Annotated in this window: 54 protein-coding genes, 2 tRNA genes and 1 pseudogene (1 of these 57 cut by a window edge); 19 read left to right on the forward strand and 38 right to left on the reverse strand. The window is 62.7% G+C overall.

What is annotated here, in order from left to right; all coding sequences use genetic code 11:
* Nucleotides 1–92 precede the first annotated feature (92 nt).
* Both ABFX23_RS12825 and ABFX23_RS12830 read right to left on the reverse strand, forming a co-directional pair.
* Nucleotides 93–2,113: pseudogene (locus ABFX23_RS12825) on the reverse strand (strawberry notch-like NTP hydrolase domain-containing protein).
* Nucleotides 2,114–2,188: 75 nt separating this feature from the next.
* Nucleotides 2,189–3,097, reverse strand: coding sequence for a DUF7146 domain-containing protein (locus ABFX23_RS12830; RefSeq protein ID WP_011413771.1), 909 nt, complete (start codon nt 3,095–3,097; stop codon nt 2,189–2,191).
* A gap of 144 nt (nt 3,098–3,241) precedes the next feature.
* Here ABFX23_RS12830 and ABFX23_RS12835 point away from each other — a divergent pair, with 144 nt between their 5' ends.
* Complete coding sequence (locus ABFX23_RS12835) at nt 3,242–3,838, forward strand: lytic transglycosylase domain-containing protein (RefSeq protein WP_011413770.1); 597 nt, start codon at nt 3,242–3,244, stop codon at nt 3,836–3,838.
* Entirely contained in the window at nt 3,835–4,038 is a 204-nt protein-coding gene (locus ABFX23_RS12840) for a DUF5818 domain-containing protein (RefSeq protein ID WP_081432275.1), read from the forward strand. Before ABFX23_RS12835 ends, ABFX23_RS12840 begins: the two co-directional genes overlap by 4 nt.
* A 7-nt stretch (nt 4,039–4,045) precedes the next feature.
* Here the strand turns inward: ABFX23_RS12840 and ABFX23_RS12845 are convergent, their stop codons facing one another.
* The 6 genes from ABFX23_RS12845 to ABFX23_RS12870 all read right to left on the reverse strand — a co-directional run bounded on the left by ABFX23_RS12845 (nt 4,046) and on the right by ABFX23_RS12870 (nt 8,784).
* Nucleotides 4,046–5,299, reverse strand: coding sequence for a tyrosine-type recombinase/integrase (locus ABFX23_RS12845; protein ID WP_011413769.1), 1,254 nt, complete (start codon nt 5,297–5,299; stop codon nt 4,046–4,048).
* Between the two features lie 178 nt (nt 5,300–5,477).
* A tRNA-Met gene (locus tag ABFX23_RS12850) sits at nt 5,478–5,554 on the reverse strand.
* Between the two features lie 127 nt (nt 5,555–5,681).
* Nucleotides 5,682–6,212, reverse strand: a complete 531-nt coding sequence (locus ABFX23_RS12855) for a 2'-5' RNA ligase family protein (protein WP_346033413.1) — start codon at nt 6,210–6,212, stop codon at nt 5,682–5,684.
* Complete coding sequence (mltG, locus tag ABFX23_RS12860) at nt 6,209–7,180, reverse strand: endolytic transglycosylase MltG (RefSeq protein ID WP_346033414.1); 972 nt, start codon at nt 7,178–7,180, stop codon at nt 6,209–6,211. Before mltG ends, ABFX23_RS12855 begins: the two co-directional genes overlap by 4 nt.
* A gap of 5 nt (nt 7,181–7,185) precedes the next feature.
* The gene (gene fabF / locus ABFX23_RS12865; protein ID WP_346033415.1) at nt 7,186–8,448 is read right to left on the reverse strand and encodes a beta-ketoacyl-ACP synthase II; all 1,263 of its coding nucleotides are present in this window, start codon (nt 8,446–8,448) and stop codon (nt 7,186–7,188) included.
* Between the two features lie 99 nt (nt 8,449–8,547).
* Entirely contained in the window at nt 8,548–8,784 is a 237-nt protein-coding gene (locus ABFX23_RS12870) for an acyl carrier protein (protein WP_119587519.1), read from the reverse strand.
* A 146-nt stretch (nt 8,785–8,930) separates the two neighbouring features.
* Between ABFX23_RS12870 and ABFX23_RS12875 the strand changes: the two genes are divergently transcribed.
* Both ABFX23_RS12875 and ABFX23_RS12880 read left to right on the forward strand, forming a co-directional pair.
* Nucleotides 8,931–10,283: an MBL fold metallo-hydrolase gene (locus ABFX23_RS12875; RefSeq protein ID WP_346033416.1), complete on the forward strand. Its 1,353-nt coding sequence runs from the start codon at nt 8,931–8,933 to the stop codon at nt 10,281–10,283.
* Nucleotides 10,284–10,381: 98 nt separating this feature from the next.
* Nucleotides 10,382–10,816: a ferritin-like domain-containing protein gene (locus ABFX23_RS12880; RefSeq protein WP_346033417.1), complete on the forward strand. Its 435-nt coding sequence runs from the start codon at nt 10,382–10,384 to the stop codon at nt 10,814–10,816.
* Between the two features lie 66 nt (nt 10,817–10,882).
* Here the strand turns inward: ABFX23_RS12880 and aspS are convergent, their stop codons facing one another.
* Nucleotides 10,883–12,742, reverse strand: a complete 1,860-nt coding sequence (gene aspS, locus ABFX23_RS12885) for an aspartate--tRNA ligase (protein WP_346033418.1) — start codon at nt 12,740–12,742, stop codon at nt 10,883–10,885.
* Between the two features lie 173 nt (nt 12,743–12,915).
* On the opposite strand from aspS, the gene rnd reads away from it, so the two are divergent.
* The 5 genes from rnd (at nt 12,916) to ABFX23_RS12910 (ending at nt 20,295) form a co-directional block, all read left to right on the forward strand.
* Nucleotides 12,916–14,121, forward strand: a complete 1,206-nt coding sequence (gene rnd, locus ABFX23_RS12890; protein WP_346033419.1) for a ribonuclease D — start codon at nt 12,916–12,918, stop codon at nt 14,119–14,121.
* Complete coding sequence (locus ABFX23_RS12895) at nt 14,118–15,014, forward strand: hydrogen peroxide-inducible genes activator (protein ID WP_346033420.1); 897 nt, start codon at nt 14,118–14,120, stop codon at nt 15,012–15,014. Before rnd ends, ABFX23_RS12895 begins: the two co-directional genes overlap by 4 nt.
* A 61-nt stretch (nt 15,015–15,075) precedes the next feature.
* Nucleotides 15,076–16,215 carry a serine hydrolase gene (locus ABFX23_RS12900; RefSeq protein WP_346033421.1) on the forward strand — a complete coding sequence of 380 codons (1,140 nt, stop codon included), beginning with the start codon at nt 15,076–15,078 and terminating at the stop codon, nt 16,213–16,215.
* A 139-nt stretch (nt 16,216–16,354) separates the two neighbouring features.
* Complete coding sequence (locus ABFX23_RS12905; protein ID WP_346033422.1) at nt 16,355–19,282, forward strand: TonB-dependent receptor; 2,928 nt, start codon at nt 16,355–16,357, stop codon at nt 19,280–19,282.
* On the forward strand, nt 19,282–20,295 hold the full coding sequence (locus ABFX23_RS12910) for a phytase (RefSeq protein WP_346033423.1): 1,014 nt from the start codon (nt 19,282–19,284) through the stop codon (nt 20,293–20,295). Before ABFX23_RS12905 ends, ABFX23_RS12910 begins: the two co-directional genes overlap by 1 nt.
* Before the next feature lie 284 nt (nt 20,296–20,579).
* On the opposite strand, the gene pgsA is transcribed toward ABFX23_RS12910, so the two are convergent.
* Nucleotides 20,580–21,173, reverse strand: coding sequence for a CDP-diacylglycerol--glycerol-3-phosphate 3-phosphatidyltransferase (gene pgsA, locus ABFX23_RS12915; RefSeq protein WP_346033424.1), 594 nt, complete (start codon nt 21,171–21,173; stop codon nt 20,580–20,582).
* A 120-nt stretch (nt 21,174–21,293) separates the two neighbouring features.
* Here pgsA and ABFX23_RS12920 point away from each other — a divergent pair, with 120 nt between their 5' ends.
* Nucleotides 21,294–22,628 carry an MFS transporter gene (locus ABFX23_RS12920; RefSeq protein ID WP_346033425.1) on the forward strand — a complete coding sequence of 445 codons (1,335 nt, stop codon included), beginning with the start codon at nt 21,294–21,296 and terminating at the stop codon, nt 22,626–22,628.
* 4 nt (nt 22,629–22,632) lie between these two features.
* On the opposite strand, the gene ABFX23_RS12925 is transcribed toward ABFX23_RS12920, so the two are convergent.
* Entirely contained in the window at nt 22,633–22,842 is a 210-nt protein-coding gene (locus tag ABFX23_RS12925) for a hypothetical protein (RefSeq protein WP_346033426.1), read from the reverse strand.
* A gap of 124 nt (nt 22,843–22,966) precedes the next feature.
* Here ABFX23_RS12925 and ABFX23_RS12930 point away from each other — a divergent pair, with 124 nt between their 5' ends.
* Entirely contained in the window at nt 22,967–24,622 is a 1,656-nt protein-coding gene (locus ABFX23_RS12930) for a thiamine pyrophosphate-binding protein (RefSeq protein ID WP_346033427.1), read from the forward strand.
* Nucleotides 24,623–24,682: 60 nt separating this feature from the next.
* On the opposite strand, the gene ABFX23_RS12935 is transcribed toward ABFX23_RS12930, so the two are convergent.
* Both ABFX23_RS12935 and ABFX23_RS12940 read right to left on the reverse strand, forming a co-directional pair.
* Nucleotides 24,683–24,853 carry a CsbD family protein gene (locus ABFX23_RS12935; protein WP_346033428.1) on the reverse strand — a complete coding sequence of 57 codons (171 nt, stop codon included), beginning with the start codon at nt 24,851–24,853 and terminating at the stop codon, nt 24,683–24,685.
* Between the two features lie 87 nt (nt 24,854–24,940).
* Nucleotides 24,941–25,351, reverse strand: coding sequence for an EVE domain-containing protein (locus tag ABFX23_RS12940; protein WP_346033429.1), 411 nt, complete (start codon nt 25,349–25,351; stop codon nt 24,941–24,943).
* Between the two features lie 116 nt (nt 25,352–25,467).
* On the opposite strand from ABFX23_RS12940, the gene ABFX23_RS12945 reads away from it, so the two are divergent.
* The 5 genes from ABFX23_RS12945 to ABFX23_RS12965 are packed head-to-tail and all read left to right on the forward strand — an operon-like array spanning nt 25,468 to nt 30,752.
* Nucleotides 25,468–27,129 (forward strand): putative bifunctional diguanylate cyclase/phosphodiesterase, encoded by a 1,662-nt coding sequence (locus ABFX23_RS12945; RefSeq protein WP_346033430.1) that lies wholly within the window; start codon nt 25,468–25,470, stop codon nt 27,127–27,129.
* A gap of 50 nt (nt 27,130–27,179) precedes the next feature.
* A complete protein-coding gene (gene dapF / locus ABFX23_RS12950) occupies nt 27,180–27,989 on the forward strand; it encodes a diaminopimelate epimerase (RefSeq protein WP_346033431.1) in 810 nt (269 codons plus the stop codon).
* Nucleotides 27,986–29,161, forward strand: a complete 1,176-nt coding sequence (locus tag ABFX23_RS12955; RefSeq protein WP_346033432.1) for a MiaB/RimO family radical SAM methylthiotransferase — start codon at nt 27,986–27,988, stop codon at nt 29,159–29,161. The genes dapF and ABFX23_RS12955 overlap by 4 nt, the downstream gene beginning before the upstream one ends.
* The gene (gene ftsY / locus ABFX23_RS12960) at nt 29,158–30,081 is read left to right on the forward strand and encodes a signal recognition particle-docking protein FtsY (RefSeq protein WP_120075723.1); all 924 of its coding nucleotides are present in this window, start codon (nt 29,158–29,160) and stop codon (nt 30,079–30,081) included. The genes ABFX23_RS12955 and ftsY overlap by 4 nt, the downstream gene beginning before the upstream one ends.
* Nucleotides 30,081–30,752: an inner membrane-spanning protein YciB gene (locus tag ABFX23_RS12965; RefSeq protein ID WP_346033433.1), complete on the forward strand. Its 672-nt coding sequence runs from the start codon at nt 30,081–30,083 to the stop codon at nt 30,750–30,752. The genes ftsY and ABFX23_RS12965 overlap by 1 nt, the downstream gene beginning before the upstream one ends.
* Before the next feature lie 5 nt (nt 30,753–30,757).
* Here the strand turns inward: ABFX23_RS12965 and ABFX23_RS12970 are convergent, their stop codons facing one another.
* From ABFX23_RS12970 to ABFX23_RS13020, 11 genes are all read right to left on the reverse strand, one after another.
* Nucleotides 30,758–32,047, reverse strand: coding sequence for an APC family permease (locus ABFX23_RS12970; protein ID WP_346033434.1), 1,290 nt, complete (start codon nt 32,045–32,047; stop codon nt 30,758–30,760).
* Between the two features lie 73 nt (nt 32,048–32,120).
* Complete coding sequence (locus tag ABFX23_RS12975) at nt 32,121–34,013, reverse strand: potassium transporter Kup (protein ID WP_346033435.1); 1,893 nt, start codon at nt 34,011–34,013, stop codon at nt 32,121–32,123.
* A 91-nt stretch (nt 34,014–34,104) separates the two neighbouring features.
* Entirely contained in the window at nt 34,105–34,794 is a 690-nt protein-coding gene (locus ABFX23_RS12980; RefSeq protein ID WP_346033436.1) for a tetratricopeptide repeat protein, read from the reverse strand.
* Nucleotides 34,791–35,225: a cytochrome c-type biogenesis protein gene (locus ABFX23_RS12985; RefSeq protein WP_346033437.1), complete on the reverse strand. Its 435-nt coding sequence runs from the start codon at nt 35,223–35,225 to the stop codon at nt 34,791–34,793. Before ABFX23_RS12985 ends, ABFX23_RS12980 begins: the two co-directional genes overlap by 4 nt.
* Nucleotides 35,225–35,761 (reverse strand): redoxin family protein, encoded by a 537-nt coding sequence (locus tag ABFX23_RS12990; RefSeq protein WP_346033438.1) that lies wholly within the window; start codon nt 35,759–35,761, stop codon nt 35,225–35,227. Before ABFX23_RS12990 ends, ABFX23_RS12985 begins: the two co-directional genes overlap by 1 nt.
* Nucleotides 35,758–37,725 carry a heme lyase CcmF/NrfE family subunit gene (locus ABFX23_RS12995; protein WP_346033439.1) on the reverse strand — a complete coding sequence of 656 codons (1,968 nt, stop codon included), beginning with the start codon at nt 37,723–37,725 and terminating at the stop codon, nt 35,758–35,760. The genes ABFX23_RS12990 and ABFX23_RS12995 overlap by 4 nt, the downstream gene beginning before the upstream one ends.
* The gene (gene ccmE / locus ABFX23_RS13000; RefSeq protein WP_346033440.1) at nt 37,722–38,195 is read right to left on the reverse strand and encodes a cytochrome c maturation protein CcmE; all 474 of its coding nucleotides are present in this window, start codon (nt 38,193–38,195) and stop codon (nt 37,722–37,724) included. The genes ABFX23_RS12995 and ccmE overlap by 4 nt, the downstream gene beginning before the upstream one ends.
* Nucleotides 38,192–38,332, reverse strand: coding sequence for a hypothetical protein (locus ABFX23_RS13005; protein ID WP_346033441.1), 141 nt, complete (start codon nt 38,330–38,332; stop codon nt 38,192–38,194). Before ABFX23_RS13005 ends, ccmE begins: the two co-directional genes overlap by 4 nt.
* On the reverse strand, nt 38,329–39,063 hold the full coding sequence (ccmC, locus tag ABFX23_RS13010) for a heme ABC transporter permease CcmC (RefSeq protein ID WP_346033442.1): 735 nt from the start codon (nt 39,061–39,063) through the stop codon (nt 38,329–38,331). The genes ABFX23_RS13005 and ccmC overlap by 4 nt, the downstream gene beginning before the upstream one ends.
* Before the next feature lie 111 nt (nt 39,064–39,174).
* Nucleotides 39,175–40,236, reverse strand: coding sequence for a Leu/Phe/Val dehydrogenase (locus ABFX23_RS13015; protein ID WP_346033443.1), 1,062 nt, complete (start codon nt 40,234–40,236; stop codon nt 39,175–39,177).
* Nucleotides 40,237–40,286: 50 nt separating this feature from the next.
* Nucleotides 40,287–40,363: transfer RNA gene (locus ABFX23_RS13020), tRNA-His, on the reverse strand.
* Nucleotides 40,364–40,559: 196 nt separating this feature from the next.
* Between ABFX23_RS13020 and ABFX23_RS13025 the strand changes: the two genes are divergently transcribed.
* Both ABFX23_RS13025 and ABFX23_RS13030 read left to right on the forward strand, forming a co-directional pair.
* Nucleotides 40,560–41,192 (forward strand): prolyl hydroxylase family protein, encoded by a 633-nt coding sequence (locus ABFX23_RS13025; RefSeq protein ID WP_346033444.1) that lies wholly within the window; start codon nt 40,560–40,562, stop codon nt 41,190–41,192.
* A 4-nt stretch (nt 41,193–41,196) separates the two neighbouring features.
* Nucleotides 41,197–41,610, forward strand: coding sequence for a GFA family protein (locus tag ABFX23_RS13030; RefSeq protein ID WP_487046919.1), 414 nt, complete (start codon nt 41,197–41,199; stop codon nt 41,608–41,610).
* Between the two features lie 66 nt (nt 41,611–41,676).
* Here the strand turns inward: ABFX23_RS13030 and rpmE are convergent, their stop codons facing one another.
* The 14 genes from rpmE to ABFX23_RS13100 form a co-directional block, all read right to left on the reverse strand.
* The gene (rpmE, locus tag ABFX23_RS13035; RefSeq protein ID WP_120075697.1) at nt 41,677–41,904 is read right to left on the reverse strand and encodes a 50S ribosomal protein L31; all 228 of its coding nucleotides are present in this window, start codon (nt 41,902–41,904) and stop codon (nt 41,677–41,679) included.
* A gap of 100 nt (nt 41,905–42,004) precedes the next feature.
* Entirely contained in the window at nt 42,005–42,460 is a 456-nt protein-coding gene (fabZ, locus tag ABFX23_RS13040) for a 3-hydroxyacyl-ACP dehydratase FabZ (protein WP_346033446.1), read from the reverse strand.
* A 24-nt stretch (nt 42,461–42,484) separates the two neighbouring features.
* Nucleotides 42,485–43,156: an OmpH family outer membrane protein gene (locus ABFX23_RS13045; RefSeq protein ID WP_346033447.1), complete on the reverse strand. Its 672-nt coding sequence runs from the start codon at nt 43,154–43,156 to the stop codon at nt 42,485–42,487.
* Nucleotides 43,156–45,804, reverse strand: coding sequence for an outer membrane protein assembly factor BamA (bamA, locus tag ABFX23_RS13050; protein ID WP_346033448.1), 2,649 nt, complete (start codon nt 45,802–45,804; stop codon nt 43,156–43,158). The genes ABFX23_RS13045 and bamA overlap by 1 nt, the downstream gene beginning before the upstream one ends.
* Before the next feature lie 266 nt (nt 45,805–46,070).
* Nucleotides 46,071–47,195 (reverse strand): RIP metalloprotease RseP, encoded by a 1,125-nt coding sequence (gene rseP / locus ABFX23_RS13055; RefSeq protein WP_346033449.1) that lies wholly within the window; start codon nt 47,193–47,195, stop codon nt 46,071–46,073.
* Nucleotide 47,196: 1 nt separating this feature from the next.
* Nucleotides 47,197–48,351, reverse strand: a complete 1,155-nt coding sequence (locus ABFX23_RS13060; RefSeq protein WP_346033450.1) for a 1-deoxy-D-xylulose-5-phosphate reductoisomerase — start codon at nt 48,349–48,351, stop codon at nt 47,197–47,199.
* 2 nt (nt 48,352–48,353) lie between these two features.
* Nucleotides 48,354–49,139, reverse strand: coding sequence for a phosphatidate cytidylyltransferase (locus tag ABFX23_RS13065; RefSeq protein WP_346033451.1), 786 nt, complete (start codon nt 49,137–49,139; stop codon nt 48,354–48,356).
* Nucleotides 49,126–49,806 carry a polyprenyl diphosphate synthase gene (uppS, locus tag ABFX23_RS13070; protein WP_346033452.1) on the reverse strand — a complete coding sequence of 227 codons (681 nt, stop codon included), beginning with the start codon at nt 49,804–49,806 and terminating at the stop codon, nt 49,126–49,128. Before uppS ends, ABFX23_RS13065 begins: the two co-directional genes overlap by 14 nt.
* A gap of 30 nt (nt 49,807–49,836) precedes the next feature.
* Nucleotides 49,837–50,391 carry a ribosome recycling factor gene (gene frr, locus ABFX23_RS13075; protein WP_346033453.1) on the reverse strand — a complete coding sequence of 185 codons (555 nt, stop codon included), beginning with the start codon at nt 50,389–50,391 and terminating at the stop codon, nt 49,837–49,839.
* Nucleotides 50,392–50,396: 5 nt separating this feature from the next.
* On the reverse strand, nt 50,397–51,116 hold the full coding sequence (gene pyrH, locus ABFX23_RS13080; RefSeq protein WP_346033454.1) for a UMP kinase: 720 nt from the start codon (nt 51,114–51,116) through the stop codon (nt 50,397–50,399).
* Between the two features lie 161 nt (nt 51,117–51,277).
* Nucleotides 51,278–52,204 (reverse strand): translation elongation factor Ts, encoded by a 927-nt coding sequence (gene tsf, locus ABFX23_RS13085; RefSeq protein ID WP_346033455.1) that lies wholly within the window; start codon nt 52,202–52,204, stop codon nt 51,278–51,280.
* A 109-nt stretch (nt 52,205–52,313) separates the two neighbouring features.
* Complete coding sequence (gene rpsB, locus ABFX23_RS13090; protein ID WP_346033456.1) at nt 52,314–53,087, reverse strand: 30S ribosomal protein S2; 774 nt, start codon at nt 53,085–53,087, stop codon at nt 52,314–52,316.
* Between the two features lie 452 nt (nt 53,088–53,539).
* Nucleotides 53,540–54,502, reverse strand: a complete 963-nt coding sequence (gene pssA / locus ABFX23_RS13095; protein ID WP_346033457.1) for a CDP-diacylglycerol--serine O-phosphatidyltransferase — start codon at nt 54,500–54,502, stop codon at nt 53,540–53,542.
* A complete protein-coding gene (locus ABFX23_RS13100; RefSeq protein ID WP_346033458.1) occupies nt 54,499–55,251 on the reverse strand; it encodes a phosphatidylserine decarboxylase in 753 nt (250 codons plus the stop codon). The genes pssA and ABFX23_RS13100 overlap by 4 nt, the downstream gene beginning before the upstream one ends.
* Nucleotides 55,252–55,344: 93 nt before the next feature.
* On the opposite strand from ABFX23_RS13100, the gene ABFX23_RS13105 reads away from it, so the two are divergent.
* Nucleotides 55,345–56,053, forward strand: partial view of an ABC1 kinase family protein gene (locus ABFX23_RS13105; protein ID WP_346033459.1) — the 5' portion only. The gene runs 632 nt beyond the window's last position; only the first 709 of its 1,341 coding nucleotides appear in the window; it begins with the start codon at nt 55,345–55,347; the stop codon falls past the right edge of the window.

Below are 56,053 nucleotides of genomic sequence, written 5' to 3' on the forward strand. Positions count from 1 at the left end.
ATCATGACAAACCGACGCAATCCCGTGCCACCGGCTGCGACACTCGACATAAACTGCGACTGCAAAGAATACGTGTAATGTTGAGCTCAACATTAAACGTATTCACGCGGGGACAGATCGATATCGAGAGCTTCGCGTTCTTCCACGGTAAGGTCGGCAAGGCGCCGGTCGAGCATGGCCTCGGCGGTCGAGACCAGCTGCACGACAACCGAATGCTCTTCGCCAAGCGCTACTTCCATCGCGGGGATCAGGCTCGGCAATTTCATCGAAAGCAGGAGCTGGGCAAAGAAGCGCTGCTTGGTGCCTTCGAAGATCGATAGCGCCGCAGTCTTGGCATTGCGGTTGAGCGTGTCGCCGCTGTCCTCGTCGACCACGCGGGTTGCTTCGAGCGCCGCTTCGAGGTTGCGGTGGATGATCGCCCAGGCATCAGCATAGGCATCGTAGATCCGTAGGTGACGAAGAGAATGCCTTCGGACATCGTGACGGGCTGGCCGAGTTTCCAGCGCGAGAGCGGCTGGAGATCGAGCGGCAGCCCGCCAAGCGCTTCCCAGTCGCGGCGTGCATCTTCGAGCAGCGCCTCGTTCTTGGTGATCCAGACATGGCGGCGCTCGCCTGCGAGCCAGCGATCCATGATGACTGCGGCGATCTGTCGTCCCTTGCCCGCTCCGGTTCCGTCGCCGAGGAAGAAGCCCTGTCGGTAGGCGTGCCCATTCCCCGACAATTCGAGCGAGGTGCCTTCCTGGCTGACCTTGAAGCGCCCCGGGAGATCGCGTGCGAATGCCTGGGCAGCATAGACCAGTGTCTCGCATTGCGCTTCGGACAAGAGGCCATTGGCCTGCCAATTTGCGGGGAGACGCGGGCTAACGTTCGGCTGCGGAGCCGCAACCGACCCCATGGCGACCGATTCCACGAGTGGGGTGGGATGAACCGGCGCGCCTTCGAAAGCGATTCGGCTTGGCCGGTAAGGTAGGTAGATGCCTGTCTGTTCGGGCACCGGCGCGGGTTCGGCGAGGACCGAATAGGTGAGGTCGATCGCATTCGCTGCGGCTTTTGATGTCGCTGCGAAAGGCGCCAACGGCCGGACCGGCGTGCGTTGGTTCGAAGTCTTGCCAACGAGGCGCAATGGTTTTCCGACTGGCAGGCGATGGAGGTTGGCGGATATATTCGCCCTTGGCGAAAGCTTCGTGACAAGCGCGTGGAGCGCGATCAGGTCGCAGGTATCCCCGTTGATTGCGGGCGAAGACGCAGTCGGCGTCTTGTCGATGACGACCAGGCGAACGGCAATCCCCGTCCCTGTCCGGCGAAACATCTGCTGCAAGCGAACATGGAGGAGCAGCGACGCTTCTTGCTGTGACTTGGCGAAAGTGGAAGCATCGAAGCCTTCGGGCATGATGGCGACTATCCTTGCGCCACTGGCCGCGGCCCGGATTGCACTACGAAGGTGGCGCTGCGCCGTCTCGCCATCCTTGCCGCGTTCTTGGCTACGCGCGAACGGCGGATTCATCAGGACGACCGACGGAATGGGGCCGCGATGCAGGTCGGCGATCAGTTCCCCGTCATGCGCAGTGATCGTGGCCGAAGGGAAGATGTGGGCCAGACCATCTCGTCTTGCCGGATCGATCTCGTTGAGGAGCAGCGAAGCATTCTGGAGGGAGCTCCAGAGAGCGAGGGCGCCATTGCCGGCGGATGGTTCGAGGAGTGTGTCTTGCGCGCATAAAGCTGCAGCCTTCGCCATCAGCCAAGCCAGCATCGGCGGGGTCGAGAACTGCTGGAGCTCGACCTGTGTTTCGCTGCGCACATGCCGCGGCGGCAAGGCTGCTTCGAGCCAGTCGAGCCGCGCGTCGGCTTCGTGCACGCTTGTTGCCAGATCGATGCATGAGGACTCCCTAAGCCAGAGCAGTGCGCCGATCTCGACCGCGTTGTTGTAGTCATCGATGGTCCAGGCGCTTCCCCAGTCCGGGGTGCCGGTCTCTTCGGCGAACAGCCCGGAAATGTCGGCACGGGTAAGATGCCGTCCCGAAGCGAGTAGTTCGGCAACTCGGGTGCCGATAGCGTAGGCCAAAGGCATTGACGGCAACTGCTCGCCGGTGGGAAACAGGTCTGATTGAAACATGGCAATTCGTCCTCCTGATGAAGGCATCGGGACACGCCCTCTGCCGGATCAGGAATTCGAGAAGCCCTCTCTCCTCTACGGCGCCGCCTTGCGGCGCAGCCATGCCGTGAGTTCGTCGTTCCAATCGGTGTCGCGTGATGACGGTTTGCGGACATGTACCGTGCGTCCATCGCAAGCATAGGCGGACAGGCCACGCGACGCAGCCAGCTCGCCGCCAGCGTCGTGATCGACGAAGAGATGAAGCTCGGTCACGCTCTCGGGCACACTGACGAGGCCGAAGCGCTCATTCCCGAGGGTCGCCCAGACGGGGACACCGGTGAGAGCATAAGCCGACATTGCGCTTTCAATGCCTTCAGCAAGGCCGAGCTTGCCAGAGGCCGGAGCGAAGAGGCGGACAGCAGATTCACCGAGCGCGCCAAGCGCGCGTTTCGGCTTGTCGAAAGCGGCCTTGGTATTGCCCGAAAGGAACGTGCGATGGACGGCGACCGGCCCCTCGTCGAGGCTGACTGCCGCGATCAGGGCGGGCAAAAAGCGGGTCCGTCCTTTTGGACCAAGCGGCGTTCGTGGATGGAAGCGGAGCGCTGGAGATGCGGCGAGGATGCCGCGGCTCTCAAGATATTCCTTTGCCGGACTGGCACGCAGTGGCTGTGCATCGCGCCAGATCCTCAGCGCTGCCGCCGAGGGTTTGCGGGTGCTGGTCGGTTCGGGGCCGTTGGTGGTCGCAGAAGCTGAAAAAAGCGCCGGTGCCTCGAATCCTTCACGCGCCAATGCAGACAACACGCTCTGCTGATCGCATCCCGCAAAGCAATGGAAGAGGATGGCCTGTCGGCCGAGCGACACACCGAGTGACGGCGTGCGATCATCATGCGCAGGGCAGCAGGCCATGCCCTTGGTGCCGGACCACTTGCCGCCCCGGCTTTCGCAGATCTTGCGGGCGGTGTCCTCAAGCGAGGTACGTGACAGGGTTGAATTCGAAACGGGCATACCGGCTCCATCGCCTCACAATTGCCCCTCCAACCGACCCTCTCTCCTCTCGGATAAGCACGCAAAAAAGCGTTTTCCTACACCTATTTGTTCTATTTATGTTCTCTTGCAGATCGAGGCAAGGTGAAAGGTTATGCGATGCGAATGTATCTGGTGGCCTGCGGTTGCGGTGCGCTAGCGATTGCGATAGCGATAGCGATTTCCGGGTCTGCGCGGGCGCGGGAGTTTCAAGTCTTCGACCATGACCTCAGCAAAGTTGAGGTTACAACCGACAAAGGTCTTGGCTTTAACCCGACTGCAATCGACTTGGCCAAACCAGAAGGCGGCAAGGCTTATATCGATAGAAGCTTCAAGGAAGCTTTGTACGAGCCACTCATCCGGCAAGCTGAAGCGCGATACCAATTACCGCCTCGACTGCTTCAGGCCCTGATTTGGCAGGAATCGCGGTTCAACCCGATGGCGATCAGTCCGGCTGGCGCCGCTGGTCTCGCTCAACTGATGCCGGGAACGGCAAGAGAACTCGGTGTCAGCAATCGCCACGATCCGGCTCAGAACATCGACGGTGGCGCGCGGTATCTGAAGCAGATGCTAGAGCGCTTTGGTGCGATCCATCTCGCGCTGGCCGCCTACAACGCTGGACCCGGCGCCGTGTCGCGAGCCGGCGGGATACCGAAAAATCGGGAAACGCCTGGATATGTGAAGAGCGTTATCGACCGATGGATGGCATACAGCTCGATATGACTACGAATCGGAAAAGGATCAGCGGACGGCTCGAGCATCTTCCTCGGGGAGCTGCAATTGTAACCGATGCCGGTGATCACTGGGTTCTTGAAGACTATGAACCCTCAAACGATGACTTCGGATTTGAAGTTACCGCAGAGGGTATTGTCGTCGGGTTCGACCGGCTTCGCGTCGAATGGCTTGGTCAGGTGTCCGCTTAGGAGCAGGTCAAGCGGCCCTCAAGACCGCAATGTTTTGCGGCTTGCCGCCGATGGAGTCGAGGAAGTCTGCCCAATCCTGCAACATTGCACGCCGAGGAGCGAGATATTCGGCAGCATTGTATGCTCCGCGAACTTCGTTTTCTTCGCTGTGTGCCAATTGCAGTTCGACCCAGTCTTCATGATATCGACGGATCCACATCGGGGGATCGCCGACCTCGACAAGCTGCTCATTCGCCCAGGTGCTCGCCAGACCCCTGAAGCCGTGAACAGTTTGCCGCCCGTGGTAACCGAGCCGATAGAGGCCATAGATCATCGTATTCTCTGAGAGCGGCATCTTGGGCTTCTGGCCTGGAAAGACGTATTTACCTTCGGACTTGCTGATCAAATCCTGAGCAAGAGAAGCGGCTTGTCGCGACAGTGGCACGATATGCTCGCGGCCCATTTTCATCCGGTCAGCGCCAATGCGCCATACTGGTGAAGGTCCACCCATATCTTCGAACTCGTGCTTCTTGGCGAATCGAAGCTCCTTCGTCCGCACCCATGTAAGAAGAGCGAAATTCAATGCTGCCCGGGTAATCTCGGAGCGTCTCTCACCCTCTTCTTGATATTGCCCGATCTTAATCATCAGCTCGGGTAGCTGCGCGAGAGGTAGCTTCGCCATATGCTTGACCCGAGGCCGTGGCTTCAGTGCCCCGCGAAGATGCGCAGTAGGGTCGGAATCACAAAGGCCGCTGGCAATAGCGAACTGGAACACCTGTCCAATACATTGCTTTGCCCGCCGACTGATGTCGAGCGCGCCGCGCTCTTCGATTTTCCGAATGACCTTTAGCACTTCTGGTGGAGTGATCTCATGCATCATGAGCTCGCCCAAGTCAGGAAACACATCCTGGTCCATGCGTGACCAGACACGCTTCGCATGCGCGGGATCGAGACTACTTGCTCTGTTCTGATGCCACATGGTGGCGATCGCCCTGAAGGTCTTGGCCTCTTCGAAGTCCCGACCCGGTTTGTGGACCATCGGGTCCCTGCCCTCAGCCAGCACACCTTTGGCAACTTTCTTGAGTTCTCTTGCTGCCGCTATTCCTACTTCGGGATAGGCGCCGAAAGAAAGCAGCTTCTCCTTACCGTGGTAACGGTATTTCAGCCGCCAGAGCTTCGAGCCGTTCTTTTGAACAAGGAGGAATAGACCCTCCCCATCCGCAAGCTTGTATGGGCGCTCTGCCGCCTTCGCTTTTTTGATCTGAATCTCACTCAAGGCCATTGGGGGTATCGCTCCTTTTCGCTACCCCCGGAAAATACCCCCAAAATACCCCCACACCAAATCCGGCTTCAAGCGAATGCAAGCGCACGCAAGCGGACGCGAATCGCTCACATCATTCTGTTTTAATTGAATTTTGCGGATGCATGCGGCCCCAAGCGAACCCATGCGGATTCGAGAATGGTAGCGGAGGAGGGACTCGAACCCCCGACACGCGGATTATGATTCCGCTGCTCTAACCACCTGAGCTACTCCGCCATCCGGCTATCCTGCAAGCACCGAACGGGCGGCAGGCGAGGCGCGCATTTAGGTCCGCTTTTGCCTGCGGTCAACCTGCCATTTTGCGGTTGTGCAAATCATTTGGAACAAGGCGCAGCCATGGCGATCATCCGCGTCTCGCCCCGCGGAAGGCAAACTTTCCCGCCGCTTCCCATGGGCCACCGCGATAGTAGTGATAGGCAAGGCCGGTAAAGGCGAAGTCGCGCGGTTCGACGCGCGGGGCAAGATCGGCCTGGAGGGCTTTTGCCTCCTCGATGCTCACCTTGTTCTGCACGGTAACATGCAGGCGTGGCTTGTGTTCGTCCTGCGGAGTCAACAGACCATGAAACCGGTCCGCCATCTGTCGCCACAGCTCGATCATCTGCGGGCTTTCCAACTGCAGCGCAGTGCCTTTCCCCAGCTTCATTACGCCGACGAGCCGCGCGGGCACAGGCGGATTGTCACGCACGAGTTCTTTCAGACAATCGCGTAGTTCGCTCTCGCTGCTGGGCGGCAGCGCGTGAAACAGCGTGACGTGAGCCTTCAGGTAATTGCGTTCGGGGGGGAAGTGATCCTGCCTCAGCTGGTTCGCCCAGCTGAACAGGTCCGGAGGCATTTCTGCGGTGACGATCAGCGGAGCGGGACCGTCCGCGTTCACATCTCGCCCCGTTCGCGGCGCAGGGCGAACCAGCGCTCGACCGCTTCGTTATGCTCCTGCAGAGTTTCGTTGAACTCGTGCCCTCCGCTGCCGTCCGCCACCATGAAGATCGCGTCGGTTTCCGCCGGGTTGAGCACGGCTTCGATGCTGGCGCGGCCCGGATTGGTGATCGGCCCGGCGGGAAGGCCAGCCATCTGATAGGTGTTGTAATCGTTGATATCGGCGATTTCGGACTGGCGGATGCGGCGGCCCAGAGGACGCCCACGCGTGATGGGGTAGATGATCGTGGGGTCCGCCTGCAGGAAAATGCCCTGCCGGATGCGATTGGAATAGAGCCCGGCAACCATGCGCCGCTCTTCCGGCACGCCTGTTTCCTTTTCCACGATCGAGGCCAGCGTCACCGCTTCTTCAGGGGTGTTCGCCACCGTGCGATCGGAGCGTTGCGGCCAGAGTTCAGCGATGGTCTCGTCCATCGCGCGCTGCATCCGGGCGAGCACGGCAACACGCTCCTCCCCGCGTTCGAAATCGTAGCTTTCGGGAAGGACGCTGCCTTCCTCCGGCACCGGGATTTCTCCCACCAGCAGGGGTTCCGCCATCAGGATGTCGTGCACGATTACCGAAGGTGTGCCCTCGGGAATGGTGATGAACCGCCGGATGACCTCGCCGTGCTGAAGATGGTCGAGGATGCCCGCATTGCTCATGCCAGGTATCAGCAGGAACTCGCCCGCCTTGATCGGATCGCCGCTGCCCAGCACCTTTGCCCGCAGCAGGAAGCTGTCGGCAGAGGCGATGTGGCCTTCTTCCTCCAGCTTGCCCGCGACCGACGTGAGCGTGGCGCCGGAGGGGACGATGAAGGAGGTCTCTTCCTCGACTTCCGCCCCGCCGTACCAGCCGAGCGCGAACCAGCCGCCGACGGCAGCGACCGCCAGGATACCCAGCGCGATAACCGCCGCCAGCAGCTTTTTCATTTCGATCAGTCCTCGACGCGCTTCATCACCAGCGAGGCGTTTGTGCCACCAAAGCCGAAGCTGTTGTTGAGCACTGCGTTCACTTCCCGCTTTTTCGCGGTGAGCGGAACGAGGTCGGCGCCTTCGGTGCCTTCATCGGGATTGTGCAAGTTGAGCGTTGGCGGCACGATCTGGTCGCGCATGGCGAGGATGCAGAAAATGCTCTCCACCGCGCCGGCACCGCCCAGAAGGTGGCCGATGGCGCTCTTGGTGCTGCTCATGCTGGCTCCGCCGAGATCGTCACCCAGCACGCGCTTTACCGCAGCCAGCTCGATGGTGTCGGCCATGGTCGAGGTGCCGTGCGCGTTGACGTAGTCGATGTCCGATGCATCGAGGCCGGACTTGCGGATGGCCATGCGCATCGCGTTTTCCGCACCCTTGCCTTCCGGGTGCGGCGCGGTGACATGGTAGGCATCGCCGGACAGGCCGTAGCCCACGACTTCGGCGTAGATCTTCGCGCCGCGCGCCTTGGCGTGCTCGTATTCCTCCAGCACGACGACACCGGCGCCTTCGCCCATCACGAAGCCGTCGCGGTCCTTGTCGTAAGGACGGCTTGCTTCGGTCGGGCGGTCGTTCATGGAGCAGTTGAGGGCACGCGCCTGGGCAAAGCCTGCAACGCCCAGCGGGTTGATCGTGCTTTCCGCACCGCCCGCCAGCATGATGTCGGCATCGTCATCCTTGATCATGCGCGCAGCATCGCCGATCGAGTGCGCGCCGGTGGAACAGGCCGTCACCACCGCGTGGTTCGGACCCATCAGGCCGTACTTGATGCTGACCTGACCGCTGATCAGGTTGATCAGGCGACCGTGCACGAAGTGCGGCGAAACACGGCCCGGGCCACGCTCGTGCAGATTGACGGACTCAAGCTCGATGCCCGGCAGACCGCCGATGCCCGAACCGATGGAGCAACCAGCGCGCAGCTTCGTCTCTTCGTCCATTTCCGTCAGCCCGGCGTCTTCCAGCGCCTGACCCGCGGCATCGATGCCGTAGACGATGAACGGATCGACCTGGCGCTGAATCTTGCCGTCCACGCGCTTGTTCGGGTCGAAGCCCCACTTGTGGTCGGCAGGCTTCACTTCGCCCGCGATGGTGCACTTCTGCCCCTCCGTATCGAAGCGGGTGATCGTGGCGATCCCGCTTTCGCTGGCGAGCAGGTTCTGCCAGGTGGTTTCGACATCACCGCCCAGCGGGGTAACGAGGCCAAGTCCGGTTACGACGACACGCCGCATATTCTTCTCTCCAATCAAGAAAGGCCCAGCCTTTCGGGCCGAGCCTTCCAACCCCGTCCGCGTCCGGGGAGACCATTCGCGAACGAGGCCAGTGGTCGCTTACGAAGTATGTTCTTCGATGTACTTGTTGGCGTCGCCGACCGTGTTGATCTTCTCGGCGGCATCGTCCGGGATTTCCACGCCGAACTCTTCCTCGAAAGCCATCACCAGCTCGACGATGTCGAGACTGTCGGCGCCAAGGTCATCGATGAAGCTGGCGTCCGGAGTCACCTTGTCTTCCTCGACGCCGAGATGCTCGACAACGATCTTCTTAACGCGTGCAGCGATATCGCTCATGTAATCCCTCTCACTTTGGGGTTTCGAATAACGCTTTCGCCCTAATGAACGCCGACGGGCAAAGCAAGTGCCGGAACGTGCCGGATTTCCCCGATTTCGCGCCTTGCGGCAGGAAACCATCGGTCGATCTGCCGCGTTAGGTCGACATGCTGTTAGAAAAAATCAAGACGCCCGGCCTCTCTCACCTTTCCTATCTCGTCGGCTCCGGCAGCCAGGCAGCGGTGATAGACCCGCGCCGCGATTGCGAGATCTACGTGGAAAAGGCACGCGCCGAGGGGCTGACCATCACCCACATCTTCGAAACGCACCGGAACGAGGACCTTGTCTCGGGCGCGCCGATCCTTGCCGAATGGACCGGGGCGAAAGTGCTGCACGGCCCGAACGCCGATGGCGAGGTTTCCTACGCCGAAACCGCGCGCGAAGGCGACGTGTTCGAGATCGGCCAGCTCAGGATCGAAGTGCTGGAAACGCCCGGCCATACCGACGATAGCCTCTCCTATGTGCTGCACGACAGCGCCTACCCCGACGGTCCCGTCGGCGTATTCACCGGAGACGCCCTGTTCGTGGGCGATGTTGGCCGCACCGATTTCTACCCGGATCGTGCCCGCGAAGTGACCGGCCTGCTGTACGACAGTTTGCAGAAGCTGCAGTCATTGGGCGACCAGACCATCCTTTATCCCGCGCACGGCGCAGGCTCGGTCTGCGGATCGGGCATGGCGGAGCGCGAGTTTTCCACGATTGGGCACGAACGCGCCAACAATCCGCGCCTGCAGATCGCTGATCGGGAGGCCTTTATCGAGGCCAAGCTGGCGGAGGTTCACTACCAGCCGCCCTATTTCCGCCTGATGGAACGGCTGAACCTTGAAGGCGGCAGCGCCGCGCCCCGCGTCATGCAGCCAAAGGCTTTGACTCTCGACCAGCTCGAAAGCGCGGCTGCAGACCACGTGATCGACATTCGCGAGCCCGGCGCGTGGTGCGCGGGCCACATCCCCGGCAGCTACTGCATCCCCGTCGGCATGATCCCCGCCTTTGCCGGGTGGTTCATTGCCGAGGGCGAGAGCAATGCCCTCGTCGCAGCGGACCAGTCCGCGTTGACGACGGCCGCACAGCATCTCGTCCGCATCGGACTGGATAACATCGCGGGCGGCTACACCGGCGTAATCCCGGCAGCCGCGCAGGGGCGCGACCTGGGCCAGGTGCCGATGATCAAGACCGGCGAAGTGCGCAGGCGGCTTGAGCAGAAACAGGCCGGATGGACCCTGATCGACGTGCGCGCGGCGGACGAGCGCGAGGAAGCGAAGATCGACGGCTCGCGCCATATCTATGCCGGGCACCTCAACGAGCAGTGGCAGGACCTCGATCCGCTGGAGAGCTACACCCTGATGTGCGCCAGCGGGATGCGGGCCACGGTCGCCGCGAGCTGGCTGGCCAGCAAGGGGTTCGGCAACGTCGATGTCTACCTCGGTTCGATGGGGGCGTGGAAAGCCGCGCAAGGCTGAAACGCGCCGGAATGACCTGCGCCAGCGCCAGGACGCAGGATAGCTAGCGGCCTCCCGCGCGTTGGACAGGTATCAAACTGATTAGGAAGGAAAGTTCGATGTCTGCCAATTCCGTACTCAAGACCCTGACCGACACCGCGTTCGATTCGGTGGAGGGCTATCGCAAGGCCGCCGAGAAGGCGGAGAGCCCGCACCTGAAGGATGCCCTCAACCGCCGCCGCGAACAGCGTGAGCAGACGGTGGCCAGGCTCAATTCGGAAATCCAGCGCCAGGGCGGCGAACTGGTGACGAAGGGCACGATGACCGGCGCCGCGCACCGCACGTGGATGAGCATCGCCGATGCCTTCGAAAGCGGTGACGAAGCTGCTGCCGAACGCGTCGAGGAAGGCGAGGACTACCTCAAGGACAAGTTCAAGGCCGCGCTCGACGACGACGATCTCGACCCGCAGTCCCGCACGGTGGTGCAGCAGTGCTACGCAGAAATCAGCGAAGGCGAGCGTTTCGGTGACATGATCGACAACCAGATGGGCTGATCGATCGAAGCTTCGACAAACGAAGGGCGCGGTTCCGATGGGAGCCGCGCCCTTTTCGTTTGGCGATCAGCTTTCCTGCGGCGGAATATCGTTCTTCGCCGCATTGCTGTTCATGTCGGTCGCCTCGGCTCCGCTGGCGGCCTTCTGCGCTTCCAGTGCGTCGCCGGACAGGCGGATGTGCACATCGCGAAGCTGACGCGCGCTCACCACGCTGGGCGCACCCATCATCAGGTCCTGCGCGCGCTGGTTCAGCGGGAAGGCGATCACTTCGCGGATGTTCGGCTCGTCCGCCAGCAGCATCACGATACGGTCGATGCCCGGCGCAGAGCCGCCGTGCGGCGGTGCGCCCAGCTTGAACGCCTCGATCATTCCGCCGAAGTTCGCGTCCACGTCCGCCTGCGTGTAACCGGCGATCTCGAACGCCTTGTACATGATATCCGGACGGTGGTTACGGATGGCGCCGCTCGACAGTTCGTAGCCATTGCAGACGATGTCGTACTGCCACGCCTTGATCTCCAGCGGGTCCTGGTTTTCCAGCGCGTCCATCTCGCCCTGCGGCATGGAGAACGGGTTGTGACTGAAGTCGATCTTCTTCAGTTCCTCGTCGTATTCGAACATCGGGAAATCGACGATCCAGCAGAACTTGAAACAGCCCTGCTCGATCAGTTCCAGCTGCTCGCCCACGCGGGTGCGCGCGGCACCGGCCAGCTTCACAGCATCCTTGGCCTTGCCTGCTGCAAAGAACAGGCCGTCGTTCTCGCCAAGGCCCAGCTCGTCATACAGCTTGGCCATTTCCTCGGGGCCGTGGTTCTTGGCGATGGGACCGCCGAACTCGCCCTGCTTGCGGGTGACGTAGCCAAGGCCGGAGAAGCCTTCCTTGCGCGCCCAGTCGTTCATCTCGTCGAAGAACTTGCGGCTCTTCTCGTTGGTGTTGGGCGCAGGGATCGCGCGCACGATGCCGCCGCTGCCCACGATCTTCTCGAAGATGCCGAAGCCGCTCTTTTCGAAGTGGTGCGAGACATCGGAAATGATGATCGGGTTGCGCAGGTCCGGCTTGTCGGTGCCGTATTTCAGCATCGATTCGGCATAGGGGATGCGCGGGAATTCACCCGCCGGGGTCACACTCTTGCCCTCGCCGAATTCCTCGAACACGCCGGCCAGCACCGGCTCGATGGCGTTGAAAACGTCTTCCTGCGTCACGAAGCTCATCTCGAAGTCGAGCTGGTAGAATTCCGGCGAACGGTCGGCGCGCAGGTCTTCGTCGCGGAAGCACGGGGCGATCTGGAAGTAGCGATCGAAACCGGCAACCATCAGCAGCTGCTTGAACATCTGCGGCGCCTGCGGCAGCGCGTAGAAGCGGCCGGGATGCAGGCGGCTGGGCACCAGGTAGTCGCGTGCGCCCTCGGGGCTGGAGGCACCAAGGATCGGCGTCTGGAATTCCGAAAAGCCCTGGTCCGTCATGCGGCGGCGCAGCGAGGTAATCACCCGGTTGCGCAGCATGATGTTGTTGTGAACCCGTTCGCGCCGCAGGTCGATGAAGCGGTACTTGAGGCGCGTATCCTCCGGGTAATCCTCCGCCGAATTCACGATCAGCGGCAGTTCATTGGCGTGGCTTTGCACCGTCACTTCGCGGGCGAAGACCTCGATCTCGCCGGTCGGCAGGTTCGGGTTCACCGCCGCCGCGTCGCGCGCCTTCACCTCGCCATCGATGGTGATGACGCTTTCCAGCTTCAGCGAATCGAGCAGTTCCAGCGCAGGGCTGTCCTCGTCCGCCACCACCTGTGTGATGCCGTAATGATCGCGCAGGTCCACGAACAGCACGCCGCCGTGGTCGCGCTTGCGATGGATCCAGCCGGACAGGCGGACGGTCTGGCCGACATCGGCCTTGGTAAGGGCTGCACAGTTGTGGGTACGATAGGCGTGCATGAGGACTCTTTTCATTTCGCAGGTTATGGCGCTAAGGGCGCGCGGGCGTTGCGCGGCGACTTAGCCGTATATCAAGCGCGCGCTAACAGGCGAAGCAGGGCGTTTTGTCAAGGAATGACACGCCGCGCGACTGCCGCAGGACGGTGAACCGGCCAGATACGAAAAGAAGACGAATGCATATCCATCCCCTGATTACCAAGACCCAAGACCTTGCCGACCTGTGCGAAAGGCTGGCGAAGCACGATTTCGTTTGCGTGGACACAGAGTTCATGCGCGAGAACACCTATTACCCGCTACTCTGCCTGATCCAGATCGGTAACGAAGAAGAGGCCGCCGCCGTGGACCCGCTGGCCGACGGCATCGACCTGCAGCCGCTGCTGGACCTGCTGACCGACAACGAGGAAGTGCTGAAGATCTTCCACGCCGGCGGACAGGACGTGGAAATCATCTACAACCTGACGGGAAAGACCCCGCACCCCATCTTCGACACGCAGATCGCCATGATGGCCATCAGCCAGTCCGAGCAGATCGGCTATGCCAACTTGGTGGAAAGCTGGCTGAACAAGACCATCGACAAGGGCGCGCGCTTCACCGACTGGAGCCGTCGTCCTCTTACCGAACGGCAGATCGAATATGCCATCGGCGATGTGACCTACCTCGCCAAGATTTTCCCCAAGATCCTGAAGAAGCTGATCAAGACCGATCGCGGCCACTGGCTGAATGCGGAGATGGAAAAGCTGGCCGATCCCGCCAACTACGCCAACGACCTCGACGTGGCGTGGCAGCGCATCCGCTCCCCCGGTCGCAATCCCGCCGTGCTGGGCCGCCTGAAGGCGCTGGCCGCGTGGCGCGAGACGGAGGCTCAGGACAAGGATATCCCGCGCGGTCGCATCATCCGCGACGAGACGCTGGCCGACCTCGCCAGCCACCCGCCCAAGAAACAGGCCGACCTTGCGAAGGTGCGCGGGCTTTCCAACGCCTGGAAGGAAAACGACATCGGCAGACGGCTGATGAAGGTGCTCACCAACGCAGAGCCGATGCCTGCCGACGAAATGCCGGAGAAGCCGAAGCGCGGCGCTCCGCTGGGCAAGGAAGGCGCGCTGGTGGCGGACCTGCTGAAGCTGCTCCTTAAAATCCGCGCCCGCGAGATCGACGTCGCCTCCCGCCTGCTCACCCGTTCCGACGAACTCGAGGCGCTGGCCGCAGGCGTGCGCAAGCTGCCCGTGCTGGAAGGCTGGCGGTTCGAGGTGTTCGGCAAGGATGCGCTGGACCTGGTGGAAGGCAAGCTCGCCTTCGCCGTCGAGAAGGGTCGCCTCAAGATGACCCATATCGACGATGTGAAGGCGGAAGAGGAAGCGGAGGCAGCGGGCGCCGAGTGAGCACTTACCTCCCCACCATCAAGCAGCTGCAATACCTCGTCGCCCTGCACGAGCAGCAGCACTTCGGCCGCGCGGCAGAGGCCAGCTTCGTCTCGCAAAGCACACTGTCCGCCGGTATCCGGGAGCTGGAATCGTTGCTGGGCGTGACACTGGTGGAGCGCAGCCGCCGCGTGGTACGCTTCACACCGCTGGGCAATTCGGTGGTGGAAAAGGCGCACCGCGTGCTGCGCGAGGCGGAGGAACTGGCGGAGCTGGTGCAGGCCGCCGGAAAGCCGCTCTCGGGCGAACTGCGCATGAGCGTGATCCCCACGATCGCGCCGTTCCTGCTGCCGCGCATCCTGCCGCGTCTGCGCAAGGAGCGCCCGCAGCTGAAGCTCTTCCTGCGTGAGGAAACCAGCGACCAGGCGCTGGAATCGCTGCACCACGGCCGCGCCGATTGCGTGCTGCTGGCCCTTCCCTTCGCCACCGGCGAAGTGGAAAGCGCCAAGATCTGCGACGACGAACTCTACGTTGCGTTCCCCAAGGACGACCCCCGCGATCCCCCCGCAGAAATCAGCCCCGCGATGATCGACGAGGGGCGCTTGCTGCTGCTGGAAGACGGGCACTGCCTGAAGGAACACGCGCTCGCTGCCTGCAACAGGCCCGAACTGAATGCCAGCGCGACGATGATTGGCACATCGCTGCATACGCTGGTGCAGATGGTGGACAACGGGCTCGGCCTCACCATGCTGCCGCAAATGGCGATCGATGCAGGAATCTTGCACGAGACAAACGTGGTCGCCCGCCCGCTGCAAGGCGATCATACCAGCCGCGAAATTGCCCTCGTGTGGCGCGCCAACAGCCCGCGCAGCGACGAATTCCGGCTTCTGGCCGAAGAATTGCGCGCAGGATGAGGCGGTCGGCCCCAGGCCCGGCTTTCTCGGATAACAAACTGTTCTCGCTCATTGGGTTAATGTGAAACCGACCCGTCTTATCCTGTCCGCCTCCGCAGCGCTTGCGCTTACTGCCTGCGGCACCGCCGAAAACCCCAGCCCGCCGTTCGGCGTGGAATGGGGTGAAGAGATGCGAGAGGCGCAGCAGCAGGCGAAGGCTCCGGCCATCGCGACACCTACCCCTACCCCCGCGCCCGATCCGCAGGTCGTCCAGGCGCGCGAGGAACTGGGCGACAAGCTGGAGGCCATCGGCGAGGAATTCGGCGGGACGCTGGGCATTGCCGTGGTCGACATCGATACCGGCTGGAGCACCGGCTTCAACGAAACCGCGCTCCTGCCGCAACAAAGCGTCAGCAAGACCTGGGTCACGCTGACCGCATTGACGTTGGCGGAAAAGGGCCTGCTCAACCTCGACGCGCCGATCCGCGTCAGCCGCGATGACCTGACGCTGTTCCACCAGCCGATCCGCAAGGAAATCCTGCGCAACGGCGCGGTGGAAACCACGGTCGGCGAACTGATCGAGCGCGCAATCCAGCAAAGCGACAACACCGCGAACAACGCCATCCTGCAACGCGTGGGCGGCCCGCGAGCCGTGCGCGCCATGCTGCGCGAACAGGGACTGGACGGCATCCGCTTCGGTCCCGGCGAAAAGCTGATGCAGGCGGCGATTGCCGGGATGGAGTGGGACGACAGCTATTCCTACGAGAACAACTTCTACGACGCGCGCGACCTTGTGCCCGACCGGGTCCGCAAGCGCGCCTTCGAGGGCTATCTCGCCGATCCGGTCGACGGTGCACGCCCCATCGCCATTGCCCGCGCGCTGGCGGCCATCGAACGCGGCGAAGTGCTGTCGCCCAGGCGCGCCGAGGAATTCCTCACCATAATGTCCAACACCCGCAGCGGCCCGCGCCGCCTGAAGGGTGGCAGGAGCGAAGGCTGGGTGGTGAGCCACAAGACCGGCACCGGCCAGTTCTGGAACGGCCAGCAATCGGGCTACAACGACGTGGGCGTGCTGTTCGCGCCCGACTCGTCGGCCTACGCCGTGGCGGTCATGATCGGCGTCACCAAGCGCTCGACCATCGAGCGCATGCAGATGATGCAGGAAGTGACGCGCGCGGTAATTGCCTTTCACGAAGCCCTGCCCGAACAGGGCAAAAGCTGACATCGCGGCCAAGAAGGTCACATTCCGGCCTCAGAAGTGAAACCTGCGCGCCACAGATTCTTCTGCGCGTCACCTAACGGAAATACCCCGGTCACGCAGCGGCCCTAGCTGCCCCTCCAACAACGGACCGGAGGACTTCATGAGAAATACCCGCTTGCTGGCCTGTGCCAGCATCGCCGCGATTGCCCTTTCCGCAACCCCTGCCCTTGCAGGCGATGTGACAGGCGTGGTGATCGACCAGACCGACACGGTCGCCCTGCAATCCGCCGTGGTGCGCATTCCGGAAATCAACCGCCAGGTGGTGACGCAGCGCGACGGCAGCTTCCGCATCACCGATGTGCCCGCCGGCACCTATACCATCGAGGCCCGCTATGTCGGCGTGCCCACCGAAACGCAGGTGATCGAGGTTCCTGAGCAGGGCGCGGTCATGGCCAATTTCATGCTGGGCGGCGACGATGCGGCCAGCATCCTCGTCTACGGCCAGCGCGCCAACCAGGCCAATGCGCTCAGCCGCGAATATGCCAGCGACACCATCGTCGACGTGCTGACGCGCGATGCCATCGGCCAGTTCCCGGACCAGAACGTTGCCGAAAGCCTGCGCCGCCTGCCGGGCGTGAACGTGCTGAACGATCAGGGCGAAGGCCGTTTCGTGGCCGTGCGCGGCCTCGATCCCAACCTCAACGCCACCTCCGTCAACGGCGTGCGCCTGCCCGCCCCTGAAGGCGACATCCGCGCCGTTGCGCTGGACGTGATCGGCAGCGACATCATCGAGAGCATCGAGGTGAAGAAGTCGCTGACGCCGGACATGGACGCCGACACCATCGGGGCGAGCATCGAGATCAACACCGTCTCCGCCTTCGACCGCCGCGGCAACTTTGTTACCCTGTCCGCAGAGGGCAGCTACAACGAGTATTCCGAGGAGCTGAACCCCAAGAGCAGCATCAACTTCGCCTACCGCCTGACCGACGATTTCGGCGTGTCCGGCGGCCTGTCCTACTACAACCGCTTCTTCGAGACCGACAACATCGAGGCGGACGACTGGGTCGAGGATGACGGCCTGATATACGCCGAGGAAGTGCAGTACCGCGACTACGACGTGGAGCGCGAGCGTATCTCCGCCTCGCTCGGCTTCGACCTGCGCCCGTCCGACACGACGATGCTCTATGCCCGCGGCCTGTATAGCCGGTTTGACGACCAGGAATATCGCCGCCGCACGATCTTCGATTTCGGCGATGCCGCCGTTTCGGGCAGCGGCAACACCGTGACGTTCTCCACGCCCGACCAGGCCAACCCGGACGAAGACCCGTTCGAGGCCACCATCGAGCGAGATATCAAGGACCGTTTCGAGCGGCAGGAAATCTACTCGCTCAGCATCGGCGGCGAAACGCAGACCGGGCCTTGGACCATCGAGTATTCGGGCAGCTGGGCGCAATCGAGCGAAAAGGAAAACGACAGCGTCGATCCCACCGTGTTCGCGCAGGACTTCTTCGGCGAACACCCCGACGATCCGGGCGAGCGCAATCCGCTGGCGGTGACGTTCGACTATTCCGATCCGCGCGTCCCGACGTTTTCCACCAGCACAGCGAATTTCACCGATGCCTCTCTTTACGAACTCGACGAGGTGGAACTGACCGACCTCTCCGATTCCGAAGACACCGAGTACTCGGCCCGGCTGGACGTTGGCCACGAATTCGCCAGCGATGCGGGCGTCTTCACCGTGCAGGCAGGCTTCAAGGGCCGCTGGCGCGAGAAGAGCTTCAACGGAGAAATCCGCTTCTTCGAGATCGACGATGTAAGCCTTGCGGATTTCGTCGGCGAGCAGACCTATCGCATCACCGAGATCTCGCCGGTCGCCAGCTACAGCGGCGCGAGCAACTTTTTCTTCGCCAATCGCGGCGACTTCGAACTGCAGGAAGCCGACAGCCTGTTCGACAGCGCGGCGGAAGACTACGCGATCGAGGAGGACATCTACGCGGGATACCTGCTGGGCCGCTGGGGAAGCGACAGCCTGACGGTGATCGGCGGTGTGCGCCACGAATACACGCAGACCGATATCGTCGGCAATTTCACCCTGCTGGTGGAAGAGGACGGCAGACTGCCCGATGGCTCTATCGCGACAGACGACACCGTCATCGTCACCCCGCAGACCACGCCTGCCAACTACGGCTTCTGGCTCCCCAGCCTGAACATCCGCTACGAACCGGTGAACGACCTTGTATTCCGCGCCGCTGGCTATCGCAGCCTGGTGCGTCCCGGCTTCGCCCAGCTCGCCCCGCGCTTCATCACCGAACGCAACGACGATGACGAAGTGGAAGGCGAATTCGGCAATGCCAACCTCGACCCTTACGAGGCGTGGAACTTCGATGCAGGCGTCGAATACTACTTCGGCGGCAGTGGCGCGGTGAGCGCCGGGTTCTTCTACAAGGACATTTCCAACTACATCGTCACGGTCGATTACGAAGCCGAAGACCTCGACGGCGACGACGAAATCGGCGCGGACGAACTGCTGGTGTTCAACGGCATCGCCTTCAACGAGGCGGCCATTCCCGTGAACGGCGACAGCGCCGAGGTCTGGGGCATCGAACTGGGTTTTGCCATGCAGTGGGACATGCTGCCCGCGCCTTTCGACGGGCTGCTGACGCAGGCGAACTACACCTACACCGATGCGACAGCCACCATCTCCGACGGTTCGCTGGACCTGTTCGGTCAGGGCTTCGGCAACGGCATCAACACGATCCCGCTGCCCGCCTCCAGCGAGCATACGCTGAACGGCGTACTGGGTTACGAGAAGGGCCCTGTCTCGCTGCGCCTCGCGGGCACCTACCGCGACGATTACCTCGATGAACTGGGCGGCGATCCCGAGGAATACCGCTTCGTCGACAGCCATTTCCAGCTCGACGCCAGCGCCCGCTTCACGGTGCTGGAAGGGGTGCAGGTGTTCGTGGAAGCGATCAACCTGACCGATGCCGAATACTTCGCCTACAACACCGTGGGCGGTCGGCAGAACAACTACCAGTACGAAGTGTATGGCCGCACCTTCAAGGGCGGCGTGAGGGTGACGTTCTGATGCGTATTGCGACCATGACCATCGCCGCGGCCCTGCTTGCAGGCTGCGCCACCACGCCCACCGGCCTTCCTCCGGTTTCGGTTCTCGCCACTGGCGAGACCGAGCCGGTGGGCACGGCCAACGAGGACGCTGCCGACGATCCCGCGATCTGGCGCAACGCGGCGGGCCCGTCGCAAAGCCTGATCGTCGCGACCGACAAGAAGGCCGGGCTCTACGTCTACGGCCTCGATGGGCAGGTGCGCAGCTTCTTCGATGCGGGCGCCGTCAACAATGTCGACCTGGTGGAACTGGACGACGGCACCGTGATCGTCGCCGCCAGCGACCGGATCGATCCTGCCAATTCGCACATCTCGACCTTCACGCTGGATACGGCCAGCGGCGAACTGACCTCGCTCGGGCGCTTTCCCAGTGGACCGGGTGAAGGTTACGGCTTCTGCATGAGCCAGCACGGCTCACTCACCGCGCTGATGGTGACGAAGGAAGGCAACTTGCGCGAGTACGAAATTGCCGAATGGGCTCCCGGCGAGGTGCCGAAAGCCGAGCTGGTGCGCGAAATGTCCGTGCCCAGCCAGCCCGAAGGCTGCATCTTCGACGAGCGGGACGGTACGCTCTACGTGGGCGAGGAGATGGCGGGCATCTGGCGTTTCGCCGATGGCGCGACCACCGGCGAACTCGTGGCCGCCATCGACAACCAGTACCTCGTCGCCGACGTCGAAGGTCTCGCCATTGCGCCCGAAGGCGAGGACGGCGGATACCTTGTCGCGTCCAGCCAGGGAGACAATGCCTATGAGGTTTTCTCCCTGCCGGACATGACACCGGTAGGTCGCTTTGCCATCGGTGCCGGCACCTACGGAAGCGCCGAGGAAACCGACGGGATTGCGCTCGATACCCGCAACTTCGGCCCGGATTATCCGCAGGGCCTGTTCATCGCGCAGGACGGGATCAACCCGCCCAACGCGCAGAACTTCAAGCTGGTGAGCTGGAAAGCGGTGCGCGCGGCGCTCGGTCTCTGATAATGCTGAGCGCCGATAGGGGTCGGCGCTCCTGCTTCCGGTCGCGACGGTTTCCTACCCGCCCCTGATCGGCGCACAGTTTGGGAATGCCTGCCTTTTCCCGATCTCTCCCGCGCCAAATCGCCGCAGCCTTGCCGGGTCCGCACACCACGAAACAGCGCGCACGGCGAAAGGTTACATGCCCGGATACGATTATCGCAGCAGGTGACTGTTTCAGAACGATTTATCGGCGAAACCAACTTTTTCGAAACGCCCCCATCGGCGTTCCACGTTCGTCTGCGAAATCAGTCCATGTACTTGAGGCCGACCCGCAAATAGTCCCACCCGGTTATCACCGTAAGGATCGCCGCGCCCCACAAGGTGACGAGGCCTACGAGGTGCGGCACGTTGTGCTCGACGCCCGCCATCATAAGGTTCCAGCCCGGCAAGCCCTGACCCAGGATCAGCGCGCCCAGCGAAACGAGCTGGAACGTCGTCTTCCACTTGGCCAGCTTCGACACCGGCACGCTCACCTGCAACTCACCCAGGAACTCGCGCAGACCGGAAACGGCGATCTCGCGAATCAGGATGATGAGGCCGGCGATCACGTGCGCGTCGCCCACGTAGGGGCCGCGCAGGATGCCCTGTGCGGCAAGCACCAGGATCACCGTCGCCACCATGATCTTGTCGGCAATGGGATCGAGGAAAATGCCCAGCTTGCTCACCGCGCCGCTGGAACGCGCCAGCAGGCCGTCGAAGTAATCGGTAATGCCCATCAGGCAGTAGAGCGCGAAGGCGCACAGGTATCCCAGCGCCCATCCCGGCCACCAGAGCAGGAAACCGAGCAGCGGCAGCGTGAGGATGCGGCTGAGAGTGAGTATGTTGGGCAAGGTCCACATGGTCTCAGCAGCCCTAGCCCGGAATCGTTTAAGGAAAAAGGATGGTTGCTGCTGCTATTTGGGGGAAAAGCCGTTAAGCCCCTCGGCGGATCGGCCCAACGGGCGCTGCAAACAGGCTTTATGTTCACCTCCACCCACCTGCTGAAGCAACGCCGGTTCCTGCCGCTGTTCTGCACGCAGCTCCTGAACGCCTTCAACGACAACCTCTACAAGACGACCATGGTGCTGTTCGTCGTCTACAGCGTCTACAACTCGCCCGACGCCGAAACGGTCTTCTCGGGCGCGGCCTCTGCCGTCTTCATCCTGCCGTTCTTCCTGCTTTCCGCCATTGCCGGACAGCTTGCCGACCTGACCGACAAGGCGCGCATTATCCGGCGAGTGAAAGCGGCGGAGATCGGGATCATGACGGTCGGTGCCTTCGGCCTGTTCCTGGCGTGGGAGGGGATCGCGGTGGAGATGCTCGCCATCCCGCTGCTGATGCTGGCGCTGTTCGCGATGGGCGTGCACTCCACGTTCTTCGGCCCGATCAAGTATGCGATCCTTCCGCAGCACCTCGAAACAGACGAGGTGCTGGCGGGCACGGGCCTGGTGGAAGCTGGCACCTACATCGCGATCATGACCGGCACGATCTTGGCGGGCTTCCTGGCCGACCAGGTGGAAATTGCCGCTGCCGCAATATTGGGGTTCGCCGTGATCGGCTATCTCACCAGCCGCCAGGTGCCCTCCGCCCCGCCGATGGGTGCGCCGGAGAAGATCGACTTCAACCCGTTCACATCCTCGTGGCGGATGATCCGGGAGTGCACGCACAACAAGGAAGTGTTCTACGCCATCCTCGCGATCAGCTTCTTCTGGACCATCGGCTCGGTGCTGTTCATCCAGTTCCCGCCGCTCGCCAAGAACGTCCTGCTGGCCGACCCCACGGTCGCCAGCCTTTTCCTCGTCTTCTTCTCGATCGGCGTCGCGGTAGGATCTGTGGCTGTGAACCTGTTGCTGAAGGGCAAGGTCTCGTCACGCTACTCGCCCATCTCGGTGCTGCTGATGGCGGGCATGGTCGCTGTCTTCTACTTCGTGTGCAAGGCATGGAACGCCGGGCTTCGCGATACCCAGCTGATGGATGTGGCGACGTTCCTGTCCTACCCGCTGGCCTGGGCCGTGCTGGGCAGCCTGCTGCTGATCGCCATTTTCGGCGGCATGTTCGTGGTGCCGCTCTATGCCTTCCTCACCACCAAGGTGCCCAGTTCGCAGGCCAGCCGTGCGGTGGCGGCGAACAACATCGTCAATTCGGGCGCGATGGTGGTGGGTTCCCTGTTCGCCCTCGCGCTGAGCGCCGTCGGCGTGCCGCTGGCAGAACAGGTGCTGTTGAGTGCGGGAATGTGCTTCGTATCGGTGTGGCTAGGAGTCAGGCTTTACCGCGCGGAAAAGGATGCTGCGCGGGTGCTGTCACCTGCGGAATAAGCGATCAGGCGATGAACGTGATCGTCGCGAGGAAGCCTGCCGTATAGGTGGCCGCAACGGTCTCCAGGTCCTGCCGCGAAAGGCCCATCGCCAGGCGCTTGCGCCACGGAGCCATCGGTTCGATCTCGTTGGCGCGCGCCAGTACGTGTGGCGGCAAGGATGCCCGGAACGGGTGGCGGGACGACTCGGTCGTCAGGACAAGTGAACGTCTCATGGTGCGGTTTTAACGTTTTGGTAACGAATTGGCTCCCGCCCCCGCCAACCTGTTCAAACCCGGGACGGTTGGTAACTCGCGTAACTGGTTGCCGCCCCCGCAAGGCGGGGCTAATCGAAGGGGTATGACCACGACTGCAGCCCGCCTCCTTGTCGATTGCCTTGTCGAACAGGGAGCCTCGCGCGCTTTCACCGTGCCCGGCGAAAGCTTCCTCCCGGTGCTCGACGCGCTATCCGATTGCGATGCGATCGAGACCGTGACGTGCAGACAGGAGGGCGGCGTATCCTTCATGGCATGCGCCGATGGAGCGATGACCGGCCAGCCCGGCATTGCTTTCGTCACGCGCGGTCCGGGCGCAACGAACGCCAGCATCGGCGTTCACGTCGCCATGCAGGACAGCCAGCCGATGATCCTCTTCATCGGCGATGTCGACCGCACCATGCGCGACCGCGAAGGGTTTCAGGAGGTGGACTTCCCCGCCTTCTTCGCCCCCATCGCGAAATGGTCCGCCCGTATCGACGATGCCCGTCGCATCCCGGAATACATCGCACGCGCCTGGTCGACGGCGATCAGTGGCCGACCCGGCCCGGTCGTTCTCGCCCTGCCCGAGGACATGCTGCACGAAGAGGGGATCGAAAGCCCGGTGCGGCCGGCGGTCGCCAGGCCCGCCCAGGCGCCCTGCCCCGACGTCATGGCAACGCTGATGCAGATGATCGGCGATGCTGCGGCTCCGCTCGCTATTGTCGGCGGCGCCGGATGGAATGCGCGCGCGCGGCACTACTTCACCGAGTTCGCCGAGCGGATCGGGCTTCCGGTCGCCACCGCCTTCCGGCGGCAAGACGCGATTTCGCCCGAATCGAAAGTCTATGCCGGAAACCTAGGTTACGGCCCCAATCCAAAACTCGCCCAGCGGGTTAAGGATGCTGACCTGCTACTGGTGGTCGGCGCGCGATTGGGAGAGGCGACGACCGATGGCTATTCGCTGGTAACGCCGGACCATCCGGACCAGGTGCTGATCCACGTCCATCCCGACCCGGAGGAATTGGGCCGTGTCTATCGCACCGACTTCCCCGTCTGCGCCGACACGGCAGAGTTCGCCGAAAGCGCAGCTTTGTGGGACGAGAGCGACGTCATCGATTTCGATTGCGGCGCCGAAGCACACGCCGACTGGCTGGAATGGAACACGCCGCGAGAAGCCGCTCGGTTCGATCTCGACCTCGCCCTGGCCATGGCCACGTGTCGCAGGCTGCTGCCCGCCGACACCATCATCTGCAACGGTGCCGGCAACTTTGCGGGTTGGTGGCATCGCTACTGGCCCTATGCCGGATATCCTTCCCAACTCGCCCCTACCGCGGGTGCGATGGGTTATGGCGTGCCGGCCGCTGTCGCCGCCGCCATGCGTTACCCTGACCGCTGCGTCGTCGCCGCTGCCGGGGACGGCGATTTCCTGATGAACGGGCAGGAAATGGCGACAGCGGCGCAGTATGGCCTGGATATGCTGGTGATCGTGTTCGACAACTCAACCTACGGCACCATCCGCATGCACCAGGAGCGCGAGTATCCGGGCCGCGAGGCTTCAACCCATCTCGCAAATCCGGACTTCGCCAAGCTGGCCGAAAGCTTCGGCGGCTGGGGCGCGCGCGTGGAAAACAACGCCCAGTTCGATGCGGCCCTGGAAGAGGCGATGCAACGCAAGGGCATCCGCCTTTTGCACTGCATTACCGATATCGAACAGCTGAGCGCTGCGGGCGCCACCGTCAGCGCCTTGCGAGGCGAATAGCGCATACGAAAAAGGGCCGCTCCCTCGTCGGGAACAGCCCTTGTTCGTATTGATGGCGGCTTAGATGTCGTTGCCAAGCTCGCCTTCGACTTCGCCCTTCAGCTGCTGGGCTTCGCCCTTCTTTTCCTGCTGGCGGCCTTCGGCGCGGGTTTCGGGATTGTTCGATTCCTGCTTCACGTTGCCGACGGCTTCGTTGACGTTGCCTTTTACCTTCTCAGTGAATTCACCCATGGTGCTTCTCCGTTAGTCTTACGGGCCAGCACGACCATCGCGCGCCCTTTGACCAAACAACGGACAAGCAACGGCAATCGTTCCGAATTAAGCCTCTGACATCTTGAGAATAATATCCCATTCCTCTGGCCGTATTTCGGCCACGGACAAGCGCGAAAGGCGGACCAGTTCAATGCCTTCGAGCGTTGGTTCGGCCTTGATCGCTTTCAGCGTCACGAAGTTTTCCAGCGGGCGCACGGGCTTCACTTTTACCGTCGGCCATTTGCCTTCCGGATCGGTGGGATCGATCAGTCCGGACTCACTCACTTCGGCGATCCCGACGATCTCAAGCCCCTTGTTCGAGTGATAGAAGAACAGTTTGTCGCCCTTCTCCATCGCGCGCAGGTTGTTGGCCGCTCGGTGGTTGCGCACGCCATCCCAGATGGTTTCGCCATCCTCGACCAGTTGGTCCCACGAATATTTGAACGGTTCCGATTTGATCAGCCAGTGGTTGGGCAATGTCGTCTCCTTTGATGCGCGGGGCGCTACGTAGCGACCCGCGACCTATAGGGCAATTAACCCGATGTTGAGGATGATGCGCGATATGCGATCCGTTGATTTGGGGACAATCGCTGTTGAAACGGGCGCTGGAAAAGAACGAAAAACCTGCCGACAGGACAATTCGCAATGCGGAGCGGGACATGATCGCGCTCGGTATTGCGGCAGCAGCCATTATCCTGTTCGTCGGCACCGGCGGCAGCCTGATGCCGCAGATCGCCCGTGCCTGGTTCTGGGGCGGGGAGGCACCGGACCTGGTGCTCGTAAACGCTGTACTCCTCAACATCGCGCTGCTGCTGTTCGGCTGGCGCCGATATCGCGACCTGCACGACGAGGTGCAAGTGCGCCGCCTCGCCGAAACGCGCGCGCGTGAGCTCGCCGAGCGAGACCCGCTGACCGGCTGCCTGAACCGCCGCAGCGGTCCTCCGGCCATGGAGACGTTGCGCCGATCGCTGGAAGGCACGCATCGCGAAATGGCGGTGATGATGATCGATCTCGACAACTTCAAGCAGATCAACGACCTCAACGGCCACCAGATGGGCGATACGGTGCTCACCGCGATCGCGGGGCGGATCGCCGAATGCCTGCCCGAAGAAGGCATCCTTGCGCGCATCGGCGGAGACGAATTCGCCTGCGCCGTTCCCTACGATTACAACATGCGCGAAGACGTGGACGACTTGGTCGCCATCATCATCAGAGCCGTTTCCGCCCCCGTGGAATCCAACCGGATGACGGTGGAGGCCACGGTATCCATCGGCCTTGCACAGACCGCCGCCGACAATAAGCAGAATCCGGTGGTCGATGCCGAAGCCCTGATCCACCGCGCCGATATCGCCATGTACCACGCGAAAAAACGCGGTCGTAACCGTTACTACTGGTTCGAACCGCAGATGGAGGACGAGCTGCGCTTCCGCAACGAACTGGAAGCGGGCATTCGCCAAGGCATTCCCGCAGGTGAGTTCGTACCTTACTACGAACAGCAGATCGATCTCGAGACTGGCAAGCTTTCGGGTTTCGAGATGCTGGCCCGCTGGAACAGTCCGCGCTACGGGGTCGTCAGCCCGGAAATCTTCATCCCCATCGCCGAGGAGATCGACCTTATCGGGCAGCTATCCGAAGGGCTGATACGACAGGCGCTGGAAGACGCGAAGGAGTGGGATCCCGACCTCACGCTTTCGGTCAACATCTCACCTGTCCAGTTGCGCGATCCGTGGTTCGCCCAAAAGCTGCTGCACTTGCTGGTGGAAAGCGGCTTCCCCGCTGCCCGGCTGGAGATAGAAATTACCGAAAGCTGCCTGCACGAGAATATCGGCGCTGTGCGTTCGATCGTCTCGAGCCTGAAGAATCAAGGAATTCGTATCAGTCTCGATGACTTCGGCACCGGCTATTCCAGCCTCTCGCAGTTGCGCACCTTGCCGTTCGACCGACTGAAGATCGATCGCAGCTTCGTTGCCGATTTGACGGCGGATGGCGAAGGCCGCTCTCTGGTCGAGGCGATCATCTCGCTCGGAAAAGGCCTGTCGCTGCCGGTAACGGCGGAAGGAATCGAAACCGACGAGGCGCTGGCCCACCTGAAGTCGATGGGCGACCTGAAGGGCCAGGGATATCTGTACGGCAAGCCCGAAGATGCCGCCACGACACGTAGTCGCCTAGCCAGCCTGAACATGCTGGCAAAACCTCTTGCCGAACTGCCGCCGGACCCAAGACAGCCTTCGGAAGCGCAGCGCCAGGCGGGCTGAACGGTTCGCCAGCCATTGCGATAGGCGGGCAAGCCCCCTAGGTGGCGCTGATGCGCGTCAAGTTCACCAAGATGCACGGCCTGGGCAACGACTTCATCGTGCTGGACGCGCGAGACAAGACCCTGCCCGTCCTTTCCAAAGAGACCATTCGCGCCCTGTCCGATCGCACGATGGGCATCGGCTGCGACCAGTTTCTCATCCTGGAATCCCATGCCGAGGCCACGGTGAGAATGCGCATCTTCAACGCCGACGGGGGCGAGGTGGAGGCCTGCGGCAATGCCGCGCGCGCCATCGGTCTGCTTCTGGGTGAGCCTGCGACCATCGCCACGGCGGGCGGGCTCATAAGCACCACCCCTCAGGACGCCGGTATCGCCGTCGACATGGGGGAACCGCGCTTCGACTGGGACGCGATCCCCCTCGCCTATCCGATGGATACCGCTGCCATGCCGGTGGGCTGGGACATGCTGGAAAAACCGTTGGCGGTGAACGTGGGCAATCCGCACGTGATCTTCTTTGTCGACGATTGTGACGCCGTTCCGCTGGATAGCCTGGGTCCCCAGATCGAGACCGATCCGCTGTTTCCCCACCGGATCAACGTGAATGTTGCATCCGTGGTCGACCGCCAGACTTTGCGCCTGCGTGTATGGGAGCGCGGTGTAGGCCTCACGCGCGCCTGCGGCACCGGCGCCTGCGCAACGGCGATCGCCGCAATGCGCCGCGGCCTGGTGGAGCGGGATGTTACCGTACACCTGCCGGGCGGTCCGTTGAGAATTACATGGGGCGAAAACAATCGCATCACCATGACCGGGCCTGCGACCGAAGCTTTTCGCGGCAGTTTCGAACTGGACGATTACCCATGAACCAGGCGGAAGTCATATCCCTCGGGTGCCGCCTGAATATCGCCGAAAGCGAGCGTATCCGCACCCTGCTGGCCGATGAGCGTGACGTCGTGGTGGTCAACAGCTGTGCCGTCACCACGGAAGCCGTTCGCCAGACACGGCAGGCAATCCGCAAGGCCCGCCGGGCGCGTCCCGATGCGCGGCTGCTGGTGACGGGCTGCGCCGCCGATATCGAAAGAGCCCAGCTGTCCGCCATGCCGGAGGTCGATGGCCTGGTGCCCAATACCCAAAAGCTCGATGCGCGAGCCTGGAACGTGCCCCAGCGCGCGGAGCCAGCGCCTTCGAAGCATACCCGCGCATTCATCGCGGTGCAGAATGGCTGCGATCATGCCTGCACCTTCTGCGTCATCCCACAGGGCCGCGGGGAAAGCCGCTCGCTTGAGATTGCGCAGGTGCTGCGAGAGGTCGAGCGCCATCTGTTGCAGGGCGCACCGGAAGTGGTGTTGACCGGAGTCGATGTCACCAGCTGGGGCCATGATCTGCCGGGCATACCGCCGCTGGGCGACCTCGTTCGCGCGTTGCTCGACGAATTCCCGCAACTGCAACGCCTGCGCATGTCCTCGCTCGACGGAGTCGAAATCGACCCGCTCCTGTTCGAAATGTTCGCCAGCGAGCCAAGGCTCATGCCGCACTTGCACCTCTCGCTCCAGCACGGCAACGACCTGATCCTGAAGCGCATGAAGCGCCGGCACTTGCGCCGCGATGCGGTGGAGCTGGTGCAGCGCCTGAAAGACAAGCGGCCGGAGATCGCCATCGGGGCGGATCTGATCGCAGGCTTCCCGACCGAGAGCGAAGCGCACCATGCCGACAACCGCTCCATCATCGCAGAGCTGGACATCGTGCACGGCCACATCTTCCCCTATTCGCCGCGACCGGACACTCCCGCAGCCCGCATGCCGCAACTCGACCGCGCCGTAATCAAGCAGCGCGCCGGCGAACTGCGCGCCGAGGTATCGAGGGTCCGCGATGCATGGCTGCAAAGCCTTGTGGGCGAAAGCCTCAGCGTCCTTACCGAACGCGACGGCACAGGCTATGCGGAGAACTTCGCGCGCGTGGCTCCGCCCGAAGGCACTGCACCGGGCACCATCGTGACTGTCACGCCGCAATCGATCGAGGAAGGCCTCCTGAAGTGAGCGAAACAAGCTGGTCCGAAAGGCTGTTCGGCGGCTTCCGCAAGACGTCGGACCGTCTATCCGAAAACCTTACCGGCGTCGTCGGCACGGCGAAGCTGGACGATGCCACGCTGGACGACGTGGAGGACGCGTTGATCGTGTCCGACCTTGGCCCCAGCGCCGCCGCGCGCATCCGCGCAAAGCTGGCGGAAAAGCGATTCGGCCTCAGCATCACGGAGCGCGAACTGAAAGAAGCCGTGGCCGAGGAAATCGCCGCCATCCTGCGCCCGGTGGCCGTGCCTCTCGAAGTCACTGCCTTTCCGCGCCCGCAGGTGATCCTGGTGATCGGGGTCAATGGCAGCGGCAAGACGACGACTATCGCCAAGCTGGGGCATTGGTTTCAGGAAGAGGATTACGAGGTCATGCTGGCGGCGGGCGATACCTTCCGCGCCGCCGCCATTGGCCAGTTGAAAATCTGGGCGGACCGTATCGGCGCGCCCATAGTAACCGGACCTGAAGGCGGCGATCCCGCCTCAATCGTGTTCGACGCGGTGAAGAAAGCCACCGAGATCGGCACCGATGCCCTGATCGTCGATACCGCCGGTCGCCTGCAGAACAAGCGCGAGCTGATGGACGAGCTCGCGAAAATCCGGAAGGTCCTGGGCCGTCTGAACCCGGAAGCCCCGCACGACGTGGTGCTGGTGCTGGATGCGACCAACGGCCAGAACGCCCTGTCGCAGATCGAAATCTTCAAGGAAGTGGCAGGCGTCACCGGTCTGATCATGACCAAGCTGGACGGCACCGCGCGCGGCGGCGTGCTTGTCGCGGCGGCAGAGCAGTACGGTCTCCCCATCCACGCCATCGGTGTTGGCGAGACGCTGGACGACCTGCGCCCCTTCGATCCCGACCTGGTTGCGCGCGTGATAGCAGGAGTTGCCTGATGACGACCGAAGCCCCGAAACAGGCCGCTGCGACGGAAAAGCCCAAGTCAGGCTGGCTCAATGTCGCCGTCGACTACGGCCCGCTGCTGGTCTTCTTCCTGGTCTACAAGTTCTATTCGCCCGAAGATGCCGGCGACGATACCGCCGGCGAAATCTTTGCCGTCATCCGCGGCACCGGCGCCTTCATCATTGCAGCTGTCATTGCGCTGGCCGTCAGCAAGTGGCACCTCGGCAAGGTCAGCCCGATGCTGTGGCTGTCCACGGCGATGATCGTCGGCTTCGGCGCGCTGACGATCTATTTCCAGGACGAGCGTTTCATCCAGTGGAAGCCGACCATCATCTACGTGCTGTTCTCCGCCGTGCTGCTGGTCGGTTATGCCAGGGGCAAATCGCTGCTCAAAGTACTGCTGGAAGCCGCATTCGAGGGCCTGACCGACGAGGGCTGGCTGAAGCTGTCGCGCAACTGGGGCCTGTTCTTCATCGTGCTTGCGGCGCTGAACACGGCGCTCATCTTCATGGTCAGCTTCGAGACATGGCTGGCCGCGAAGCTCTGGCTGTTCCTGCCGCTTACGTTCCTGTTCACTTTCACGCAGGTGCCGATGCTGATGCGCCACGGTCTGAACGTGGAAGACAAGGACGAAGTGCTTCAGGACCCTCCGCGGACCGAATAGGTCGGTCAGCCCGCAGGCACGGCGTTTACCGAGCGGCGGCAGAACCACCGCGTCAGCAGACCTATGACCAGCAGGGCCAGCACCCACAGGCTCGTCTCCAGCCCGGAGCCGTAGACGGCGAAGCAAGCAAAGCCCAATCCCCCGATAAGCACCGGCCAGTGCGCTGGCTTGCGGTTCTCCTTGAACACGGCGACCAAGCCGAGGATATAGAAAATCAGCACCCCTCCCGTCGTCAGCAAGGCGAGGAACGTGAATATCCCGGACATGCCGCGGGAGGAATTGAGTAGTATCAGCACCGCGGCACCTGCCGCTTGCAAGACCACGCCCCAGTGCGGGACGCCGTGCTGGTTCGTATCCGCGAACAGTAGCGGCACTTCGCGGCGCAGGGCCATCGAATAGGTGCAGTCGGCACCGATCAGGACCAGTCCGTTCGCGCAGCCCGTCACGCTCACCATGATACACAACGCGACGACGGCGCCCAGAACCGGCCCGTAAACCATGGTCAGTGCGTCCGATACAGGTGAACTGGATTGTGCAATCTCGTTCGACGACATGATCACCATCAGGCCCGTCGTCGCCAGCAGGTACAGCACGACGACGAAGATCGTGCCGCCGATCATCGCAATAGGAATGTTGCGCCGAGGGTTTCGGATCTTGTTGACGGGGATCGTCGCCGCCTCGAACCCCAGCAGCGGGAACAGCGTCAGCGCAACGGCTGCCGCGATATTGTCGAAGTTGATGGGCGCGCTCGCCACAGCCTTGGTTTCGACCGAGCCTGCCAGAAGGAGCCCCGCTACGGTGACGACTACGAGGAGGAGCGGCACGACCTTTATGGCCACCGAGGCCACCTGCAAACGGCCGGCCGAACGCGTGCTGAAAAGGTTCACGCCGGTAATCAGCGCCAGCAGCGCCAGCGATGCGGCCACTCCATAGAAATCACCGTCTTCCACGCCGGTCAGATTGACGATGATTGAACCGCCCGCGATCACCAGGGCTGCAATCGAGGTGAAACCCGCAGCGAAATAGGCAAAAATAGCGAGGAAGCCGGGTATCTCGCCGATCACGCGTTCTATGTTGTGCTGAATGCCCTCCCCCGTCCCGTCGACCAGGAGGCGGAAGCTGGCGGCGAGGCACAGGGCCCCAGCGCCGCAGATCAGCCACCCCAGCGTCGCATTCCAGCCAAGCGGTGCCAGGGATGTCGGCAGGACGTAGATCCCGCCGCCGATCATGGTCCCGATGACGAGCGAGAGGCTCATCAGCAAGCCGAGCGGTTGCTCTCGTTCAGGTCTATTCATAGCTGCCCCCCGGCATCCGGCGCAGCGGCAAGCGGCGCAGAAGCCTGGAAGCTATGTCAGGACGGAAAAACCGTCAAATCTCGACCTGGCTGCCCAGTTCCACCACGCGGTTCGTGGGCAAGCGGAAGAATTCCATCGGCGTTGCCGCATTGCGCATCATCCATGCGAACAGCTTCTCACGCCAAACCATCATGCCCGGATTGTCCGCCGACAGCAGCGTTTGCCGGCTGAGGAAGAAACTGGTCTGCATCATGTCGAACGGGCCGCCGCACATCTCCCGGCGTTTCAGCGCGGCAGGGACATCGGTCTCCTGCATGAAGCCGTAATTGAGTATCACCCGGAAGAAACCATCGCCCAGTTCCTCGATACTGCACCGATCTTCCTCCGGCACATAGGGAACGTCACCAATCTGCACAGTCAGCACGACCACGCGCTCGTGCAGCACCTTGTTGTGCTTGATATTGTGCAGCAGCGCGGATGGCGTGCCCTTGCTGCCCGAATTCATGAAGATCGCCGTGCCCGGCACGCGCGCGGTGCTGCCGCGGGCGGATTTGGCGAAGATATCGAGCGGCAGGCCCGCCTCCGTCATGCGCTGGCGCATGAGCTGCCGCCCCTTGGCCCAGGTTGTGAGGAGCGTGAAAGCGATGCCGCCTACCAGCAGCGGGAACCACCCGCCGTCCGGCACCTTCGTCAGGTTGGCAGCGAAGTATGCACCGTCCACGATCAGGAACAGCAGCACAACCGGAATGGCGAGCCACTTGGGCCATTTCCATACGCCTATGAACAGCACGGCCATCAGCAGCGTGTCGATCGTGACAGCGCCCGTCACCGCGATACCATAGGCGCTGGCGAGGTTGGATGAGTTCTGGAAGGTGAGGACCAGCAGGATCACGGCCACCATCAGCGCCCAGTTGATCACCGGAATGTAAATCTGGCCGGAATGTTCGTCACTCGTATGACGGATCGAAAGGCGCGGGACGAAGCCGAGCTGGATCGCCTGGTGCGTGATCGAGAACGCCCCGGAAATCACCGCCTGGCTGGCGATGAAGGTGGCGCAGGTGGCCAGGATCACCAGCGGCAGGCGATAGGCTTCGGGGGCAAGGAAGAAGAACGGGTTCATGATCGCGTCTTCCGCTGCCGCATCGGGCAGGCCGATGATCATCGCGCCCTGGCCGAAATAGTTGATCAGCAGGCAGGGCATGACGAAGCCGAACCACGACAGCTTCATCGGGCCGCGTCCGAAATGACCCATGTCCGAATACAGCGCCTCCGCGCCCGTCACCGCCAGCACGACCGAGCCAAGCGCAAGGAAAGCGAACCACTTGTCGACGATGAAGAACTGCACCGCGTACCAGGGGTTGAGCGCCCAGAGGATCTGTGGCGTGTCGAAAATCTGTACGATGCCGAGCAGCGCAATGGTCGTGAAATAAAGGATCATGACCGGGGCGAACAACGCGCCGACCTTCGCCGTGCCGCGCTTCTGCAACACGAACAAGCCGACCAGCAATACGAGCGCGATGGGGATGACCCACCGGTCCAGCTCGTGGTTTACGACCGTCAGGCCTTCCACCGCGGAGAGGACCGAAATGGCGGGCGTAATCATCGAGTCGCCGTAGAACAGCGCAGTCGCGAACACGCCGAGCAAGACGACCAGCCAGCCGTAACTGCTCTTGCCGATATTGCGCGATAGCAGCGCGACCAGCGCCAGGCTGCCGCCCTGCCCGTTGTTATCGGCCCTCATCAGGATGGTGACGTACTGGATCGCCACGACCAGCGTCATCGACCAGAAAATCAGGCTGACCACGCCCAGCACATGCAGATCGTCGATCGGCAGGCTGTGCGCGCCGCGGAAGGTTTCACGAAAAGCGTAGAGCGGGGAAGTGCCGATATCGCCAAAAACGATGCCAATGGCACCGGCGGCGAGTTTCAGCTTGGCAGAATCCCGGTCTTGTCCGGTAGCGCTCATATGGATTTTCAGCCCATGTGACCCGTTTAAAACGGCGAAGCGGGCGCGTTAGCAGCAGTCTGCGCCCACGGCAACATGATGCAGTGCAGCATCACTCGCCGTTTTGGGCGGGAGTAGCCGTCCCGGGCTCCGGCGGCAGCGGTATCTGGCCAGCTTGCATGGCACCCAGCATGGCATCGAGGCGAACCAGGCGATCTGCAACACCGGCCCTCCCCTCGGCATCTTCAGGCGCGTTTGCCAGCGTCTCGCGCCAGACTTGCTGCGCTTCCATCAGGCGTCCCTGCCGAATCAACGACACCCCCAGGAAATAGCCCGGCGCGAGGTTTGCCGGCTTCACGTTGGCGGCGCGCTGAAATGCGTAGAGGGAAGCTTGCGTGAGATTGCCATCGGCATGTTCGGCAAGGGCGATCGCCTGCGCCAGCCACGCCTCGAAATCCTGCGGGTTCTCCCGCGTCACGCCTTCCAGCATCTGCGCGGCCTCGGCATAGCGACCACGCCGCGCCATGGCATCGGATGTCACCAGCATCGGACTGCCGGAACGATCGGAAAGGCTGACGAACTCGCGCCGCGCTTCCACGATATCGAATTCCTGCTCCCCCTGGTCCGCAACGGCAGACTTTGGCGCTGCAGCCATGTCCGGGCTTGCTTGCAGGGCATATCCCGCAAGGCCGAAGCCCAGTGCGGCGGCCAGACTGGTCCACAAGCCCTTCGACAGACCAAACCCGAATGCAGCGATGACGAAAGTCGCCGCGGCAAGCGCGACTACGACAATCCAGGTCATGCGCCCTCGCCTTTCTCTCCGGCCTCGGTGTTTCGGCCGATCCGGCGCAGCAATACCATTCCGGCCAGCAACAGCAGGACGATGGGAATCGCGAACAGCGGCCAGGTGGTCGAGCTGACCTGCGGCTCGTAACTCACGTAGTCGCCATAGCGCGAAATCAGCCAGCTGCGGACCTCGTCCGGGCTTTCCCCGGCGGCGATCCGGCTTCGGACCTGGTGGCGCATGTCTCCCGCCATCGGCGCATCGCTATCGGCAATCGACTGGCTCTGGCACTTCAGGCAGCGCAGCGTGTGCATCAACTCGCGCGCCTGCTCTTCAAGGACGGGGTCCTCGAGTTGCGTGTAAGCATAGGGCGCGGGCGGCATGCGATCCTGTGCGCTAAGCGGTTGCAACAGCGCGAAGGCAGCAAGGATGGGGAGCAGCCAACGCATCAGGACTGCGCCTTGCGCAATTCTTCGAGCAGCATGGGCACATCATCTTCGCGGATATCACCGATATGCTGATACGTGATGACGCCGTTACCATCGATCACGAAAGTCTCGGGCACACCGCTGGAGCCGATGGCAAGCTGGACTTCGGAAATATCGTCGCGCCCGATCCGGGTGAAGGGGTTGCCGTAGACCGACAGGAACCGCTCGACGTCCTCAGGCCGGTCACGGATGGCGACGGCGACGATGTTCGCACCGCTGCGCTCCAGCGCCTCGAGCTGCGGCGCTTCGGCCGCACAAGGGATGCACCAGCTGGCGAAGACGTTGAGCAGCTTCGCCTCCCCGTCGGCAAGGTCGGCGCGGGAAAGTCCCGGACGGGCTGGAACCGCTGGCGGCAGGTCGAAGTCCGGCATCGGCTCGCCCACCATGGCAGACTGCACGAATTCATCCTTCGGCTGCGTCAACTGGTAGGCGAACAGGCCGAACAGCGCGGCAGCAATTCCGACGATGACCCAGAGAGAATAACGCAGGCGTTTCATTCGGCAGGCTCCGCGACAAGGGCAGCTTCCTCGGCCCGGCGTTCTTCACCTCGCTGCGTAGCCGACCGGCGGCGCACGTCACCAACCACGCGGCCCACCAGCGCCAGCGCGCCGCCCAGGGCGATCAGCAGGCCACCGTACCAGATCCAGGTGACGAAAGGCTTCCACCAGAGCCGCAACTGCCAGCGCCCGTCCTCGGCCATGTTGCCGAGCGCCACGTAGAGTTGGCCGTTCCAGCGCGTGACCAGCGCAACTTCGCTGGTTTCGCCCTGCGGCGCCCAGAAGCTGCGGGCCTGCGGGAAGGTTTCCCTGGAGGGGCCACCCTCATAGGATACGAAGATGTCACCCTGCATGGCAGTCCAGTTAGGGCCGGCAACGGGGCTGATAGAGGCGAGCGTCGCTTCCCAGGGGCCGATCTCTACCGTGTCCCCAGGACTAGCGGCGACGAGGCGTTCCTTCTGATAGGCAGTGTCGGCTGCAATCCCGAACAGACCGACGGCGACGCCGAAGTGCGCGATGCACATGCCCCACACGGCCAGCGGCACGCGGCGGATTGCACGGCCGCGCAGCGGCATGAAGCTGGCCACGGCAACACCCACCGACATCGCCATCCCGAGCAAGGGCAGCACGCCGATGTCCGACAGCGCCAGCACCAGTGCCAGCACGGCGACCGTCACGACGGAAATGATAATCACCGGCAGCCTGATCCGGTCGAAGCTGTCCTTGCGCCAGCGCAGCAGCGGACCGACAGCGAGGATCACCAGCATCGGCAGGAAGAAAATCGCGCTCACCGGATCGAAATAGGGCGGCCCCACGGACACGCGCACGTCGAAGGCCTCGGTCAGCAGCGGATAGAGCGTGCCCAGCAGCACGATCCCGAGAATGGCGGAAAGCGCGACGTTGTTCACCACCAGCGCGCCTTCACGGCTGAGCAGCGAGAACCGCTCCCCTTCGGCGATGGTATTCGCGCGCAGGGCGAAGATGACCAGCGCGCCGCCGATGTACAGTGCTAGAAGGGCAAGGATGAAGCTGCCGCGCTCCGGATCGACGGCAAAGGCGTGAACCGAGGTGAGAATGCCCGAGCGCACGAGGAACGTGCCCACCATGCTCATGGAAAAGGCGACGACGCCCAGCATGATCGTCCACGTGCGCAAGGCATCGCGCGCAGCCAGCACGCTGGCGGAATGCAGCAGAGCCGTTGCCGCCAGCCACGGCATGAGCGAGGCGTTCTCAACCGGATCCCAGAACCACCAGCCGCCCCAGCCAAGCTCGTAATAGGCCCAGTAGGACCCGGCGGTGATACCGATGGTGAGAAAAATCCAGGCTCCCAGCACCCACGGACGCATCACGCGCGCGAACTCCGGCGTCACATTGCGCGTCAGCAATGCGCCGAGCGCGAAACTAAAGGCGATCGAGAGCCCAACGTAGCCGATGTAAAGCGTCGGCGGGTGGAAGGAGACGCCCATGTCCTGCAACAGCGGATTAAGGCCGTTGCCGTCTGCTGGCACGGGCGAAAGCCGCTCGAACGGGTTCGAGGACAGCAGGATAAAAAGGTAGAAGCCAAGTCCGACGAAGGCCTGCGTGCCGAGCGTTGCCATCATGGTCTTTTCGGGCAGGCGGCGCTCGATAAAGGCAATCAGACCGCCGGCGAACGCCATGATGGTAATCCACAGCAGCATGGAGCCTTCGTGGTTCGCCCATGCGCCCGACAGCTTGAACGCCATCGGCTTCATCGAATGAGAATGCGTCGCGACCAGTTTCACCGACAGGTCAGTGACGGCAAAGGCATAGACCAGCGCAAGGAATGACACAGCGCAAAGCAGGCCCTGCAGCACCGCAGCGGGGCGCACCAGCGCGGTCAGCTCGCTGCTTTCGTTGCGCGCGCCAAGAAAGCCGCCGATCAGCTGCAACACGGCCAACGCGGCAGCGAGCCACAAGGCAGCAAGACCGATTTCAGCGATCATTCGACGCTCTCTTGCAGTTCCTCGCGCAGTTCGGCGCTGCTCATGCCTTCCAGTTCGCGCGGCATGTAGTTCTCGTCGTGCTTGGCGAGCAGGTTATCGGCGATGAACACGCCATCGGCCCGCATCGACCCTTCTGCGACCACACCCGACCCTTCCACGAACAGCGCCGGCACAATGCCGGTGTAACTGACGGGAACGCGTGCCTGCCCGTCCTGCACCACGAATTCCACCGTCACGCCATCAGCGGCAGTGTTGATCGACCCGTTCTCCACCATGCCGCCAAGGCGGATGGCCTGCCCGGCCTCGGGCGGATCGGCCTCGATGTCGGCAGGAACGTAGAAATAACTCGCCTGGTTGCTCAGCGCGTAGGCTGCCAGGAAACCTGCGCCGACGATGGCGACAAGGGCGATCACCACCAGCACGAGTCGCTGGTGCTTGGGTTTCAGCCCCCGGGAAGCGTTGTCGCTCATTTCCTGCGCGTCTCCTCACGCCGCTTTTCCGCCCGGCGCATGGCGAGCCAGCTGCTGATAACCAGCGCCAGCATGCCGACAAGTGTCACACCCAGCGCCGCGTAGACGAACAACCATTGATCGAGGCTTTCCCTCACGAGGCCAGCTCCTCTGCCTGCAAGGCCTTGCGGCGGAGGCGAGCATCGGCCTGAATATCGGCCAGGATGGCCCGCATCCGCGCCAGCACAACGCCGCCGAACAGCAGCGAGAAGCCAAGCGTTGCAATCAATAGCGGCCACAGGAAAACCGGATCAATGGCACTTTCGCCCATGGTAATGCTGGGCGGCTGGTGCAGGCTATTCCACCACACGACTGAACGGTTGATGATCGGGATATTGATCGCGCCCACCAACCCGAAAATCGCGGCGATGCGGCTGGATTGCCCTTCACGCGCCAGCGAGGACGAAAGGGCGATGTAGCCGAAATAAAGGAACAGCAGCACCAGCATGGACGTGAGCCGCCCGTCCCAGACCCACCAGGTGCCCCATGTGGGCCGTCCCCAGATGGAGCCGGTGGCAAGGCAGATCGCCGTGAAGACAGCGCCCGGCACGGCAGCAGCGCGCGCTGCAATGGCCGCCAGCGGGTGCCGCCAGACGAGTTCCATCAGGCTGGCAATGGCAATCGCCGTCCAGCCGCCCATGCCCAGCCAGGCGGCAGGAACATGCACGAACAGGATCCGCACAGTATCGCCCATCAGCCGGTCGGGCGGAACTTGAGTCAGCCCCCACAGGACCGAACCAATAGACAGCACCAGACCGCTCACCAGCAACGGCACGGTGAGCCACTTGGCGATCTTCAGAAAACGGGTGGGATTGGCGAAGCCGTGCATGTTCTGGACAAAGTCACTCTTTGCCTGCGCCTTTTACAGTCACAGCCCGCTTGGACAAGCAAAACCGGAGAATTCTGCCGGATTTAGTGCGCTGGCCTCATCAGGTACCGATCAGCGCCCGATCAGCCTTTGCGCCATTGCATCGGCCACCTCGTTCGACGGACGTCCGGAAGCGTGGCTCTCGTTCCAGATTTCGCGGAGGCGGCCGGGGATTTGTCCGATACGCTCGTTCACGGCGTCGAGATCGCAGGGCTTGCCTTCGCGGCGGCACAGATATTCGTAGCTGACATTAATGATGCCGCCTGCGTTGATCACGTAGTCCGGCGCATAAAGGATGCCACGGTCGTGCAACTGCTGGCCGTGGTGAGGCCGCGCGAGCTGGTTGTTGGCTCCGCCCGCCACGATCGCGCAATCGAGCCTGGCAATGCTCTCATCGTCGAGGATGGCGCCAAGCGCATTGGGGCTGAAGACATCGCAGGCAACGCTCATCACATCGGCCGCGGCCAACGAGTCACCGCCAAGCTCACTTGCCAGTTCTGCAGCGCGGTTCTGGTCGATATCCGAAAGGGTCAACTTCGCTCCGTCGTTGGCGAGCAATCGGGCAACGCCGCCGCCGACCGATCCGCAGCCCTGCACCGCCACGTGCACGTCTTGCATGGTGGACTTGCCGAGCTTGTGCGCCACGGCAGCCTTGATGCCGAGATAGATGCCCATCGCCGTGAACGGGCCGGGATCACCGCCCGCTTCGCCGTCCTCGGCGGGCAGGCCGCAGACGTGTTGGGTGCGGGTATGGATCGCCACCATGTCTGCCTCGCTCGCGCCGACATCTTCGGCTGTGACATAACGACCGCCCAGCGCTTCCACCGCGTCACCGAACGCGTGGAGCATGGCCTCGGTCTTCGTGCCATCCTTGTCGAGCAGCACCACGGCCTTGCCGCCACCGATGGGCAGGCCCGCCATGGCGTTCTTGTAACTCATCCCGCGCGAAAGGCGCAGCGCATCGCGCATGGCCTTTGCCGGATCGTCGTAATGCCAGAATCGGGTGCCGCCGGCGGCCGGGCCAAGATGCGTGGAATGGAGCGCGATGATGGCGGTGAGGCCGCTGGCGCGATCGTGCACCACCTCGACCCGCTCGTGTTCGTCCCAGTCGGGTTCGCTCCAGAATGCCGGCATGGCCCTTGCCCTCTCTCGTTAGAAGAACGGCAAGCAAGCCCTTGAGAAAATGGGGCGATCGAGGGGTCTCGAACCCCCGACCTCCGGTACCACAAACCGGCGCTCTAACCAACTGAGCTACGATCGCCACAAGAACCAGGCACACATGCCGAGAGGCGGCCTGTTAGGGGTCTGCGCCGGTCGGTCAACCCGCATTCGGCGCGGGCGCGAGCCTGTTGCACAATTCATCGCGCCTGCAAAGTGAAAAGTGCGCTTTCGGCCGCCATGCGCAAGAAAATTTCGCGGGTTTGAATGAGGGTCGCCCTCGCCTAAGAATCACCGGCATGACGACTCCGGGCACGACCTCTGCCGAATTCCTGATGCGCGACAAGCGGGTACGCCACGTTCCCACCCCGCGCCTCACCCTGCTGACCGCTGCGAACTTCCTTCCGCCGGACCTGTGCGAAAGCCTGATCGAACTGATCGACAAGGACCGCCGCCCCTCGACCATCGCCGATGCCAATGGCGACGACTACTTCCGCACGAGCGAAACCTGCGATCTCGATCCCCAGGAACAAGCGGTGAAGGAGTTGGAGGACAAGCTGTTCGAACTGAACGGCATCGACCCCGCCCACGGCGAACCCGTGCAGGGGCAACGTTACGCCGAAGGGCAGGAGTTCAAGGCGCACACCGACTATTTCGAACCGCAGGGTGGCGATTTCGAGAAATACTGCGGGGTCGCGGGAAACCGGACCTGGACGTTCATGGTCTACCTGAACGAGGTGCAGGCCGGCGGCGGCACCCGGTTCAAGGTGATCGGCAAGACTTTCCAGCCCGAAACCGGGCGTCTGGTTTGCTGGGACAACAAGCGGCCCGACGGCAGCTGCAATGCTGCCACCCTGCACCACGGCATGAAAGTGCGCAGGGGCGTGAAATACGTGATTACGAAATGGTATCGCGAAAAACCGTGGGGGTGATTCGATGAGCGGGCGGCGCGAAGGCGGGTGTCACTGCGGGACGGTGCGGTTCATGGTGAATCTTCCCGCCGAACCGAGGGTGCGCCGCTGCAATTGCTCGATTTGCACCATGAAGGGCGTGGTGATGCTGGATGTGCTGCGGTCTGCTTTGAATATCACCCACGGCGAGAGTGCGCTGACGCTCTACACCTTCGGCACTGGCGAGGCGAAACACCGGTTCTGCGCGAAATGCGGGATCCACCCGTTCCACCAGACCCGCTCCGATCCGGATAGGTGGGGCATCAATGTCGCCTGCATCGACGGCATGACCATCTATGATTTTTCTGAGGTTCCCGTTTTCGACGGGCGGAACCACCCGGTTGATACCGGCAAGTCGGTCGTGCTCGGCACCATGCGCTACGAAAGGTTCGTAGATTGAAACGGAAAAGGGCGGCCCATGTGGACCCCCCTTTCCCTGAATTCGCATCGATCACGCGAAAGAAGCTTACTTCTTCTTGAGCGAAAGTCCGCCGAAGCGCTTGTTGAACTGGGCAACGCGGCCACCGTCCTGCAGGCGCTGCGGGCCACCGGTCCACGCCGGGTGGCTGGTCGGGTCGATTTCAAGGTTCATGACATCGCCTTCGCTGCCCCAGGTGGAGCGCGTCTGGAATTCTGTGCCATCGGTCATCTTGACCGTGATCATGTGGTAATCGGGATGCGTATCGGCCTTCATGGCGTAGTGTCCTTTGCGTTCGACCGGTTCCGACCGATCTGCAGATGGATGGATAATCGGAAAGGCGCGCGCCTAGCGGCACATCGCGCCAAAAGCAACCTTATTCGGGCGGGTCGGCAATCATGGCGGTGAAGCCGACATCGCATGTCACCTTGCCGTCGACGCTGGCCTTGCCTTCGAACTTGCAGATCTTGGCCCGCTGCTGCGTGAACGCCACGTCCAGCTTCAGCAGGCAACCGGGCAGCACCGGGGCGCGGAACTTGGCGTTTTCGATCGCCATGAAATAAACGAGCTTGCCGCTGTCTGCGAGGTCGAGCGTCTCGATCCCGAGGATGCCAGCAGCCTGCGCCAGCGCCTCGATCTGCAAAACGCCCGGCATGATCGGGCGGCCAGGGAAGTGGCCCTGGAAGAAGCCTTCGTTGAAGGTCACAGCCTTGGTCGCGCTGATCCGCTCCCCCTTCACCAGTTCGTCGACCTTGTCGACCAGCAGCATGGGGTAGCGATGCGGCAGGGCCTTGAGGATCCTGACGACATCGTAGTCGGGTGTTTCACTCATGGCCTTGCCCCTATCGTTTTCGTCTTAGCGACCGGTGGTTGCCGGCTGCTGGGCACCGGCCTGAACCTGTGCGGCGGCGGCAGCTTCCTGCTGCGCGCGCATTTCAGCCGGGAGCCAGCCGTCGGGCGGAACCAGCTGGGCCGAAGGAAGCAGCGAGTTGAGCTGCGCCAGAGTGGCCTCGTTGAGGTTGTGGCTCGCTTCGGCGTGCAGGATGGTTTCCGGCGAGATCACGAGGGTGACGCCCTGCGCGCGCGCGGCATTCTGGATAGCCGTGCCGAGCTGCTCGCGGATCTGCTCTTCGACATAAGCTTGGCTCAGGGCGACAGGTGCAAGGATCTGCTGCAGTTCGTTCTGGCCGTTCTGCTGGATCTGCTGGATCTGCGCAGCCTGCTGCTGCAGCGCGGCCTGGTCGGCATTGGGCTGCTGGCGAGCGGTGTTGAAAGCGGTGATCAGCGGATCGAGCTGCGCCTGGATGGCAGCGCGGCGGGTTTCGGCCTGCTGCAACTGCGCGGCATAGGTCGTCTGACGCTGCGTCTGGGCGGTCTGGTATGCGGTGGAGTTCACCACCACAGCCTGCACGTTCACGAACGCGACTCGTTCGTTCGACTGCGCTGCTGCCGGAGCAACAACGGCAGGCGCGACAACGCTCGCGGCAGCAAGAACGGCGCCAAGCGCCGATTTTGTGACAATATTCATTAGAATTGCGTTCCTACATTGAAGGAGAAGGTTTTGGTTTCGTCCCCGCGCTCCGATAGCACATCGTAAGCTACATCGATCCTGAACGGACCGAAGGGAGAGTTCCAATTCACGCCGATACCGGCGGTTACGCGCGGCGACGGCGTATCGCCGAGGAATTCTTCCACGAACGGCGGAAGCTGGCGACCGACAGGATCGTTGAGGCGGCCATCGGGTGCCACCGGACTGGTGGTGATTTCTTGGCTGATCACCTGGCCATTATCGCCAAGGGTGGCCTGTGTATAAAGCAGGTTGCCGTCACCGTCCCGCTGCGGGATGAACAGGCCATCGGGCAACGGACTTTGGGTCAACTGCGGCGTGTCGACGCCGAACACGGAACCGACATCGAGGAAGATCGAGGGGCGCAGGCCCAGTTCGCGAGCGCCGGAACCCAGGGGAATTTCGATCTCTGCGCGGGCGAGGTAGTACGCTTCACCGCCGAGCGCATCGTCCTGGTTGCGACGATCGTCGAGCGGAATGAGGACCTGGTTGCCATCCTCGTCACGCTCGTAGAACTGACGCACCACGCGCGGGCCGACACCGCGGATGTCGAAGCCGCGGATCTGGCCTTCACCAAGGAAAAAACGGTCGGTCAGCAACACATCGTCGCCCAGGCCGTTGATGTAACCGCCTTCGAGGCGCAGCGAACCGATGAAACCGGCGCCGAGCGGCCAGAACTTCGAAGCATTCACGCGCGTGCGGAAATAGCGTGTATCACCGCCCACCCCGGCAAACTGGAACTGCAACTGCACGTTCTCGCCGCGCGTCGGGCGGATGCGGCTGTCGAGCGTGCTGTAATTCAGCGTAAGGCCGAGGATGGACTGCAGCCGGTCGCCCAGCGCGTCGCAAAGGTAGCGCCCCGCGAGCAGCGGTTCGCACTGCGCCACCCCGTCACCGTCGAAGTCGGCAAAGAACTGCTGCTCCGCCACGGTCACTTCCTGGTAGTTCAGCGTGTAGCTGCCCAGCAGGCTCATGTACTCGGTCAGCGGCACGCCCATGCGCAGCGAGATACCGGTTGTGGCCTGTTCGTAGGTCGCGTTATCGCGATCGAAGTAGCCATTGTTGTAATCCTGCCGGTAGATATCGAAGCCCAGCGCGATGTCCCGGTCGAACACCTTGGGTTCGGTGAAGCTGACATTGGCCGAACGCGAATAGCGCGAATAGTTGATGCCAAGACCGATGGTCTGGCCACGCCCGCGGAAATTGTTCTGTCGGATCGAGCCGTTGAAGATGAAGCTTTCAAGCGACGAGAAACCAGCCGACAGCGACAATTCGCCGGTAGGCTCTTCTTGCACGTTGGCCTGCAGGATGATGCGGTCCGGGCTGGAACCCTCGACCTGCTCGACTTCGAAGTTCTCCTGGAAATAACCCAGCGAGTTGATGCGGGCAGACGAACGCGCGACCTGCAGCGAGCTGAAAGCATCGCCTTCGGCAATACGGAACTCGCGACGAATGACCTTGTCCTGCGTAAGCGTGTTGCCGTTGATCTCGATCGCCTCCACATACACGCGCGGCGCATCGGCCACGGTGAAGGTCACGTCCATCGTGCGATCTTCGGCATTGCGGTTGATGCGCGGACGCACGTCGGCAAAAGCATAACCGAAGGCACCGGCGGTTTCCTGCAGGCCCTCGATCGTGTTGTCGACGAGCTCCGCGTTATACCAGTCGCCGGTTTCCATTCCGAGGCCGGAGGAAAGCTGCTCGGACGAGAAATCGCGCAGCTGGCTGACGACTTCGACGTCGCCGAACTTGTAGCGATCGCCCTCTTCCACGACATAGGTGATGATGAAGTCGCGCTTGTCCGGCGTCAGCTCGGCCACGGCGGAGACGACGCGGAAATCGGCGTAACCTTCGGTCAGGTAGAACTGGCGCAGCTTCTGTTGGTCGAACGCCAGGCGATCGGGGTCGTAACTGGTGTTGGAACTGAAGATGGCGAAGAGGCTGTCTTCGCGCGTTACCATCTCGTCCCGCAGATCCCCGTCGGAAAACACTTCGTTGCCGATGATGTTGATCTGGCGGACCTTGGACTTGGGGCCTTCGGAAATCTCGAAGATCACGTCCACGCGGTTCTGGTCGAGCATCACCATCTGCGGCTCGACAGTGGCGGCGAAGCGGCCCTGCCGCTTGTAGAGCTCGATAATGCGGGCAACGTCGGCGCGCACGCGGCTGCGGGTGAAGATCTGGCGCGGCGAGAGGTTTATCTCGGGCAGGATCTCGTCGTTGTCGATCCTGCGGTTGCCCTCCAGGATGATGCGGTTGATGATCGGGTTTTCCTCGACCGTAATCACCACCGCACCGGTGTCTTCGTTGAATGCGATCTGGAAGTCGGCGAACAGCTCGGTGCGCGAGAGCGAGAGCAGCGCCTCGTCCGCTGCGGCGGCGGTGTAGCGGTCGCCGGGTCGAAGCTGGATATAGGAAACAATCGTCTCCGGCTCCAGGCGCTGGGCCCCTGCGACAGCGATGGAGCGGATGATCTCGCCCTGCTCCTGTTGCACCGGTGCCGGAGCGGGAGCGGGCGTTGCCTGCTCTTCCTGCGCCGCGGCGGGCTCCTGCGCTTCGGGCGCTTCGCTATCCTGAGCCAGCGCCTGCGCGGGCATGCCTGCAAGCATGGTGCATCCCAGGAGGGCTGCCGCGTAATGCTGGGAAATTATCGTCCTGGCCTTGGAACCCATTATCCGTCCACTCTTGTCGACACTATCGCATCGGCGAGGCTGGAAACCGTTTCACCCACCCCCTTGCGAGCATCAGTTACCTGCCTCTATCGCGAACAGCGCCCTTGCCCGATGCCAGTCTGGCAATCAAGCGAAGTTGCCCCGTTTCGCGCGATAAGTGCCTTTCTATCCCCACTTGGGCCCAACTCGGGGCTTTGCGATACCTAGCTGCCGAAGATCGGCAATTTGGCAATGTCGATGACCGTCACGAACAGCATCAGCGCCAGCACGAGAGCCATGCCGGTGCGGAACGCCAGTTCCTGACTGCGCGGGCTGGCTGGCTTGCGACGGATCGCCTCGACCGCGTAGAAAGCCAGATGCCCACCGTCGAGAGCGGGGATTGGCAGCAGGTTGATGAATGCCAAATTAAGTGAAATCAGCGCGGCAAAACTGGTGAATTCCAGCCAGCCGAGGCTCAGTTGTTCACCCGAGACCTTTGCAATCGTGATCGGCCCGCCAAGCTCCTCCACCGAGCGATCGCCGACGATGATCTGCTTGATCCCCACCAGCATCATGTCGACCGTTTCGACGCATTGCTGCCACGCCAATCCGAGAGCCGCAAAGGGTCCGACCGGTTCGAAAACACGCTCGATAGCCGGCCCCTGGACACCGATCAGGCCGATGACGGAGGCATTGCCGAACTGGTCGGTGATCTCTTCGGAACGCGTCGTAACGGGAATCGTGATGCGCGAACCCTCGCGCTCCACCGTTACGTCCAGTTCCTCGTTGGGATAGAGCCAGATCGCCTGCTGAACTTCGCGGAAGCTGTCCATCTCCTCGCCCTCGACGGCGATGATGCGATCTCCCACCTGTATGCCTGCTTCGCGTGCCGGCGAGTCATCGGCGAATTCCACGATGACATTCTCCTGCACCGGATCGCTGGCAACGGGCTGCCCGAAGATCATGAAGAATGCGGAAAAAATTCCAACTGCGACAATGACATTCGCCACCGGCCCGGCAGCCACGATCAGGGCACGCTGCCACAGCGGCGCGTTCTGGAAATCGCCTTCGCTGGCCGGGTGATCGGGGTCTGGCTGGCTGGCCGGGTTCATGTCGCCCTGGAACTGGACATAACCGCCGATAGGCAGTGCTGAGAGCTTCCAGCGCGTGCCGCGCTTGTCGGTGTAGCCCGCGATTTCCTTGCCGAAACCGACGGAGAACGCCTCCGCGCCCACGCCAAACCAGCGGCCGACGAGGTAGTGGCCAAGCTCATGCAGGACGACCAGCGGGCCAAGCATCAGCAGGAAGCCGACAATGTAGACCCAGAATGGCAGCGTTTCGAAATTCACGTCAGGCTAACTCCAGCATTTCCCCGGCGCGAGCCCTCGCCTCCGCATCGACGGCGAGAACGTCGTCGAGCGTTTGTGGCGCAGGGGGCGCGTAACTGTCGAGGGTTCTGGCAGAGATTGCCGAAATTTGCGTGAACTTCACCTGACCGGCGAGGAAGGCGGCAACCGCCACTTCGTTTGCTGCGTTCAGAACGGCGGGGGTACCGCCACCGGCAAGGGCAGCCTCGCGCGCCAGCCTGGTAGCCGGAAAACGCTCCTCGTCGGGCGCGAAAAAGCTCAGTTCTCCGATGGTTGCGAGGTCGAGCGGCTTGCAATTGGTGTCCATCCGCGCGGGCCACGCCAGCGTGGAGGCAATCGGCACGCGCATGTCGCTGGGGCCGAGCTGCGCGAGCGTGGAGCCGTCGCGGTATTCCACCATCGAGTGGATCACGCTTTGCGGGTGGACGATGATGCGCAGCCGGTCCAGCCCGACCGGAAACAGGTGGAACGCCTCGATGAATTCCAGCCCCTTGTTCATCATGGTGGCGGAATCGACGCTGATCTTCGCGCCCATCGACCAGTTGGGGTGAGCGACGGCCTGGGAAGGGGTGGCAGCGTCCAGTTCTTCCCATGACTTGGTCCGGAACGGGCCGCCGCTCGCCGTCAGCGTGATCCAGCGCACATCTTCGAGGTCATTACCTTCCAGGCACTGGAAAATGGCGTTGTGCTCGCTGTCGACCGGCAGCAGCGTAGTGCCGTGTTTCGCGACCAGCGCAGTCATCACTTCGCCAGCAGAAACCAGCGCTTCCTTGTTGGCCAGCGCGACAGTGTTGCCCTGCTCAATCGCCCGCATCGTAGGCGCAAGGCCCGCGCAGCCGACGATGGCGGCAACCGTGATGTCGACCGGGTGCGCAGCGGCATCGCATAGCGCCTGCTGTCCGCCTGCAGCCTGGATGCCAGTGCCGGCAAGGTGCTGCCTGAGTTCGGGCAGGCAGGTCTCGTCTCCCACCACCGCGATCTCGGCATCGAATTCGATGGAGAGCTTCGCCAGCTTCTCCGCCGAGCAATTGGCGCTGAGGGCGACGACGTTCCAGTTGGCGCGATCGTTGCGGATCAGGTCGAGAGTGGAATCGCCGATGGAGCCGGTGGCGCCGAGGAGGGAGATGGAACGAGACACGCTTATAGGTCACTTAATGTCATAAGGTGCCAGATAAGCACTGCCCCGGTTACATTTGCAACCGCCAGCAGTCCATCAAGCCGATCGAACAGTCCTCCGTGGCCCGGAATAAGCTTGCCCGAATCCTTGAGACCCGCGCGCCGTTTCATCCAGCTCTCGAGGAAATCGCCCCCCTGTGCCACGACCGCGAGCAGCGCGCCTGCAATCATGCCGCCAACCAACGGGATCGGCATTCCCGTATCCTGCGTGGAAATATAAGCCACGACGAGCGCCGCGCAGATCATCCCACCGAACAGACCCGCCCAGGTTTTCGACGGGCTGATCGAAGGAGCGATCTTGGGGCCGCCGATGGTCCTGCCGCTGAAATAGGCGCCGGTGTCGGTTGCGATGACGATGGCGACGAGACCAATCAGCGCCCATGGGAGCCGCCCCTCCGAAAGCCCCATCGCCTCGTCGTTTCCGAGCGCCCCGATGACGGCGGCTCCGAACCCGATGTAAACAATGCCCAGCGCGAGGGCGATGACGCGCCGTGCCGGGCTCTTCGTCATACGCCACACGATCGCGCTCCATTCGAAGAGCACGCCAAGGCCGAGTAGACCGGCGAATATCGACCAGAACCAGCCCCCGGCCCAGATGGCACCCGCGACGATGGCGAGCATCACCACCGCGCTTGCAGCACGTTTCGGCAGGTCTCCGGTGCGCACCGAAAGCGGAACGGTGACAGCCTTGCGGGCATAGCGCTTCAGCCTGTCGCGCTTGCGCTCGTTTTCGAGGTTAGCGTCCACCATAGCGGCGCTCCCTTTTCGCGAATTCCTCGCAGGCGTCGCGCAAGTGATCCTCGCCGAAGTCCGGCCACAGGACGTCCATGAACAGCATCTCGGCATAGGCCGATTGCCACAGCAGGAAGTTCGACAGCCGAACTTCGCCGCTGGTGCGGATCAGGAGGTCCAGCGGTGGCAGGTCGGCGGTGTAGAGGTGGCGATCGATAGCTTCGGGCGTCACTTCGCCTTCCTGCGCCGCAAGCTGGGCAGCCCGAGCGATCTCCTGCTGCGCACCATAGTTCAACGCAACGGCCAGAGTCCGCTCACCGTCCTTCGTGCGCTCCAGCGCGTCTTCGAGCCGTTCGACAATGTCGGGCGCGAAGGCCTTGTAATCGCCGATGATCTTAAGGCGCACCTTGCGCTCGACCATGTCTTCCAGATTAGCCTCGATGAACCTGCGCATCAGGTTCATCAGGTCCGAAATCTCATCTTCCTCGCGCTTCCAGTTCTCGGATGAGAAAGCGTAAAGCGTCAGGCATTCCAGCCCCAGGTCTTCCGCCGCCTGCACCGTGCGGCGCACGGCTTCCCCGCCCTGCCTGTGGCCCAGCGCGCGCGGCATGGCGCGCTTCTTCGCCCAGCGGCCATTGCCATCCATGATGATTGCCACGTGGCGGGGGTAGGAAGGGTTGGTCATGGCGAGACAGCCGGTATGATCCGGCCTCGATTACTGGGTCAGGATTTCCTGAACCTTCTTTTCCACCGCCGCATCGGTTTCGCTCACGTACTTGTCGGTGAGCTTCTGGACCTCGTCCTCAAGACGCTTGCGATCGTCTTCGGAGATTTCCTTCTTCTTCTCGTCCTCCTTCAGCGCCTCGTTCGCGTCGCGGCGCACATTGCGGATCGCGATCTTGGCCTTCTCGCCGTATTCGCCGGCCAGCTTCGCCAGTTCCTTGCGGCGTTCCTCATTTAGGTCGGGCAGCGGCAGGCGGATCGTCTGCCCGTCCTGCATCGGGTTGAGGCCGAGGTTGGCCTTCGAAATGCCCTTCTCCACCGCGCTGACGTTCGCCTTGTCCCACACCTGCACGCTGAGCATGCGCGGTTCGGGAGCGGAGATGGTGGCAACCTGGTTCAGCGGCATCATCGAGCCGTAGACCTCGACCACCACGGGATCGAGCAGCGCGGTGTTGGCGCGGCCCGTGCGCAGTCCCGAAAGGTCGCCCTTCAGGCTTTCGACGGCCCCGGCCATGCGGCGCTCGATATCGGCCTTGTCGTATTTCATCGCTCTCAGTCCTTCTTTACAATCGTCTGCACGCCCTCGCCCGCCAGCACGCGCGCCACGTTCCCCCGCTCGCGGATCGAGAAGACCACGATGGGGATGGCGTTGTCGCGGCACAGGGCAACGGCGGAAGCATCCATCACTTTCAGGTTGTTTGCCAGCACCTTGTCATAGGTGACGGTTTCGAAACGGGTTGCATCGGCGTTGCGCTTGGGATCGGAATCGTAAACGCCGTCGACACTGGTGCCCTTCAGCAGCGCATCGCAGCGCAGTTCCGCCGCGCGCAAGGCGGCACCGCTGTCGGTGGTGAAATAGGGTGCGCCAACGCCCGCCGCGAAAATCACGATACGCCCCTTGGCAAGGTGGCGCTCTGCCCGGCGGCGGATTACCGGCTCGCACACCTGATCCATCTGGATGGCGCTCTGCACGCGGGTGTCGACGCCCAGTTGTTCCAGCGCGCTCTGCATGGCGAGCGCGTTCATCACGGTCGCCAGCATTCCCATGTAGTCGGCCTGCGCCCGGTCCATGCCCTGCGCCGCACCGGCCATTCCGCGGAAGATATTGCCGCCCCCGATGACGAGGCAGATCTCCAGACCCGTTTCCTTCGCGGCCTTCACCTCTTCGGCGAGGCGCATGACGTAGGCAGGATCGATGCCAAACTCCTGCTCCCCCATCAGCACCTCGCCCGAAAGCTTGAGCAGGATGCGTTTGGCGTCGGGCAGGAGCATGGGGGGAAATTCCTTCCAGGAAGCGGGGTTTGCGGGCTTCTAGAGCGAGCGGGTGAAACTGCCAAGGGTTCCGGCAGTGTTTTGTGTGGGGGCAGGACATGAGAAGGGCCGCCGAACAAGCGTGTCCGGCGGCCCCTTCATAGCCTCTGCTAAGGAAGCGATCAGCCGCCGACGGCAGCAGCCACTTCTGCGGCAAAGTCGCTTTCTTCCTTCTCGATGCCTTCGCCCAGCTGGAAGCGGACGTAGTCCTTCAGGACGATTTCCTTGCCGGCTTCCTTGCCAGCGGCGGCAACAACGTCGGCGATCGCGGTCTTGTTGTCGATCACGTAGACCTGGCTGAGAAGAGCGTTCTCCTTGGCGTATTTCTTGATCGCGCCTTCGACCATCTTTTCCTGCACGTTTTCCGGCTTGCCGCTTTCGGCAGCCTTTTCCGCAGCGATCTTGCGCTCGCGTTCGATCACTTCGGGGTCGAGGTCTTCAGCGGTCAGCGCCAGCGGGAAAGCGGCGGCGATGTGCATGGCCAGCTGCTTGCCCAGCGGTTCCAGAACGTCTTCACCGGCTTCGGATTCCAGCGCGACGAGCACGCCGATCTTGCCGAGGTTCGGGGCCTGCGCATTGTGCATGTAGGGCACGATCAGGCCGTTCGAAACGGACACGGTCTTCATGCGACGAACCTGCTGGTTCTCGCCGATGGTGGCGACGTTGTCGGTCAGCTTTTCGGCCACGGTGCCGCCGTCTGGGTAGGATGCAGCCTTCAGTGCTTCCACGTCGTCGCTGTCCTGCGACAGGGCGACTTCGGTGGTCTTGCGCACGAAATCCTGGAACTTCTCGTTCTTGGCGACGAAGTCGGTCTCGGAGTTCACTTCAACGGCGACGCCCCTGGTGCCTTCGACGGCAACGCCGACGAGACCTTCGGCAGCGGTACGGCTGGACTTCTTCTGTGCGGTGGCGAGACCCTTGGCGCGAAGCGCGTCGATCGCGGCTTCGATGTCGCCGTCGGCAGCTTCCAGCGCCTTCTTGGCGTCCATCATGCCCGCGCCGGTCTTCTCGCGCAGGGCTTTCACGTCGGATGCGGAAAATGCAGCCATGTCGTAATTCCTTCAGATTGGGTTTTTGCCGGTTCGCTGGGGGAGCGAACCGGCGCATTTTGCGTGAATTGTGACGCGCAGCTTACGCCGCGCGGTTCACATTCGAAGATCAGGCGTCGGCCTTGGCTTCTTCGGCAACGGCAGCCTCTTCGGGCGGCTGTTCCATGGCACCGATATCGGCACCCGAATCCACCACGCCTTCGGTCTTGCCGGTCGTCGCGGCCTGGGCCACGGCGTCGCAGTACAGGCGCACGGCGCGGCTGGCGTCGTCGTTGCCGGGGATCGGGAAGGCGATGCCGGTCGGGTCGACGTTGGTGTCGAGCACGGCGATCACGGGGATACCGAGCACGCCGGCTTCCTTGATGGCGAGATCTTCCTTGTTGGCGTCGATCACGAACATCACGTCCGGAATGCCGCCCATGTCGCGGATGCCGCCCAGCGAAAGTTCCAGCTTGTCACGCTCGCGCGTCAGCTGCAGGACTTCCTTCTTGGTCAGCAGGCTGGTGTCGCCGGCGAGCTGCTCTTCGAGGCTCTTGAGGCGCTTGATCGACTGCGAAATCGTCTTCCAGTTGGTGAGCATGCCGCCCAGCCAGCGGTGGTTGACGAAGTGCTGGCCGCAGGCACGCGCGGCCTGTGCGATCGGCTCCTGCGCCTGGCGCTTGGTGCCGACGAACAGCACCTTGCCGCCCGCACGCACGGTGGAGGAGACGAAGTCCAGCGCGCGCGCCATCAGGGGCACGGTCTGCGACAGGTCGATGATGTGAACACCGTTGCGGCTGCCGAAGATGTACGGCTTCATCCGCGGGTTCCAGCGGTGGGTCTGGTGGCCGAAGTGTGCGCCGGCCTCGATCAATTGCTGCATCGTGACGGTAGGTGCCGTCATAGGTAAATTCCTTTCCGGTTATGCCTCTGGAAGACGGGGAACCGACCCTTGGGAGCATGTCCCGCGGGCAGCACCGGTATGTCAGTGCCTTCCATGTGGATTTGCCTGCGACGGCAGAAACGGGAATCGTTCCTGCTCCTCAGACGTGGGCGCCCCTAGCCGAGCGTCAGGTGGAAATCTACCCGTAAATTGCAACGCCGGAACACAAGCGGAACAAAAGGGTTGACCAGCTGGAACGAAAGTGGAACAAAGAACGCAACCGGAACAAACGGGCAGTTCCGGCATTCGTTGGTCGCCGGAGGGGCTTTGAGCCAAAGGAACTCGGTTTATGGCATTTGCACTGGTTATTTCGATCTTCTTCGGACTGGTGGCAGCGATTGCCCTGCTCTCCTGCCACGCCTGCATCCGCTATGGCGTTGTCCGCTGGCACGAGACGCGCCGCGAACTTGCCGCTATCGGTCGCGCTTCTCAGACAGCGCCGCGTCCACTTCGTCGACCGCAAGAGGCTTTCGCGCGCCTGGCGGCGTAGCGCTCGCCTCATCGGCAGGGCCATCGCCCGTTGCCGCAGCGCGCATCTCCCGCTTCACTTTCGCATAGCCGCTGACCGACCACACGATCAGCGCCATGTAGACAACGCCTATCAGCACCAGCGTCCACCAGGTTTCGATCAGCAGGCCGCCCACCAGAAGACCGGCCACCGCGATGAAGGCGAGCTTGAAATCGCCGGAAGGCGTGAGGGATTTCCAGCTGGGTGTCGCCATATTGGAAACCATCAGCACGGCAACCAGGATGATCCAGGGGCCCACCAGCAGGGGTTCGCGGAAAATCGGCGCATCGGTCGCCAGCCAGAGATAGACCGGCATGAAGGCGAAGCCTGCCCCCATCGGTGCAGGAACACCGGTGAGATAACCGGCCGACTTGTGCGGCTGCTCTTCCATGTCGATCTGCGCGTTGAAGCGGGCTAGCCGGAGCGCACAGCAAATGGCGTAGGCCAGTGCCGCCAGCCAGCCGAGGCGCGGTGCATCGACGAGTGCCCAGAGGTAAAGCACCAGCGCTGGTGCAATGCCGAAGCTCGCCGAATCCGAAAGGCTGTCGAGTTCCGCACCGAAGCGCGATTGCGCCTTCAGCAAGCGGGCGATGCGGCCATCCATCGCGTCCAGCACGCCGGCAAGGATCATGGCGAAGACCGACTGCGGCCACTGCCCGCCGATCGCGAAAAGGATGCTCGTCAGCCCCGAGCACAAGGCAGCAGCCGTAATCGCGTTGGGCAGCACCGCGCGCAGCGACAGTCCCTTGCCCGCACGCGACCGCGTTACCCGCTCATGCTCGCTGGCCTTGGGACCAAGCCACGCTGGCCCGGCAGTAACTGTCTCGTCCTCGTCGAAGTCCTTGGTGTCGTCCTGGCCTGGCTTCACTGGCTCACTCCTTCAAGCAGTCCCACCGTCCCGATCTCGGCCAGCACTGTCTCTCCTGCAATCACGCGCTGCCCCAGCAGCACTTTCGGTTCCGTCCCTGCGGGCAGGTACACGTCCACCCGGCTGCCGAAGCGGATCAACCCCACGCGCTGACCGGCGGCAACGATATCGCCCGGCTTCACGAACGGCACGATCCGCCGCGCCACCATTCCGGCAATCTGCGTAAAGCCGATGGCGGTCCCGTCGCCCCGCTCGATCAGCACGTGCTGGCGCTCGTTTTCCTCGCTCGCCTTGTCCAGGTCCGCGTTCATGAAAGTACCGGGAATATAGACGATACGTCTGATCGTGCCCGATATCGGCGAACGGTTCACGTGCACGTCGAAAACCGACATGAAGATGGAAATGCGCGTCACCGGCTCCTTACCGAGCCCACGGCCACCATCCTCCGTGGCACCCTGAAGCTCTACAGGCGGCGTTACCTGCGAAATCAGTGTCACCAGCCCGTCGGCTGGAGAGACCATAAGCTGCTGGCCCTGCGGGACGACACGTTCGGGATCGCGGAAAAAGGCGAAGACGCCCGCCGATAACAGCAGCAGCGGCCAGCCCAGCCAGCCCCAGTCGAAGATCAGCAGCACCGCCAGCGCGATTGCCACGGCAATCATGCCGAATTTGCGACCCTCGGGATGGATCGGGGGGAAGCCCCACTCGGCATCGCCGCGACCGCGATTGTCTCTGAGTTCACCAGCCATCGCCTTTACCTATGCTGTTGCCGCTGCGCTCACAAGCGATACCGCCTTTTGTCCCCGCTGGCGTTTCGCTGCCGCGCACACCAGCTATTGCAGATGTCTGACAAGGATAACGATGGCGACACACGCGCCGTTCCCGGCAACCGCCGCGCTCGACTCGGCCAATTCGGTCGCCTCGCAGGTGGCCTCGCGGGTGGCGTCATGGCCGAGGGCGCGCGCCGGCTCGCGGAAGGAAAGCGGCCTCGTCTCAATGAATTGCTGCTGACGCCGGGGAACGTGGGCCGCGTGGCGGACCGGCTTTCAGAACTGCGCGGCGCGGCGATGAAGCTTGGCCAGATGGTTTCCATGGATGCGGGCGACGTGCTGCCCCCCGAACTGGCGCAAATCATGGCGCGGCTTCGTGAGAACGCCCACTCCATGCCTCCCAAGCAGCTGGAGGCCGTGCTGGCGAAGGACTGGGGCAATGGCTGGCGGCGCGAGTTCAAGTATTTCAACCCCCGCCCCCTTGCAGCCGCATCCATCGGGCAGGTTCACCGCGCCAAGACCCGCGATGGGCGCGACCTGGCGATCAAGGTTCAATACCCCGGCGTACGCGAATCGATCGATGCCGATGTCGACAATGTCGCCACCCTGCTGCGGGTGTCGGGCATGCTTCCCAGGCACCTGGATATCGCTCCCCTACTCGGAGAAGCGAAGCAGCAGTTGCATGAAGAGGCCGACTACCAGCGCGAAGCGCGACAGATGCGGGCTTACGGCGAATTGCTGGCAGGCGAGAGCGAATACATCGTCCCCGGCTTTCACGCCG

The sequence above is a fragment of the Erythrobacter westpacificensis genome, assembly GCF_039542285.1.
GTDB lineage: Bacteria > Pseudomonadota > Alphaproteobacteria > Sphingomonadales > Sphingomonadaceae > Alteraurantiacibacter > Alteraurantiacibacter westpacificensis.

What these genes read in the sequence shown, in the direction of transcription:
- ABFX23_RS12830 (WP_011413771.1), bottom strand. Translation starts at nt 3,097, where the DNA reads ATGCCCGTTTCGAATTCAACCCTGTCACGTACCTCGCTTGAGGACACC.
- ABFX23_RS12835 (WP_011413770.1), top strand. Translation starts at nt 3,242, where the DNA reads ATGTATCTGGTGGCCTGCGGTTGCGGTGCGCTAGCGATTGCGATAGCG.
- ABFX23_RS12840 (WP_081432275.1), top strand. Translation starts at nt 3,835, where the DNA reads ATGACTACGAATCGGAAAAGGATCAGCGGACGGCTCGAGCATCTTCCT.
- ABFX23_RS12845 (WP_011413769.1), bottom strand. Translation starts at nt 5,299, where the DNA reads ATGGCCTTGAGTGAGATTCAGATCAAAAAAGCGAAGGCGGCAGAGCGC.
- mltG (WP_346033414.1), bottom strand. Translation starts at nt 7,180, where the DNA reads ATGAAAAAGCTGCTGGCGGCGGTTATCGCGCTGGGTATCCTGGCGGTC.
- fabF (WP_346033415.1), bottom strand. Translation starts at nt 8,448, where the DNA reads ATGCGGCGTGTCGTCGTAACCGGACTTGGCCTCGTTACCCCGCTGGGC.
- ABFX23_RS12870 (WP_119587519.1), bottom strand. Translation starts at nt 8,784, where the DNA reads ATGAGCGATATCGCTGCACGCGTTAAGAAGATCGTTGTCGAGCATCTC.
- ABFX23_RS12875 (WP_346033416.1), top strand. Translation starts at nt 8,931, where the DNA reads ATGCTGTTAGAAAAAATCAAGACGCCCGGCCTCTCTCACCTTTCCTAT.
- ABFX23_RS12880 (WP_346033417.1), top strand. Translation starts at nt 10,382, where the DNA reads ATGTCTGCCAATTCCGTACTCAAGACCCTGACCGACACCGCGTTCGAT.
- aspS (WP_346033418.1), bottom strand. Translation starts at nt 12,742, where the DNA reads ATGCACGCCTATCGTACCCACAACTGTGCAGCCCTTACCAAGGCCGAT.
- rnd (WP_346033419.1), top strand. Translation starts at nt 12,916, where the DNA reads ATGCATATCCATCCCCTGATTACCAAGACCCAAGACCTTGCCGACCTG.
- ABFX23_RS12905 (WP_346033422.1), top strand. Translation starts at nt 16,355, where the DNA reads ATGAGAAATACCCGCTTGCTGGCCTGTGCCAGCATCGCCGCGATTGCC.
- ABFX23_RS12910 (WP_346033423.1), top strand. Translation starts at nt 19,282, where the DNA reads ATGCGTATTGCGACCATGACCATCGCCGCGGCCCTGCTTGCAGGCTGC.
- pgsA (WP_346033424.1), bottom strand. Translation starts at nt 21,173, where the DNA reads ATGTGGACCTTGCCCAACATACTCACTCTCAGCCGCATCCTCACGCTG.
- ABFX23_RS12920 (WP_346033425.1), top strand. Translation starts at nt 21,294, where the DNA reads ATGTTCACCTCCACCCACCTGCTGAAGCAACGCCGGTTCCTGCCGCTG.
- ABFX23_RS12925 (WP_346033426.1), bottom strand. Translation starts at nt 22,842, where the DNA reads ATGAGACGTTCACTTGTCCTGACGACCGAGTCGTCCCGCCACCCGTTC.
- ABFX23_RS12930 (WP_346033427.1), top strand. Translation starts at nt 22,967, where the DNA reads ATGACCACGACTGCAGCCCGCCTCCTTGTCGATTGCCTTGTCGAACAG.
- ABFX23_RS12935 (WP_346033428.1), bottom strand. Translation starts at nt 24,853, where the DNA reads ATGGGTGAATTCACTGAGAAGGTAAAAGGCAACGTCAACGAAGCCGTC.
- dapF (WP_346033431.1), top strand. Translation starts at nt 27,180, where the DNA reads ATGCGCGTCAAGTTCACCAAGATGCACGGCCTGGGCAACGACTTCATC.
- ABFX23_RS12955 (WP_346033432.1), top strand. Translation starts at nt 27,986, where the DNA reads ATGAACCAGGCGGAAGTCATATCCCTCGGGTGCCGCCTGAATATCGCC.
- ABFX23_RS12965 (WP_346033433.1), top strand. Translation starts at nt 30,081, where the DNA reads ATGACGACCGAAGCCCCGAAACAGGCCGCTGCGACGGAAAAGCCCAAG.
- ABFX23_RS12970 (WP_346033434.1), bottom strand. Translation starts at nt 32,047, where the DNA reads ATGAATAGACCTGAACGAGAGCAACCGCTCGGCTTGCTGATGAGCCTC.
- ABFX23_RS12975 (WP_346033435.1), bottom strand. Translation starts at nt 34,013, where the DNA reads ATGAGCGCTACCGGACAAGACCGGGATTCTGCCAAGCTGAAACTCGCC.
- ABFX23_RS12980 (WP_346033436.1), bottom strand. Translation starts at nt 34,794, where the DNA reads ATGACCTGGATTGTCGTAGTCGCGCTTGCCGCGGCGACTTTCGTCATC.
- ABFX23_RS12985 (WP_346033437.1), bottom strand. Translation starts at nt 35,225, where the DNA reads ATGCGTTGGCTGCTCCCCATCCTTGCTGCCTTCGCGCTGTTGCAACCG.
- ABFX23_RS12990 (WP_346033438.1), bottom strand. Translation starts at nt 35,761, where the DNA reads ATGAAACGCCTGCGTTATTCTCTCTGGGTCATCGTCGGAATTGCTGCC.
- ABFX23_RS12995 (WP_346033439.1), bottom strand. Translation starts at nt 37,725, where the DNA reads ATGATCGCTGAAATCGGTCTTGCTGCCTTGTGGCTCGCTGCCGCGTTG.
- ccmE (WP_346033440.1), bottom strand. Translation starts at nt 38,195, where the DNA reads ATGAGCGACAACGCTTCCCGGGGGCTGAAACCCAAGCACCAGCGACTC.
- ccmC (WP_346033442.1), bottom strand. Translation starts at nt 39,063, where the DNA reads ATGCACGGCTTCGCCAATCCCACCCGTTTTCTGAAGATCGCCAAGTGG.
- ABFX23_RS13015 (WP_346033443.1), bottom strand. Translation starts at nt 40,236, where the DNA reads ATGCCGGCATTCTGGAGCGAACCCGACTGGGACGAACACGAGCGGGTC.
- ABFX23_RS13025 (WP_346033444.1), top strand. Translation starts at nt 40,560, where the DNA reads ATGACGACTCCGGGCACGACCTCTGCCGAATTCCTGATGCGCGACAAG.
- ABFX23_RS13030 (WP_487046919.1), top strand. Translation starts at nt 41,197, where the DNA reads ATGAGCGGGCGGCGCGAAGGCGGGTGTCACTGCGGGACGGTGCGGTTC.
- rpmE (WP_120075697.1), bottom strand. Translation starts at nt 41,904, where the DNA reads ATGAAGGCCGATACGCATCCCGATTACCACATGATCACGGTCAAGATG.
- fabZ (WP_346033446.1), bottom strand. Translation starts at nt 42,460, where the DNA reads ATGAGTGAAACACCCGACTACGATGTCGTCAGGATCCTCAAGGCCCTG.
- ABFX23_RS13045 (WP_346033447.1), bottom strand. Translation starts at nt 43,156, where the DNA reads ATGAATATTGTCACAAAATCGGCGCTTGGCGCCGTTCTTGCTGCCGCG.
- bamA (WP_346033448.1), bottom strand. Translation starts at nt 45,804, where the DNA reads ATGCTTGCAGGCATGCCCGCGCAGGCGCTGGCTCAGGATAGCGAAGCG.
- ABFX23_RS13065 (WP_346033451.1), bottom strand. Translation starts at nt 49,139, where the DNA reads ATGGTGGACGCTAACCTCGAAAACGAGCGCAAGCGCGACAGGCTGAAG.
- uppS (WP_346033452.1), bottom strand. Translation starts at nt 49,806, where the DNA reads ATGACCAACCCTTCCTACCCCCGCCACGTGGCAATCATCATGGATGGC.
- frr (WP_346033453.1), bottom strand. Translation starts at nt 50,391, where the DNA reads ATGAAATACGACAAGGCCGATATCGAGCGCCGCATGGCCGGGGCCGTC.
- pyrH (WP_346033454.1), bottom strand. Translation starts at nt 51,116, where the DNA reads ATGCTCCTGCCCGACGCCAAACGCATCCTGCTCAAGCTTTCGGGCGAG.
- tsf (WP_346033455.1), bottom strand. Translation starts at nt 52,204, where the DNA reads ATGGCTGCATTTTCCGCATCCGACGTGAAAGCCCTGCGCGAGAAGACC.
- rpsB (WP_346033456.1), bottom strand. Translation starts at nt 53,087, where the DNA reads ATGACGGCACCTACCGTCACGATGCAGCAATTGATCGAGGCCGGCGCA.
- ABFX23_RS13100 (WP_346033458.1), bottom strand. Translation starts at nt 55,251, where the DNA reads ATGGCTGGTGAACTCAGAGACAATCGCGGTCGCGGCGATGCCGAGTGG.